The following is a 57,671-nucleotide window of genomic DNA, read 5'->3' as shown; positions in this document are numbered from 1 at the left end:
GGCGGCTGGCTCATTGAGCAGCATGGCAATAATCATGAGCCGAATGTCGCGAGAGCTTAGTAATGGATAATCCTGCTTGTACAGGATACGCTCTTTAACAAGAAACGCGAGTGCCAGCATCACAAGCGCCATGTGACGATGCCAAGCATCCCACTTTCTAACTTGATAATCCGACATGCCCAGTTCATTTTTGGCTTCCTGAAACGCACGCTCGACCCAATACCGCTGAGCCTGCATGTAAGCTAATCGTTCCAAAGATGTTTTGGCATAATCGACATTGCTCAATGAATATTTAAGCTTCGAACTGTTCGGGCGTTGAGTAATGACCAACACTCGTTCGGTCGCGCGCTCCGATTCGCCATCCCAGATCCAAACACGTCTGGTATGAATCGACAGGGTGAGTGGTCCTTTCGTTCCATCGCGAAGTGTGACGGTTGGCCATGTATAGGAGGCTAATTCCTTGGCATAGACATCCACCCGCATCGGTTCAACATCCGCGCGCCGTTTTGTCGGTTTAGCTCCACGTTTAGACGTGGGTTCTGGAACGCTCAAAACCGGCTCACTGAGATAAATATTTTGATTGCTGTGAATGTCCAGCAAGAACGTTAACTGCATGTTATCTAAGGCGTTACCCAGCTCAAACCCATGACCGTACAAGCCATCGCCGCCGACCCAGCTCAATGGCACACCGGCTTCGAGATCGGCTTTGATCATTTCGATCGCCAATTGCGGCTTTGTTTTGAACAGGCGCTGATCTTCTGGAATTCCAGCGTCGTTGCAGCGTTTTGGATTCGTCGTCCACTCTTTTGGAAGAAAGAGTCGCTCATTGATCAAAGTACTATGAGAGTTCCAGACCAAACTGGCATATACGCCCACTTGGCAATTCTTAACCTTGCCGATCACGCCAGCATACTGACGCGCCACACCAACTGAATGCTTTCCTTTCTTGAGATGCGCTGATTCATCGATAATATAGCCAACATCACGGAGTCTGTACGTATCTTGACTGGCATATAGGTCAGACGTTTTACGGGCGATGGTATCAATGAGTCTTTGAGCGGACCATGTTGAGTGCGTAATAAAATTCTGAATACGCTGGTAGCCGTTCCCAGAGAGGTCGAGTTCTTCGTTCAGGCGTTCCATGTTGCGTTTGCCCGCTTCTGTCTTGAAAAGACCCTGAATATAAGCTTGGCCTAACTCAAGAGCATTTGATGTTTCGGTTTGAAAACAATCGTAATATTCATCAATGTGAAATGACAGCTTAGTAGCCAATTCTTTGAGCGCGTGAGCTTGTTTGGGAGCGGCTGGCTTGACAAGCATATTTTGCACATATCGTATTAAAATGTTTGTATGGCAAAATATAGCAAAATCAATCGCTTAAGAAAATCTGACAAAGTAGTACTATAAAAAATCAGCTAATCTAACCTTGAATCAGATAATTAATAAGACGACTTGCACTGCCCCAGAACGCCATCGGTTCATAGTCAGGGTAGGGGTAACACCCAAAGGTTGGAATAATATTCCAGTCATACTCGACGATCCAGTGTTCGACTAAACTCCGCACCGAAACTGGCTGACCCGAACAAAGATTCAGTACACCTGCACCACCTGACTGCAAGGCGAGCTGAACCATCAAATCAGCGGCTTGCGAGACTGGCAAATAGTCACGCAACTGCTCGCCCCCCGACATTGGAAAGCGTGCATCGCCTCGGTTAGCCGCCGCACTGATTTGTGCATAGAGCGATCCCGGTGCCTGACCTTCCCCCCACAGATAAAACAGTCTAGCCCACGTCAGGCTGGTGGAGGTTTCAGCCATAATATACTCTAATTGACGGCGCAGGGCATCCTTGGAAAAACCATAAGTTGTACATGGGTTTGTTGGGGCCTGCTCTGAAAGTTCCCCGCTTTGCAGACCATACTCAAAGCAGGTGCCAGCCACCACAAGCTTCGGTAGCCCGGCTTCGATCAGGCCTTTCAGGAAGCGGTACTGGCGTGGCAGTTCCTGCTCGAAGTGATGGTGTGAACGGTAGTTAGGCAGGCCGTCCCAGGCCAAGTGAATCAGCACCTCCGGGGAACCCAGTCGCTCGAAAGCATCCAGCGGCGGATTGGCAATGTCCAGGGACACGAAGCGACAACCGCTGACCGTCGCAGACCGGGTACGCGCTGTGGCAACAGCATCGATGCCCGCATCGAGCAAGCACTTGATGACATGGCGTCCAAGAAAACCGGTTGCACCTGTGACGGCGATGTGGGACTTCATGACCGCCACAGATCTAATTAGGATGAAAATCCGGGTTCAAGATTTCGCTTTCCAAATAAGGACAATTGTTTGGAAAGCTGTTTTCATCCAATCCAGTTTCTTTAGCCGCCAAAAGGATTGCATCGCCATAAGCATCTTCGATGAAGTCGGCAATGCGTGCCTGCAAGCTGGGATTTTCTCGCAACAACCGTTGCAATCGGCGACGTTGCTCTTTCAGTGTCAACTGCCAACTGCGACCACGAAAAGACGGCTGATACTGCCATTTCAGTAAGTGAGCCAGCAACACAGCCAGTCGATTGATCAGCTCTCTTCGCTCTCTTGCGCCCATGCTTTCGATTTCTTCGATCAAACCATCGATATCGACTTCAGACCAATTCCTCGTTTTGAGTAAATCGGCCTGTTGTTGAGTCCAGGCATGGAAATCGACATCATGAAGCTTTGTATTTTCAATATGCATAATTGAGCATCTATGGTTCATCATCAGCGATCGTGTTGCCGGTCCTGTTCATTTCCAGTTGAAGTCCCTCGAATGAGGCGCCAATCAACGCATGCACGCGGTCGCGAGGGGAGAGCGCCGTGATCGCCAGGGGCCAAGCAATTGCGAGTCGGGGATCCTCGGGATGCAGTCCAGCTTCGCTCGCAGGAGCATACTCAGCTGTATTCAGATAGAACAGTTCAGCGTCATCGCTCAGCGCCTGGAAGCCATGTGCACAGCCCTCGGGAATCCCCAGCATCCGCCCATCACCAGCACTGAGCCGCTCGCCATGCCACTGGAGAAAAGTCGGCGAACCGGCACGCAGATCGACCGCGACATCGAAGATCTCGCCGCGCAGACAGGTGACGATCTTGATCTCGGCGTGCGGCGGTCGCTGGTAGTGCAATCCACGCGCAGCCCCACGTCGGTGGGTCAGACTGCGGTTGATCTGCACGATCGGCTTACCGCCCGTCAGCGATTCCAGTTCACGCGCACAGAACAGCCGCTCGAACCAGCCGCGCTCATCGACGATCGGCCTGCGCTCGACGACGACGACACCGTCGAGCGCGGTCGGCTGAAAACAAAAACGCTCTTTCACTCGTAATTAGGGGTGAGGCCAAGGTCAAATCATAGATTGATAATCGCGGATCTGCTCGCGGGTGACAACCTGCATATCGGCTCCCGCGCGCCAAGCTCGATGCCAGTCGAGCGTGCGCTCCAGGGCCTGACTCAGGCTCCAGCGCGGACGCCAGCCGAGCCGGGTGCGCGCCTGGGTGCTGTCGAGATCGAGGCGCACCGATTCGCGCGGTCCCGGATCGGGATCGGATTGCCAACGTCCCTGAGTGCGTTCGCACAGCCGGCGCACGACCTGTTCCACCGGCCAGACGTCGCCCGGATCCGGGCCGAAGTTCCAGGCCGTCGCCATCCCGACCTCTTGGGCCTGAAGGCGCTCGGCCAGACTCAGATAGCCGGCGAGCGGTTCGAGCACATGCTGCCAGGGCCGGATCGACCGGGGCGCGCGCAGGCGCACCGCCTCACCGGCATCGAGCGCGCGCAGCACATCCGGGATCAGCCGATCCCGCGCCCAGTCGCCGCCGCCGATGACGTTGCCGGCGCGCACACTGGCGATCTGGATACCGTCCGCAGCGAGAAAGGCGCTCCGATACGCCTGTGTCACCAGTTCGGCAGCCGCCTTGCTGCTGGAGTAAGGGTCATGGCCGCCGAGCCGATCGTTTTCGCGATAGGGCCAGACCCATTCGCGATTGTCATAGCATTTGTCGGTCGTTACCACGACCACGGCCCGCACGCTCGGACACCGGCGCACGGCCTCCAGCAGATGCACGGTCCCCATGACATTGACGGCATAGGTCGCAACCGGATCGGCATAGCCCGCGCGCACCAGCGGTTGCGCGGCGAGATGGAAGACGATCTCGGGTGCGGCGTCCAGGATGGCTCGATTTAGAGCCGCCGGATCGCGCACGTCGCCGATGACATGCCCCGACAGACACTCGGCCAGACGCGCGACGGTGAACAGATTGGGCGTAGTCGGCGGTTCGAGCGCATAGCCGTGGACCTCGGTCCCAAGCTCGGCCAGCCGGAGCGCCAGCCAGCCGCCCTTGAAGCCGGTGTGTCCGGTGATGAAGACGCGACGCCGTCGCCAAAACTCAGGCTTCATGTCCAGCACTTCCAGGGCGCCCGGCCCGAGGCCCACAGGGATTCGAGATGGTTCTTGTCGCGTAACGTATCCATCGGCTGCCAGAACCCCTGGTGCTCAAACGCCATGAGCTGTCCTTGAGCACTGAGCTTGGGCAGCGTGTCGACCTCCCAACTGGTCCGGTCATCGGCGATGAGTTCGATACAGCGCGGCGAGAGCACGAAGAAACCGCCGTTGATCAGCCCATCCCCGCCAAGCGGCTTTTCGATGAAACCGGTGACGGTCGACCCCGCTCGCTCGATGGCGCCATACCGCCCAGGCGCGGGCACGGCAGTGACGGTCGCCCAGCGTCCATGTTCACGATGGAAGGTGATGAGCGCCCGGATGTCGACATCGCTCAGCCCGTCGCCATAGGTGAAGCAGAACGCCTCCTGATCGCGCAGATAGGCCGCGACCCGTTTCAGACGCCCGCCGGTCTGGGTCTCGGCGCCGGTGTCGACCAGCGTCACTCGCCAGGGTTCGGCCTGATGCTGGTGGACTTCGAGTCGGTTGTTCGCCAGATCGATGGTGACGTCCGACATGTGCAGGAAGTAATTGGCGAAGTATTCCTTGATGATGTAGCCCTTGTAGCCGCAGCAGACGACGAAGTCGGTCACGCCGTGATGGGCATAGAGCTTCATGATGTGCCACAGGATCGGCATCCCGCCGATCTCGATCATGGGCTTGGGCCGCAGATGCGATTCCTCGACGATGCGGGTGCCCAGCCCGCCGGCGAGGATGACGGCTTTCATGGGTGAAGCGCTCGGCATGGATCAGAGTGTATGTAGGGATTCATCGTCATCTCAAACCCAGTGCATCGCGGATGGCCGCGATCAGTTGGCGGGCGTCACAGGCACACGGCCTCATGGGCGATTCGGCGGTTTCAATGCGCTCACGGTGCCTTTGCGCCGCTTCGGGACCGAATCTTCGATCGAGCAGACGCAGCAGCGTTCTAGCTTCGCCCTGCTGCACACCCTGCTGCAACCCCTTCTCGATCCCCGCTTGTTCAACAGTCGTCACATACGGCATACGGCGTTGCTCCTCGTAGGCATAGAGTTCTTGACGTGCAGTCACGGATCGACGCTCGATCCGGAGGAGGAAAGATCAGGCCTCTCAGCCTGATCGAGGTATGTGATGAGACCGCCGGACCGCCCATGAGGCGTCGCCCGGCGGCGTGCGTACAGGTTTCAGGCGGCCGCCGACCGGACTTGGCGGAGCAGCTCGCCTGGGGCGAGTACGGGCAGCGTGGCCTCGTCGAAGTCGGGCGCGTTGAGCGAGACCACATGATCGAGCCCGTTGACGCGGGCGCACTCATGGAGCAGCGCATCGTCGAAATAGCGCCAGCCCAGTCCCATGGCCGCGTCGATCACCTCGGCGTCGACCGGAGCGATCTCGAGCATGGCGCGCAATTCGTTCAGTTTGGCGTTCGCGCCCAGATGACCGTGGGTGCGCGTAAGGTGATCGTGGAGCGATTCGATCGTCGAGGCACAGACATAGCCGGTGATATGGCCATTGGCCGCCAGCGTCAGGGCGGCTGAGGATTCGGGCGCGGGGTGCTCGTCGTTGGTCAGGGCATCGATCAGCACACTGACGTCGAACAGAGTCTTGGGCTGTGGTTGCATGGTGACACTCCATTTTGTATCGATGATCCGCGCGGACCTTCGACAGGGTTCCGTGAGTGCTCCGAACGGACTGCGCGCCTCCAGCGCCCGTCCGGCTCGCTCGTGCCGAGAGACACCCGGCGCGTCCGAATCGCCGGGGTGGTTGAAGCGGGTCTATCGACTATCCCGAACAGGGGATTCGCCCGAGTGAGCGAAGGTCGGCGACCGAAGGGGGCCGGATGCTCGCACGCGCGCCCCCCGGATTCCATGTCTGTGTATGGCATCCGGAGGACTGCAAGGCCCGGAGGTCGGTTCCTGGATGCGGCTGAGCATCGTCCTGGTGATCCCTGCTCGTCGTCATCGAATGGTCGTATTCTAAACTGTGATCGGGTTCACACAAACCACTTTTGACCACCCGCGTTTCCGTGCGCGTGCAATGCCGTTCCCAACAGTTCAAATGATTGATCTTCAAGTCGAATGCGAGCATCGACCGGCGGTCCGATCGGCCGCCGGATCGCATGGCGTCATGAGTCGCCGCCGCTCGCCGGATCGATGAGCCTGGGCGTCACCTTCCAGATGTGCTCGGCGTATTCGCGGATCGCGCGATCCGAGGAGAAGCGCCCGATGCGCGCCACATTGAGGATCGACATTCGCGTCCAACGCTCCGTGTCCTTATAGGTCTCGCTCACCATCTTCTGGCAGTCCAGATAGTCGCGATAGTCGGCGAGCACCATGAAGGGGTCGTGATTGACGAGATTGTCGGTCAGCGGGCGGAAGAGCTGGGTGTCGCCGTGCGAGAAGAGGCCCGAGTTGATCAGATCGATGTCGGACTTGAGTTCAGGATCGTTCTGGTAGAGCTCCCAGGGCCGATAGCCCGTCATCTGGCGTTGCAGCGCCTCCGCCGCCGTCATCCCGAACAGGAAGAAGTTCTCGGCGCCGACCGCTTCGCGGATCTCGACATTGGCCCCGTCGAGCGTGCCGATGGTCAACGCCCCGTTCATCGAGAATTTCATGTTGCCCGTGCCCGAGGCCTCCTTGCCGGCGAGCGAGATCTGCTCGGAGAGATCGGCCGCCGGATAGAGCCGCTGGCCGTTCTTGACGTTGAAGTCGGGCAGGAAGGCCACGCGGATCCAGCCGTTGACCTGGGGGTCGTTGTTGACGACCGCGCCGACGGCATTGATGAGCTTGATCATGAGCTTGGCCATGAAATAGCCGGGGGCCGCCTTGCCGCCGAAGATGAAGGCGCGCGGCACCAGATCCTGCGGCTGGCCCTGCTTGAGGCGCTGATAGCAGCGGATGATATGCAACACCTTGAGATGCTGGCGCTTGTATTCGTGGAAGCGCTTGGCCTGGACGTCGAACAGCGACTCGGGGTCGAGCCGGACGCCGGAGGCCTGCTGCATCCAGGCGGCCAGATCCTGCTTGGCGGCGTGCTTGACCGCGCGCCACGCCTCTTGAAAGCCGGCGTCATCGACATGGGCCTCCAGCTCACGCAGCCGCTCCAGGTCGCGAATCCAGTCTTCGTGACCACAGGTTCGGGTGATGAGCTTCGACAGACGCGGATTGGCGACCACCATGAACCGACGCGGCGTGACCCCATTGGTGACATTGTGGAAACGCTCGGGCCAGAGTTCGGCGAAGTCCTTGAACAGCGTGGCCTTGACCAGCTCGGAATGCAGCTCGGCCACGCCATTGACCGCCCGACTGCCCACCACCGCCAGATTGGCCATGCGCACCCGCCGTTCGCCGCCCTCGGCGATCAGCGACATGCGCCAGACCCGCGCCTCGTCGCCGAGGAAACGCATCCGCACCTCGTCGAGAAAGCGGCGGTTGATCTCGTAGACGATCTCCAGATGACGCGGCAGCAGGCGCTCGAACAGGCTCACCGACCAGGTTTCCAGTGCCTCGGGCAGCAGGGTGTGGTTGGTGTAGCAGAAGGTGCGATGGGTGATGTCCCAGGCCTGCTCCCAGCTCATGACGTGCTCGTCGAGCAGCAGTCGCATCAGCTCGGCCACCGCGAGCGCCGGATGGGTGTCGTTGAGCTGGGCGACGAACTTGTCGGCGAAGGTCTCCAGCGGGCCGACCGTGTTCAGATGCAGCCGGACCATGTCCTGCATCGAGCAGGAGACGAAGAAGTATTGCTGCTTGAGCCGCAGTTCCTTGCCGGCCTCCGGCTCGTCGTTGGGATAGAGCACCTTGGAGATGGTCTCGGCCTGGATATTGGCATAGACCGCGCCGTAATAGTCGCCGGTGTTGAACGCCTGGAAGTCGAACGAAGCCGGAGCCTCGGCCTTCCACAGCCGCAGCAGGTTGGCGTTCGCGGTGCCGTAGCCCAGGATCGGGGTGTCATAGGCCATGCCGTTGATCACGAGCGACGGCTGCCAGCGCTGACGGCTGCGGCCCTTGTCGTCCCGATAGGATTCGGTGTAGCCGCCGTAGCCGACCGAAAAACGTATCTTGGGGCGTGGGATCTCCCAGGGATTGCCGTTGCGCAGCCAGTTGTCGGTCTTCTCGACCTGCCAGCCGTCCTCGATGGCCTGATCGAAGATGCCGAACTCGTAGCGGATGCCGTAGCCGATGGCCGGGATCTGGCAGGTCGAGAGCGATTCCATGAAGCAGGCGGCCAAGCGGCCCAGGCCGCCGTTGCCCAGGCCCGGTTCTTCCTCCTCCTCCAGAATGGCGTCGAGATCCAGCCCCAGTTCCTCGCCGACCTCGCGCGCCGCCTCGGTGATGCCGAGATTGACCAGATTGCCGGCCAGATGCGGACCGAGCAGATATTCGGCCGAGAGATAGCAGACGGTGCGCGCATGACTGGTCTTGAAGACCTGCGCCGACTCCACCCAGCGCTTGAGCAACCGATCGCGCGTCGTGAAGGCGGCGGCCATGTAGAGATCGTGCGGCGTGGCCACCTCGCGGAAACGTCCCTGGATATAGAAGAGGTTGTCGAGAAAGTCCTGCTTCAGCGCAGCCTTGGACATGCCTGTGCGGGTGTGTTCGCGCTCGCTGTCCAATGACTCCGTGGGATTCGGCGTGCTCATGGTGTCCTCTCGTCGGTCTTGGGCGGGGGAGTTCGCCGCGAACTCTAAAACGCCCGGATTCGGGCGTCCACCATGAAACCGTGACCGGCGAGACCGGCCTAACCGAAGGTCAGGACGAAACGGCTGCCATGCGGCTTGGCGGCGGTATGGATCAAGCGAATGCCATTGGATTCGGCCAGCTCGCGCGCGATGTAGAGTCCGAGTCCGGTGCCCTGGCTCTTGGTGGTGAAGAAGGGGTTGAAGATGTCGCGCGCGGTCGCCGGATCGATCCCCGGTCCCGCGTCCCGGACCTCCAGACAGATCCCGTCCGGCTCGTCGCGTCGACTCAGCCGCAGTTGGATGCGTGCGGGTTCGTCGGGTCTGTGTCCGTGGACGAGTGCGTTCTCGCACAGGTTGGCCAGGATCTGATGCAGATGACGCGGATCGGTCTCGACGTCGAGCGGACGCGACTCGATCCGCACCTGGAGTCTGGCGTCGTCGAGTCCATGCTGTTCGCGGAAGTCATCGGCGAAGGACTGGGTCCAGGCCGCCAGCTCGATCGGGCGCGGCTCGATCTGATTGCCGCGCGAGAGCTGGAGCACGCTGCGCACCGTCTCCTCGATGCGCGCGCTGTTGCGCTGGACGATGTCGAGCAGATGCCGGTCCTCATCCGACAGGGTCGGGCCTTCAGAGAGGAGCTGACCGGCGTGACTGATGGCGCTCAGCGGATTGCGGATGTTGTGCGCGATGCTGGCCGTCAGGGTGCCGAGCGAGGCGAGCTTGATCTGCTGGGCCTCGCGCTCGGCCTCCTGGCTGTCGCACAGATAGACGACGGCCCCGGTGACACGATCGCCGCCCAGTCGTTTGAGCGAGACCCGAATCTCGCGGTCGGCGATGGCCAGACGCCCCTCGCGCGGTTGGTCGGCGCGGACCTGACCGGCGAGCCAGTGGTTGAGTTCGGCGGAGAGTTCATGGAGCGCGGTGCCGGGCCTGACGCGCCGCACGCCGAGCAGTTTCAGCGCGGCGGCATTGATCAGTCTCAGCCGTCGCTCGCAATCGGCGACCAGGATGCCGGTGCCGATGCTCTGGATGATGAATTCGTTGAGTTGCGAGAGGTCGTCGATGTCGACCTGACGCCTCGCGGCCAATGCCTCGGCCGAGCGCACCCGCCGGTAGAGCACATGGGCCAGCAGGGCGACGGTGAAGAAGAGCAGCCCCAGCAGGCCGGCCTGGGTGAAGGAGATCGCCCGACTGCCGCCGAGCATGGCGCTGTAGATCTGCTCGCTGATGACGGCCAGCGAGGCCAAGGCGGCGAACAGCAGCGACAGCCGTCCCTCCAGCATGAGCGCGCCGGCGGCCACCGCGACGGCGAGCAGGATGCCCAGTCCGCTGGTGACGCCGCCGGCGGTGTGCATGAGCGCGGTGTAGACGAGAATGTCGGTGAAGATGGCGAGCTGGACCTGACTGATCCGCGACGGGCGGCGTAGCGAGAGTCCCAGACCGCTGAGCAGCACCAGCACCGCATAGACCACCAGCACGTTCCAGGCGAGCTGGTTGTCGGAGCGGGCGAGCGCCGGATCGCTGGCAGCGGGCGAAAAGGCCAGCACCAGACCGACGACCATCAGCAGCCGGAAGAGAAAGAGCCAGCGCAGAGCGCTCCAGCTCGGATAGGCGGATTCGGTTCCGGGTTGGGCATCCATCGGGGTTGGGTGGGCCAAGGGCGCGCGATCGAGAAAGACCAGACCCGCCAGACGCGACGGGCATTCGATTGTATTATGCGCCGACCCAGCCGTTTCGCCGATCGCCTCCGGGGATCGCGCGCCTCATTCACGGTCGAGCCGAATGAACCTACACGAATTTCAAGCCAAACAGTTGTTGCGGGAGCGCGGACTCGCGGTCCCGGATGGAGTCCTGGTCGAGCGTCCCGAGGCGGTGCGCGAGGCCTGCACCCAGCTCGGCGGTACGCGCTGGGCGGTCAAGGCCCAGATCCACAGTGGCGGTCGCGGCAAGGCTGGGGGCGTGGTGCTGGTCGACAGTCCCGAGCAGGCCGAGTGCGAGACGCGCCGTCTGCTCGGCTCGCGGCTCGTCACGCTCCAGAGCGGGCCGGACGGGCTGCCGGTCGGCTCGGTCCTGATCGAGCGCCCGACGACGATCGAGCGCGAACTCTATCTGAGCCTGCTGGTCGATCGTGCCAGCGAGCGGTTGCTGTTCGTCGCCTCGGCGGCCGGCGGCATGGACATCGAGACGGTGGCGGCCGAGACGCCCGAGCGAATCCTCAGGGTTCAGATGCATCCGGTGGTCGGCTTCCAGCCTTACAAGGCGCGTCGGCTCGGCTTCGGGCTGGGCCTGGACGAGGCCCAGATCCAGGCGCTCGGCACGCTGATGGATGGACTCTATCGGCTCTTCGTCGACACGGACGCCAGTCTGATCGAGATCAATCCGCTGGTCGTCACCGACACCGGCGAGCTGCTGGCGCTCGATGCCAAGATCACGCTCGACGACAACGCGCTCATGCGTCATCCGGCACTCGCCGCGCTGCGCGACCCGAGTCAGGAAGACCCGCGCGAGGCGGCGGCGCGGGCGCACGATCTCAACTACATCAGTCTCGACGGCAACATCGGCTGTATGGTCAATGGGGCCGGGCTGGCGATGGCGACCATGGATCTGATCAAGCTCCAGGGCGGACGGCCGGCCAACTTCCTTGATGTCGGCGGCGGGGCGACGGCGGCGCGCGTGGCCGAGGCGTTCAAGCTGATTCTCTCCGACCCCAAGGTCGCCTCCATCCTGGTCAACATCTTCGGCGGCATCGTGCGCTGCGACCTGATCGCCGAGGGCATCATCCAGGCGGTGCGCGAGGTCGGGGTCTCGGTGCCGATCGTGGTGCGCCTGGAAGGCACCAATGCGCCCCAGGGGCTGCAACTGCTCGCCGACAGCGGTCTGGCGCTGGAGACGGCCAGCGAACTCGACGCGGCCGCGACGCTGGCGGTCGAAGCCGCGCGGCGTGGCAGCGGCGCATCATCGAACATCGTGCAAGGGGAGGGCCGCGCATGAGCATCCTGGTCGACGCCAAGACGCGCGTCATCTGTCAGGGCTTCACCGGCAAGCAGGGGACGTTCCACAGCGAGCAGGCCATCGCCTATGGCACCAACCTGGTCGGCGGCGTGACGCCCGGCAAGGGCGGACAGCGCCATCTCGACCGGCCGGTGTTCGATACCGTGAGCGATGCGGTGCGCGAAACGGGCGCGGATGCCAGCATGATCTATGTGCCGGCGCGCTTTGCCGCCGATGCCATCCTGGAAGCGGCCGATGCCGGAATCCGGGTCATCGTCTGCATCACCGAGGGTATTCCGGTGCTCGACATGCTGCGGGTCAAGGCGGCGCTCGCCGGGACGGAAGCGGTGCTGATCGGTCCTAACTGTCCGGGTGTCATCACTCCGGGCGCATGCAAGATCGGCATCATGCCGGGCCACATCCACCAGTCGGGGCGGGTCGGCATCGTCTCGCGCTCGGGCACCCTGACCTATGAGGCGGTCTATCAGACCACCCAGGCCGGTCTGGGCCAGAGCACCTGTGTCGGCATCGGCGGCGATCCGATCCATGGATTGGATTTCATCGACTGTCTGCGCCTGTTCGAGCGCGATCCCCAGACCGAGGGCATCATCCTGGTCGGCGAGATCGGCGGCGAGGCCGAGGAGGCGGCCGCCGAGGTCATCCGGACCGAGATCAGCAAGCCGGTGGTGGCCTATATCGCCGGTGTCACGGCGCCGGCGGGCAAGCGCATGGGACATGCGGGCGCCATCGTCACCGGCGGCGCGGGCACGGCCGAGGGCAAGTATGCGGCGCTGGAGGCGGCCGGCGTGCTGACCGTGCGCTCACCGGCCCAGATGGGCGCACGTCTGGCCGAGAGGCTGAGAGCCAGTCCCGGACGGTGATATCCTAGGCCGAAGCTCCTCGATCTCAACCCTGTAACAGCTCCCCCGGAATTGCATCGACTATGATTTCGCTCCTGGACTATGGCGCGGGCAACGTCCGCAGTCTGCGCAACGCCATTCACGCCCTCGGCTTCGAACTCACCGAGATCGAGCGCCCCGAGGACATCCTCAAGGCCGAGCGCCTGATCTTTCCGGGCGTCGGGGCCTTCGGGGCGGCCATGGAGCGGTTGCACCGTCTGGGCTATGTCGAACCGCTCAAGGAATATCTGGCCGCCGACCGACCCTTCCTGGCCATCTGTGTCGGACTCCAGACCCTGTTCGAAGGCAGCGAGGAATCGCCGGGCGTGCCAGGTCTGGGCGTCATCCCCGGCCAGATCCGTCGCTTCGCCGGGCAGGGGCTGTCGGTGCCGCACATGGGCTGGAACTCGGTGCGGTTGGAGCGGCCCTCGTCGCTGTTCGCCCAGTACGCGGATGAGAAGTTCTATTTCGTCCACTCCTACCACGCCGTGCCGAGCGCGGAGAACGCCGACTGGCAGCTCGCCATCACCGACTATGGTCAGCCGTTCCTGAGTGCGGTGCAGCGCGGCGCCGTGGCCGCCGTCCAGTTCCATCCGGAGAAGAGCGGGGCGGCGGGGCTGGCGCTGCTGCGCCATTTCCTCGCCGCAGACGAAGCGGCCGGTTCCTCGATCGCGGTTCCTCGTGCAGCCGACGAACAGACGCGCTTCGCCAAGCGCATCGTCGCCTGTCTCGACGTGCGCGCCAACGATCAGGGCGATCTGGTCGTCACCAAGGGCGATCAATACGACGTGCGCGAGAAGTCCGGCGACCGCGACGTGCGCAACCTGGGCAAGCCGGTCGAACTGGCCGCGCGCTATTTCGACGAGGGCGCCGACGAAGTCACCTTCCTCAACATCACGGCCTTTCGCGACTTTCCGCTCGCCGATCAGCCGATGCTGGAAGTCTTGAAACTCGCCTCGGAGCGCGTCTTCGTGCCTCTGACCATCGGCGGCGGCATCCGCGCCTTCACCGATGCCGACGGGCGTCATTACTCGGCGCTCGACGTGGCGCACGCCTATTTCCGCTCTGGCGCCGACAAGGTCTCGATCGGCTCGGACGCGGTCGCGGCGGTGGAAGACTATCTGGCGCGCGGCGGCGTGAAAGACGGCTCGACGGCCATCGAGCAGATCGCCGCCGTCTACGGCAATCAGGCGGTGGTCATCTCCATCGATCCGCGCCGGGTCTATGTCGACTCGCCCGAAGCCACCCGTCACGCCGTCGTGGAGACGGCCACGCCCGGACCCAACGGCGAGCGCTACTGCTGGTTCCAGTGCACCGTCAAGGGCGGACGCGAGGGACGCGACGTCGACGTGGTCGAGCTGGCGCGCGCCTGCGAGGCTCTGGGCGCCGGCGAGATCCTGCTCAATTCCATCGACCGCGACGGCACGGGCGCCGGCTTCGATCTGGAGCTGATCGGTCAGGTCCGTGCCGCCGTCGGCATTCCGGTCATCGCCTCCAGCGGCGCCGGCTGTGTCGAGCACTTCGCCGAGGTCTTCGCCGCCACCGGCGTCGAGGCGGCGCTCGCCGCCGGCATCTTCCACCGCCGCGAAGTGCCGATCCAGGCGGTCAAGTCCTATCTGCGCGATCAGGGGATCGAGATTCGGAGTTGATGGACATGGTGAAACCGGTCGGATGGTTGGTCGTGATCGTACTGACAGGGCTGATGCTGACCGGCTGTGTCCCCGGCGCGCGGCCCGACGACACCGCGACGCCGCCGGATCGGGAGACGCTGCTGACGACCATCGCCTCCTGTCATCTGCTGCGCGTGGGTCAGACCAACGACGTGGCGGCCACGGACGCGACCGTCATCATTGCCGCTGATAAATACCACCTATCGATCACCGCCATCGTCGAGCGCGCCAATCGCATGGTCAAGGACTACGAGCAGCGTCCGTCCGATCTGATCGCGCGCGCCATGGAGTCCTGCGACCGGCTGGCCGAGTTGACCGGCACCTCGCCCGCCCTGGTGCGTTTCGAGTCCGACGGCACCCTGCGCACCGCCTGGCTGCGCATCGATGGCGTGGAGATCACGCCTGGGTTCGCCCAGCGCACCATCACCGAGCTGCGTCTGCGCAAGGCGATCGGGCTGGTCATCAACAGCCCAGGCGGCTCGGTCGACGAGGCGCGCAAGCTCGGGCGTTACCTGCGCGCCAACGGCCTGCGTACCGCCGTCGACGACTATTGCGCCTCGGCCTGTATCGATGTGCTGGCCGGCGGGGTCGAGCGTTACGCCACCCAGAACGCGCGTATCGGCGTCCATCAGAGCAAGGTTCCGCAGCGCTACAGCAGTCATGAGGGTGGGCAGCTCTATGTGGCCGATGCCTTCCTCTATCTGCGCGAGATGGGCGTCGACGCCGATGTCGCCATCGCCGCCGCGACCGTGCCCAACAACCGTGTCCTCATCATTTCGCTCTCCGAAGCCCTGGATGCCCGGCTCATCACCGGCATCGTGGAGGGATTCGAGCAATAGCCTGATGAAAAACACCATACCGGACGCCGTCGCTGTCAATTCCCCGGAGATTGCAGACACGTTCTTTGAAGAGTTCTGGGCGTTTGTCACGCCAGTCCTTGAGTGCCTGAATGGGGGCGATGTGGCCAAGGGCTTTCTGCGGAATGTGTTGGTTGTAGACCTGAACAGAGCGCTCGCCGGTCGGAGTCCAGGTCACAGAGAGCGACATGGATCAGTGCGATAGCCGCTCCCGATCACCGCTTGCGCGCTCGATATGGCGGATCGCGGCCAGGATGTCGCGGTCATTGGGATGCCGCTCGAGCGCCGCTCGCAGTGCGGCGATGGCCTCGGCGGATTGTCCGGCGCGCTCCAGCGCCAGAGCCTGAACATAGGCGTAGCGCGCGTTCTCGGGCGCCAGCCGGACGGCCTGTCCAAGCGATTCGACCGCCGCCGGGAGCTGCCCCTGGCGGACTCGTAGCAACCCGAGCGCGTGATGGAGACTGGCCGCGTCCGGCAGGCGCTCCAGCCCCTGCTGGAGTACGACCTCGCCGTCGGTGTCCCGCCCCAGCGCACGGTAGAGATCGGCGAGATTGACATAAGCGGGCGCAAAGTTCGGATCGAGCCGCAGCGCGGTGCGATACGCCTGTTCTGCGGCCTCTGGCTGTCCCAGGGCGCTATCGAGCAAACCGAGGTTGAGATGCGACTCGGGGCGCTCGGCGTTGGCGAGCTGGGTCGCGCGATACTCATCCAGCCCCTGCGCCAAGCGCGCCCGCACATCCTCGGTCAGCTCGACACCGGCCAGGGGCGCCAGGATCCGCGCCGCCTCGACGCGCACCGCCAGCACGGCATCCTCCAGCCGCGGCCACGCCAGTTCCATCCGGGTGCCTGGGTCGGTCTGATCCAGAACGCCCAGGGCCGCCGCGCGCACCAGGTCGTCCGGATCTTTCAGCAACGGGTGGAGACGCTCCAACCGTGCGGCATCCAGCGGACCGTTCAGCAGACTCAGCGCCGTCGCGCGGGCGATGTTCGGTTGATCGGCATCCGTCGCTAAGGTCAGAAGTCGGGCGTCGGCATCAGGCGCGCCGGTGCGTCCGGCCTGGAGGGCCTCGCCGAAATGCGGGCGCCGGCTGATGGCGGCGCCGTACCAGTCCAGGGTCGTCTGCTCGGCCCAGTCGACCGTTCGGTCGGCATGACAGCCGTTGCAGACGTTGGGTGTGCCGATCTTGCGTGTCAGATCCGGGCGGGGAATGCGCAGGCTGTGATCGGCGCGCGCGTCGACCACCATGTAGAGCGTCTGCGGCATGTGGCAGGCGATACAGGAGGCGCCCTCGGAGCCAACGGGATGATGGTGATGGCGCTCCGTGTCGTAACGCTCCGGCTGATGGCACTGAGCGCAGACCCGGTCGCCGGGGGCCTTGAGGGTCAGACTGTGCGGGTCGTGACAGTCGGTGCAGGTCACGCCGTGCTGGTACATCCGGCTTTGGAGGAAGGAGCCGTATTCGTAGACCTCGCCCTGGATCTGGCCGTCGGCGTGATAGAGGCCGGTGTCGAGTAGGGCGAGTCGATGGCTGTCGCCGAGCGGTGCGTCCGGTGTTACGCCCTCGCGGAGCAAGCCCCGTCGTGAGTGACAGCGAGCGCAGACGTTGAGTTCGCGATGCGTCTCGCGCGCGGGCGAGCGTCTGGGACGGCCAGTCGCGTCATCCTGGAGCCAGACCGCGCCTTTTTGCTCGTCGAGCGCGACCGTCAGCCCCTTGTCTCGGTCCCAGGCCGGCGTGCCGTCGCCCCGATCCGAGCGCACCTGTGCGACATGGCGCGCGCCCGGCCCGTGACAGGCTTCGCAGGCGACATTGATCTCAGACCAGGTGGTCCGGAAGCTGTCGGTGGCCAGGTCATAGCCCTTGCGCAGATTGGTCGAATGGCACTCGGCGCACTGATAGTTCCAGTTCTGCTCGCGGCCGGTCCAGTGCAGTGGATGGGTCGCGTCGAGGCGTTCGTCCGGATAGAGCTGGAACCAGCGCTGACCGCCGTCCTCACGGTCGCGGCTGTCCCAGGCGATCCCCAGACTCTGGAGCCGCCCGCCGGGGAATTCGATCAGATACTGCTGGAGCGGTCGCCGACCGAAGGTATAGCGGATCGGATAGGTCTCGGGCGCGCCGCCCGGACCTTCCGTTTCGACCCAGTAGCGTCCGTCCCGGCGGAAGAAGCGCGAGGTCAGGCCATGCGCGGTGAAGGCGGCGTCGTTGAAGTCGCCCAGGACGGTTTGCTCACCGGCCTCGGCCATCGCCTGATCGTGATAGGAGCCACTCCAGCGCGCAGCTTCTTGGGAATGGCACTCGGCGCAGACCTGAGCGCCGACATAGGCGGGTTCGGCCGAATCAGCGACAGCGGACGGACTGGCTGCGCGGTCTCCGTCCGCCGCCTGGACCGGCATCCACGCCAGCCATGACGCCAGCCCCAACGCCAGTACCAGCGTCATTACTGCTGGTTTTCCTTCAACCGTCGCGAACCCTCGATCAGCGGATGCCAGCCGAAGACCAGCGAGAGATTGAAGCTGTCCATCTGCATGTCGCCGGGGTTGCTGTCGTTGAGCGTGGACTTGTAGCCGAAGGTGAGTTGCAAGTTCTCTTTGATGCTGTAGCCGAGGGTGAAGCCAAGGCCGAAGGTGTCGTTTGCATCCCCCTTCACACCGTCGATGGTCGCCGCGCCGCCGTTGAGCCAGACCGCGTCGAGCGAGCCCCAGAGATGCTCGGTGAAGTCGCGTGTCAGGTGGGCGTCGAGCTGGAACATGGGCTCGGTCTCCAGGGTCTGCCCGACATAATCGCTGTTCTCGCCAAACAGCCAGACCGACGGCAGCAGCTCCAGCGTGGTGCGCCGACCCGGCACCCAGGCGCCGAGCTGCCAGGTCATCGGCAGCGCCACGCGCCCGTACCAGCGATTCATGCCGATGTTCAGCGTCTGGTCGTTGTCGTACTCGCCGATCGGCAGGGCCAGATCGGCGAGCAGGTGGAGCGCGAAGCCCGGCTCGTAGCGCATCGCGTCGGGGATATCCTTCTGCGCCGACGGGCCGATGAGGTTGATGGCGAACTCGAGCGTCGGATCGCCGAAGCCGCTGGCCGATTGATTGAAGGTACGCCCGTTCAGGCTGACATCGCCCGAGATCCGCCCCATCGGCAGGAAGATGGCGGCCAGCGCCGAGCGGTCGAACAGCGAGAAGGTGTGGCCATAGCCGACCATCGCCAGGGTGGCGTCGAAGTCCGCGCCCGGCGTGACGGTATGGGCCGGATCGAAGGGGTTGGTGTTGCCGTTGATCGACTCGACGATCAGCGGCACGGCCGTGGAGCCGGACAGGGTGTCGAGATAGAAGCGCGCCGGGGTCTGCGCCTGGACGGCGAGCGGGCCGAGCGCGCTCAGGGCAAGCAGTGCGGCGGCCGGCAGGCGCGCCCCGCCGGCGCGCGTCATCGAATCTGTGTCCTCGTGCATGAAGGCTCTCTCTAGTCTGTCGTTAGGGGAGAAAAGCTCAAAGCTTAGGGCTTGGGATCGGCCAGCAGATCCTCGGGCGCCACGAACTGGCGCTTGTAGATCAGCGGCGGATAGCCGGCATCGTCCGGGACGCGCATCGGCAGGGTGTCGTCCAGGGTCTCGAACATGGAGCGGTCGGGCAGAATCACGTTGTGCCGGCGCACATAGTCGTCCCAGAGCGCCAGCAGCGCCTTGAGCTTGTCGGCACGCTTGGCGGCGAGATCATGCCGCTCGGCGGGGTCGTTGGCCAGATCGAAGAGTTCCCAGTCGCCGGTGCCGAAGGGCTTGTGCTGCCAGCGCAGCTTCCAGTCGCCCTGACGCAGGGCGTGGTTGCCGAAATTCTCCCAGGCCAGGGTGTCGCGTGCGGTGCGCGGCGACTCAGCGCGTCCACTCAGCACCGGCAGCCAGGATTTGCCGATGAGCGGCGGCAAGTCGCGGCCGTTGAGCTGTTTGGGATAGCGAGCGCCGGCCACCTCCAGCAGCGTCGGCATGATGTCGGCCACATGCATGAGTCCGTGATTGATGCTCCCCGCCGGTCGCTCGACCACCGGGCCGCTGACGATGAGGGCGTTGCGAATACCGCCTTCCGCGGCCCAGCCCTTGTATTGGCTGAAGGGGGTCATGGAGACCTGCGCCCACATCGGGCCATAGCCGACATAGGAGCCGGGGTCGCCCCAGGCGTTGGGATGGGTCTGCGACCATTTGATGGCGGCGAACAGGAAGTCGCGCGCCCCCGGATTGCCCGCGATCATCTGGAACAGATCGGTCCCCTCGGCGCCGTTGTCGCCGAAGACGATGAAGATCGTGTTGTCGTATTCGCCGATCTTTTTCAGATGGTCGATGAGCCGACCGACATGAAAGTCCAGGTTTTCCACCATGCCGGCATAGAGTTCCATCTTCTTGCCGGACAGCGCCCGAGCCGCCGGGGCGAGCGTGATGGGATCGGGGATGAACCACATGCGCTCGGCGAGCTGGGTGCCTGCGGGCATGATGCCAAGGTCGATCTGACGCTTGAGCCGCGCCTGCCGCACCGCATCCCAGCCCTGGTCGTACTCGCCCACATGGCGCTTGCGCCACTCCTTGGGCAGATGGAAGGGATCGTGAGGCGCCTGATGGGCGACATAGGCGAAGAATGGCTTGCCGTCGGCCCGGTTGGCATCGATGAAGCCGATCAGCTTGTCGGTGTAAGTCTTGGTGGCGTAGTAGTCCTTGGGCAGCTTGGTGAGATAACGCCCGTCCTCGGTGAAGACCGACTTGGGCGCGGCGCCGGTGATGTTCGTCATGTCCCAGTAACTGCCGCCGCCGTCGAGCAGCGAGAAGTCGCGCTCGAAGCCGCGCGCGGCCGGGATCTGATCCGGCTGTTTGCCCAGATGCCACTTGCCGACCATGTAGGTGTGATAACCGACGTCGCGCAGCAACTGCGGCAGCGTGGCCACGCGATCATTGAGATAGCCCTCGTAACCCGGCACACCGCGCTGGTTGGGCGCGGTCCACTCGTCCATGTTACCCAGACCGTTCTGATGGGTATCCACGCCGCTCAACAGCGTCGAGCGGGTGGGCGAGCAGGTCGCGTTCGTATAGAAGTTGGTGAAGCGCACCCCTTCGTTGGCCAGCGCGTCGAGGCTTGGCGTGCGGATCTCGCCGCCGAAGGAACCCATGTCGGAGAAGCCCAGGTCGTCGCCGAGGATGACAACGATGTTCGGGCGGCGCGTCGTGTCCGCCGCCAGGGCGTCGGGCGGGAGGCTCCAGGCGGCCAGGAGTCCGGCGAGCGCGAACAGGCCCAACAACCGGAGCATCGGTTGACGAGACAGGAGCCTTGTGTCCTGTCTTTCGGTGCGGCTTCCGCCGTCAATCAAGTGTTGTCTCACGGCTTGTGCTCCTGTCGTGATCGGGACATCAACAGCATTCTGCATTGTAACGCGCCTCTTCGTCGGTCTATTGCGGGAACAGCAGGGTCAGCTGCACCCGCAGACCCCAGCCCTCGGGGCCGTTCTCCGGGGCCTCGGCCCAATACTTCGCGCCGACCGCGAGCTGAAGGATCTGCGGACCCAGCTTGAACAGTTGTCCGACCTGCGGAATCACCGAGACCGACCATTGGTCGCGTTCCCAGTCGTAGGTGGATTCCGAGACCAGGCCCAGGGTCGTCTGGGTGTGGGTGGTATAGCTCAGAAACGGCTGGAGATAGGTGGCATTGACCGCGTCGCGGTCGTCCGCACCGGCCAGGGACCAGAGATGGTTGGCCAGCAGACCGAACGTCCATGGCCCCGTCTGCTTCAGAACCACGCCGGTCGGCCCGAGACCCCATTGCTCGGTGCCCAGCACCTCTTCGGTCGCTGTCGGCAGCAGCATCACCGGCCCCGCACCCCAGATCCAGCCGCTCGCGGTCGGCGCCTTCGGCGAAAAGAACAGACTGAGGGTGCTGTCGCCAAGGCCCGACTCGTTCAGCGCCTCGACCGGGAAACCGCGTTGCTCGACGAGCGGTACGATGGTGCGCGTGATCAGATTCCAGTCCTCGTTCAACGCGAACGGGATAACCGGCTGGATCACCAGCCGGTCGCTGGTGGCCCCGTCATTGAACCCGCCATAGGTGTCGGTGTTGTATTGCAGCGGCACACTGATCAAGGAGGCGATGGGGTTGGCCAACTGCTTGGCCAGATCCGCCGCCTCATCGGCCTGGACCCAGGTTGGAAGCATCAGCGCGGCGGCGAGCGACACCGGCAGGCACAGCGATCTGTTACATCTCATCGGCATGGTGATGACTCGTCGGTTTGAATCTTTGAATCGCGGATTACCAGAGCGGCCCCAGCATCAGATAGATGGCCTGATCGCGGCCTTCCGTGTTGCCGTAACCGAGAAAGAGCGGCCCCAGCGGGGTGTCCGCCGCCAGGAAGAGGCTGCCGGCCAAACGGGCGTCGGTGAATTCGATCGCATCGCGCCGATCCCAGGTATTGCCCAGTTCCAGTGAGGCGCCGGCATAGACGGGCACCAGCACATCGTTGAGCCGGTAGCGGTACAGGCCGCGCAGCAGTCCCAGATGCTGACCGCTCAGGGCGTTGCGTTCGAGCCCGGACAGTCGCATGAAGCCGCCGAGCTGGAACAGCGCCTCCACCGGCGCATCTTCGTCCAGGGTCGTGGCCAGGGTGACGCCGCCCTGCAGGGCATGTCGGCCCCGGCTCATGACCGCACTGTAGTTGAACAGCACCTGATCGTAGTCGGAACTGGCGCCCAGGCTTTCGCGCGAGCTGGTCAGGGACAAGCTACCCAGTGAGCCGCGGCTGGGGAAATAGTAGTTGTCGTAGGTATCGATGGCGCCGAGCAGGCTGAGCCGGCCCACATCGAAGTCGTAATCGACCAGATCCGGGGCGCCGACAGTGACCTCGGCGTCCCCGACCGCCCGGTCGTACATCAGGTGCAACCGGCCCCAGGTGTCGAAATTGCGTCCGAACCTCAGACGGGCGCCGAGACGACTGGTGTCGTATTCGGCCAACGCTCGGTCCTGATCCTGATCGAACAGGCGGAACAGTCTGGACTCATACCCCAGATCGCCGCCCACGAACCATGTCTGAGCCGGATCCAGCGGATAGTAGACCTCGGTGATGAACTGCTGCTCCTCGCCCAGACTGACGAAGGTGCGCCACTCGCCGGCATTGGCGCCGAAGGGGGTCAGGGTGACGGCGCCGCCGAGGTTGAAATCCGATCCGTCGCCGAAACTGGTATAGAGTTGCAGTCCCGTCTGCAGCGAGCTGGTGCCCCAGGATTTCTCCTGAGCCCGCACCACCACGCCATGCCGCCCGTCGCGCTCCTCCAGCCGATAGCCGATCTTCTCGAAATGGCCCAGGCCATAGGCGCGCGCGATGCCGGCCTCCAGACGATCGACGTCCAGCGGATCGCCCGGCCGCACATCGAACTGGGCCTCGATCACGGCATCGCTGATCGACGAATTGTTCTCGATCTCGACGAACGCCAGACGCTCCACGGGCGCGGCGCCCTGTCTCGGGTTGGGGTGGGCGGCAAGGTAGCGGGCATAGGCGTCCGGCGACACACCCAGGCCCGCCAGCCTGTGCATATGGTCGCGGGCGGCCCGTTCGCCGATGGCGATCGCCTCGGCAGAGCGTTTGAAGTCGCCGCTACCGATCCCGGCCTCATCGAGCGGCGGCACGATCAGCAGATCCCGCTGGGTCAGGGACGCGATCTGGCGTTCCGTGTTGCCACGGGTGAGAAAGCCGGTGAGCTGCTCGACCACGCCGAGCACCGATTTGATGTCTTCGCGGGTGAGCAGCGGGGTGCTGATGTCGACGGCGATGACGATGTCGGCGCCCATCTCGCGCACTACGCTGATCGGCAGGTTGTTGGCCATGCCACCGTCGACCAGGGTCCGTCCGTCGATGTCCACCGCCGCGAAGGCGCCGGGAACCGCCATGCTGGCCCGGACGGCTTGGGCGAGATCGCCGCGCTTGAGCACGACTTCGTGGCCGGTGGCGATATCGGTCGCCACCGCCCGATAAGGGATGCGCAACCGGTCGAAGTCGCGCACCTCGGACACCGGCAGCAGCAGCCGGCGCAGTACCAGGTCGAATTTCTGGCCCTCGACCAGCGCCATCGGCAGCCGCACCTCGCCATCCTTGAGGCCGGGTTTGTGCTTGATCAGATTCAGCTTATCGTCCTGCTTGCGACGAAAGGTCCGTTCGTCGCGCGGGGTGGCGTCGGTGAACACCTCGTCCCAGTCCACTTCCTGCAGGGCTTGGGCGATCTCGTCCGGGGTCATGCCCGAGGCATAGAGGGCGCCGACGATGGAACCCATGCTGGTTCCAGCGATGTAGTCCACCGGAATCTTCAGCTCCTCCAGCACCCTGAGCACGCCGACATGGGCCGCGCCACGCGCGCCGCCGCCACTCAGGGCCAAACCGATCCGTGGGCGCTGGGCGGCGGGGGCGGCGTCGGCGCTCGCCATCAGTCCGGCCGGCGCGCCGACGCCGATCGCGCCGTTACAGAGCCAGCCGGCGACGGCGAGGACGACGACGATCAGGGGCCTTTGGAGCATGAATGGTCTCCGAAGATCAGCGGACGCCGACCCGATTCACGGGGCCGCCCAGGTTGCGTCCGACACCGCCGCTGTAGCCGACCCCGGCCTTGCCGGCGCCCGCTCCGGGCAGCACCCCGACACCTGAGGCGGGTCCGCCCACACCGCCGGCCCCGACACCGGGCGTCACCGCCCGAGCCGTGGTGCGGCGCGCCACGCCTGCATAGCTCACAGGTGTCGCGGGTGCGCCTACGGCGGCTTCAGCCGTGGCCATCAGGCTGAGATGAGTCCCGGAGCCGAGCGACCCATCGAGCAGCCAGCCACCCGTGGCCAGAGCGAGGATGGCCAGTTTTTTCAGTGACTTGCGGGTCATTGGTCGTCTCCAGTGGCAGCGTCCGGGGGCAGCTCGTCGAGATCGATGAGTTCATGAGCTTCGAGCTTCTGCGCGTCTTTGGGCGGGGTGAAGGCAAAGGCATCGGCCGCCGGGGTGACGCCGGTCTTCCAGTCCTTGACCTGTAGCGTGTACTGAGGCGCGCTGTTCAGGGTCTTGCTGGTGATCACAAGCTTGCGCGGGATGGGCCGCTCGCCCACTTCCACCCAGAGCTGCCAGTCGGTGTCGCGGTTGCGGAAGGCCAGATGCTCGCACTCCACGCCGTCGATGATGCCGCGACCAATGTGCTTGGCCTCCAGGATGCCGTCGGTCAGCACCGCATAGGCATTCGTCAGCAGCAGATCGGCGCCCGGCAGGGCGATGCCCTGGCCCGCGCGCAGCGCCTCGATCAGGGCATCGACGCTCTCGGGTCCATCGAACTGGGCATAGACGTTGCGGGATTTGCCGAGCACGCTCACGGTCTGGCCGTCGAAGACCAACTCCACGTCCGCGTAGCCGCCGGTCCGATGGGCGCGCAGCTTATCGGGTCGGCTCAACAGCGCCCCGCCGGAGTTGGTGAACTGGATCTTCTCCAGTTCCGGGGTGATAACCTCGATGGAACTGTCGAAGCTGAACTCAATGCTCGTCTGGCTGCCCACATAGTCCGTCATCGACTTGAGGATGGCCTGGGCGTCCCCTTCGCGGGCCTGGGCGAGTGAACCCGTCCCGATCAGTGAGGCCGCCAGGATCAGGGAGACGGCGCCGAGGCGGGCGCGCCGAGGGGCTGGAACGCTTGGGATGGATGTCGTCATGGCATGAATTTCCCGAGGGTTGGGTCCGAATGAATCAGAACGATCATGGGGCGAGTGGTCTTGTGCAGCGATCCCTCGATCCGGGGACTTATTGAACCTGCACCACCACATACCGGCTACCCGATGGCTGATAGTAGGTGGCCCCGCAGCGATGCAGGGTCGTTCCCTCGATGATGACAGTGGTGCAGCCGGCAGGGAGCGTCGCGCGATACACGGAAGTGGCGTAGATGGTGCGGCGTGTGGTGCGGCGGGCGACACCGGCATAGCTCATCGCCGTTGCGGGCCGACCCACCACGGCCTGCGCCTCCGAAACCAGAAAACCGCCATCGAACCCGATCTCCGCGACCAGACCGCCGAACAGGGCGGCGGAGGCGATGAGACCGGCCTTGAGCCTTGACTTGAACATCCGTCGGCTTCCTCTCTGAAGTGAGTGGTTGGTTGGACGTCGAACCTGAAGCGCGCTGCCGGTGGGCCATGACAAAGATCAATCGCCTTCGGCGCGCCGATTATGTCGAATTGACCGGATGCGTGATTGACATTTCACGACATTTTCGCGCCCCTAGACACGCGCCGGATTCAGGTATCGCGCCGGCATGAGGAGCGCCAGGCGGCGGGGGGGGCCCCGGACCAGCGACGAAAGGCCCGGGTGAAGGCGGTGACATCGGCATAGCCGAGCGTGATTGCCAACTCCTGCATGGGCAGTTGCGTGTCGCGCAACAGTTGGCGGGCGATCCGGTAGCGGGTCTCGTCGAGCAGCACCTTGAAACTCGTGCCCTCGGCGTGCAGCCGACGATTGAGGGTGCGGCTGTGCAGGCCGAAGAGCGCCGCGACCGGCTCCAGACGGAGCTCGCTCGCCGGCGCACCGGCGATTAGGAGTCGACGCAGTACCTGCTGAATGTGCTCATGCAGACCGACGTCGCGGAAGGCCGTCAGTGCCTCGACCTCGCGCAGTCCGTCGGCATAGGCACGCGCGTCCGATCCGGGGAGCTGTCGGCTGAGATCCTCGGCACGGAAACCCACGGCGGCGTATTGGGCCGCGAAATGCAACCGGGTCTGGAAATGGTCGCGATAAGGCGCCTTGTCCGCGGGCGGCGGACGGTGCAGCCAGACGGCGCTGGGTTGCCAGCCCGGACCGGCCAGTGACTTGAGAATGTTGTGGATTATCGCCACCGCGCCGTCATAGATCTGCTCGGTGCCCGGCACGTCCGGCCAATGGATGACATAGCCGAGCATCGCTTGGTCGCCGCGTTCCCAGAGCAGGGGCACGGCCCCGCGGTCGTGCAGATGCAGGTGCAGGATGAAGAACCGCAAGGCGCTGCCCAGATCCGGCGCGGTCTGGGCGATCTCCCCCAGGCCGCCCAGCGCATCCAGCCCTGAGCGCCGCCCGAGCTCCAGGCCCAGATGCGGGCAGCCGGTCGCCCGCGCGCAGTGCTCGAGCAGGCGGCCCAGCACCGGAAAGGGCAGAGTCTTGTCCGGATCGTCGAAGGCGGTCGGGTCGGCGCCGCCCGCGCGGATCACTTCGTCCGGATCGACACCCATGGCCGCGAGCAGTGACGGCAGACGCAACAGCGGCGCCATGCGCACCGCCCCGTCGTCCACCAGAGCCAGGCCGGTCGACCACCGGCGGGGTCTGGGATCACAGAATTCCAAGGGACGCAACAAACAGCCAAAGTGCATCAAAATTCACAATATGTGCCATAGAGACGGATCGATAGTGCTCGATCATGTTTCAATACTCACGATTTACATAATTTGCAATTTTAATAGATCATAATTCCGTAAACTTCCCCCGCTCCACACTGGCGGTCTCCGCGTGCCCTTCATCCAACGAGCACGGGAGCGACCTCCAGACATCCGAATTCCGAGCTGGTAAGCGCCGTCCCCATCCTCGGCGTCGCGCTCCCCTGACTGTCTCTGCCGGATTAGCTGTCTATGGCAACCATCCTAACCGCCGTGGGCTTCATGGCCACGCTGGGTCTGCTGCTCGCCCTGATGTTGGTCATCGCCAACAAACGGCTCTATGTGTTCGAAGATCCGCGGATCGATCAGGTCGAGGATCTGCTGCCCAAGGCCAACTGCGGCGCCTGTGGCGAGGCCGGCTGTCGGCCCTTCGCCGAAAAGCTGGTCAAGGGCGAGATCGACCCGGCGCGCTGCACCGTCAACGCCAAGTCGATGAATCAGATCATCGCTGACTTCCTGGGCGTCGAGCTGAGTGCGCGCGAGCGCTGGGTGGCGCGTCTGGCCTGTGACGGCGGCGGCAATGTCGCCTATCTGCGCGCCAACTACAGCGGACTGCCGTCCTGCCGCGCCGCCGCGCTGGTCTCGGGCGGCGGGCGTGGCTGCACCTGGGGCTGTCTGGGCTTCGGCGACTGTGAGGTGGTGTGCGACTTCGACGCCATCTACATGAACCGCCAGGGCATCCCGGTCGTCATCGAAGACAAATGCACCGCCTGCGGCGAGTGCGTCACCGTCTGCCCCAAGGATCTGTTCGAACTGCATCCGGTCAGTCACCGGCTGTGGGTCGCCTGCAAGAACCTGGAGTTCGGCGATCAGGCCGAGCATCACTGCGAAGTCGCCTGCACCGCGTGCGGGCGCTGCGTCCAGGACTCACCCGAGGGCTTGATCCAGCTCCAGGACAACCTCGCGGTGATCGATTATTCCAACAACGCACTGGCCTCCAAGGTCGCGATCGAGCGCTGCCCGACCGGCGCCATCGTCTGGCTGGAGGCCGATGGAACCGTCGTCAAGGGACGCGACGCGCGCAAGGTGCTGCGCAAGGGGACAAAGGGCGCCTTGCCGGCCGTCTGAGGTCGCGCGAGGTGGCGATGGCCCGCGCCCGTAAACCGCCGTCAGAGCGGTCGCGGCCGGGCGACTCGACATCGAATCGGTTGTGAGCCGCTGACCTGCGTCCGACGGCTCCCCTTAGAGAATCAACAACAGAGAAGGCCCATGTTCGGAAAGAAAGACGAAAAGCAGTTCAAGTACCCTGGCACCCGTATGGCGATGGACGGCAACAGTGCTGTCATCATGTGCGAGCGCGAGGCCTCCGATGCCGCTGGTGCCTATCCGATCACGCCTTCCACGCAGATGGGTGAGTATTGGGCCGAGGAAGTGGCCAATGGGCATCTGAACATCTCGGGCAATCCGCTGATCTTCGTCGAGCCCGAGTCCGAGCACGCGGCGGCCGCCGTGACCGCCGGCATGTCGATGACGGGACTGCGCGCTACCAACTTCTCGTCGGCGCAGGGCGTGGCCTTCATGCACGAATCGCTCTATACGGCGGTCGGCAAGCGCCTGCCCTATGTGCTCAACATCGGCTCGCGCGCCATCACCAAGGCCAGTCTCAACGTCCACTGCGCCCACGACGACTATCACTGTATCGACGACACCGGCTTCTTCCAGGTCTTCGGCAAGAACGCCCAGGAAGCGGCTGACCTCAATCTGATCGCGCGCAAGATCGCCGAGCTGACCCTGACGCCGGCCGCCGTCGGTCAGGACGGCTTCCTGACCACGCACCTGATCGAGCCGCTCAACGTGCCCGAGCGCGCGCTGGTCGAGGAGTTCTGCGGTCGTCCCGACGACATCATCGAGTGCCCGACCCCAGCCCAGCGTCTGGTCTATGGCCCGACCCGCCGCCGCGTTCCCCTGGTGTGGGACGTCGACAACCCGGTCAGCTCGGGCACGGTGCAGAACCAGGACGCTTACATGCAGGCCGTCGCCGCACAGCGTCCGTATTTCTTCGATCACATCGGACCGATCGCCGATCAGGTGATGACCGAATACTACGAGCTGACCGGGCGTCGCTATGCGCGCGCCCTGGGCTACCGCTGCGAGGACGCCGAGTACGTGATCGTCGGTCAGGGCAGCATGGTCGTCCAGGCGGAGGCCGTGGCCGACTATCTGCGCGAGACGCGCAAGCTCAAGATCGGCGTCATCAATCTGACCATGTTCCGTCCCTTCCCCGGCGAGCTGATCGGCCGGATGCTGCAGGGCAAGAAGGGCGTGGCGATCCTGGAGCGCACCGACCAGCCGCTGGCCGAGGATCTGCCGATCATGTGCGAAGTGCGCGCGGCGCTGGCCAAGTGCATGGAGAACGGCATGGTCGGCAAGGGCGAGGAGATCCCCTATGCCCCGTACCCGACCTACAAGGCCGGCGACATGCCGCGCCTCTACTCGGGCTGCTATGGTCTGGGTTCGCGCGACCTCCAGCCGGAAGGGCTGATCGCCGCCGTCGAGAACATGATTCCGGGCGGCTCGGGGCGCAAGTTCTTCTATCTCTCGATCGATTTCATGCGCGATGCGGCCGATCCCAAGGACGAGATCCGCATCCAGCAGTTGAAGGATGCCTATCCGCGTATCGGCGAGCTGGCCCTGCGCGGCAGCGAGAACCCGAACCTGTTGCCCAAGGGCGCGGTGACGGTGCGTATGCACTCGGTCGGCGGCTGGGGCGCCGTGACCACCGGCAAGAACCTGGCGATGACGCTCTATGATCTGCTGGGTTACGACATCCGCGCCAATCCCAAGTACGGCTCCGAGAAGAAGGGGCAGCCGACCACCTACTTCCTGTCAGCCGCGCCCGAGCCGATTCGTCTCAACTGCGAATACACCTATGTCGACGTGGTCCTGAGCCCGGACCCGAACGTCTTCACCCACTCCAACCCGCTCGCGGGGCTGCATCGCGGCGGACGCTTCGTCATCCAGTCGAGCCTGGAGAACGCCGAGCAGGTGTGGGCGAGCTTCCCGCCGGCGGCGCGCAAGTTCATCGTCGACAACGAGATCCGCGTCTACTACATCGACGGCTTCAAGATCGCGCGTGAAGAGGCCTCCAACGCCGAGCTGCAATTCCGCATGCAGGGCAACGCCTTCCAGGGCGCCTTCTTCGCCGCTTCGCCTCTGATGGAGCGCGCCGGACTGGATGAGACCGGTCTGTTCGCCGCCATCGAGGAGCAGCTGCGCTCCAAGTTCGGTGCCAAGGGCGAGCGCGTGGTGCAGGACAACCTGCGCATCGTGCGCCGTGGTTTCGACGAGATCGTCGAGATCACCGACAAGCCGCTGGTCGCCGGTCAGCTCATGACCCGCAAGGCGCCGAGCCTGCCGATCATGCTCAAGGCGCTGCCCGAGGGCGATGGCCGCATCGCCGACGTGCATCGTTTCTGGGATCAGACCGGCGCCTTCTACGCCAGCGGCCGCGGCAGCGACAACCTGACCGACCCGCACATGGCCCTGTCGCTGATGCCGGCCTCGACCGGCGTCTATCGCGACATGACCCAGATCCGCTTCGAGTATCCGAAGTTCCTGCCCGAGAACTGTACCGCCTGCGGCAACTGCTTCTCGATCTGTCCGGACAGCGCTATTCCGGGTCTGGTCAACAAGGTGTCCGACGTCTTCGCCACCGCGATCAGCCGTGTCGAGCGCGGGATGCCGACCCAGTATCTGCGCCGCGAGACCCGCAACGTCGAGAAGCGTCTGCGCGAGCTGGTCGAGACCGCCGGTGAGACGGCCGACATGCGCACGCTCATGGATCAGGCTGTGCTCGAAACCCTGGCCGCCTTCAGCGGCGAGCCGGAGCAGAAAGCCATCGCCGAGAAGGAATTCGGTCTGATGATGGAGGCGCTCGGCGACTATCAGTTCGCCATCACCAAGCCCTACTGGACCAATCGCGAGAAGAAGCAGAAGGGCAGCGGCGGTCTGTTCAGCATCACGGTCAACCCCTACACCTGTAAGGGCTGCATGGAGTGTATCGAGGTCTGTAACGACGGCGCCCTGGTCGCTGAGCCGCAGACCACCGAGAGCATCCAGCAGATGCAGAACCGCTGGGCCATGTGGCTGGACCTGCCGACCACCGACCCGGACTTCATCCGCATCGAGGATCTCGACGACAAGGTCGGCGCACTCGAAACCTTGCTGCTCGACAAGAACAACTATCAGTCGATGGTCTCGGGCGACGGCTCCTGCATGGGCTGCGGCGAGAAGACCGCCGTGCATCTGTTCACCGCCACGGTGACGGCGCTGATGCAGTCGCGCGTCAAGAAGCACCTGGCTGAGATCGACGACCTGATCAACCGTCTGGAAACCCACATCCGGCTCAAGCTGGCTTCGGGCATGGATCTGTCCAACTCGGCGGCGATCGCCAAGGCGCTCGACAGCCACAAGGACGCCGATCTGACCCTGTCCGGTCTCTCGGCCGAACTGGTGCATCAGGGCGCCCAGCCGGTCGATCCGGACTGGCTCAAGTGGGTCACGGGTCTGCTGGCCAAGCTGCGTCATCTCAAGGCGCAGTACACCGACAAGCAGCCGCGCGCCAACATGGGCTTCGTCAACGCCACCGGCTGTACCTCGGTCTGGGGCGCGACCTTCCCGTACAACCCCTATCCGTTCCCCTGGTCGAACAACCTGTTCCAGGATTCGCCCTCGGTGGCCCTGGGTCTGTTCGAGGGACACATGCGCAAGATGGGCGAGGGCTTCAAGGCCATTCGTCAGGCGCGCATGGAGCTGGACGGTCAGTTCAAGCTGAACGATCCCGCATGCGAGTTGAGCTATTTCGGCTGGAAGGACTTCAGCGACGAAGAGTGGCTGCTGTGTCCGCCGGTGGTCGCGGTCGGCGGCGACGGCGCCATGTATGACATCGGCTTCCAGAACCTGTCGCGTGCGCTCATGTCCGGCACCCCGGTCAAGATCCTGGTGGTCGACACCCAGAGCTATTCCAACACCGGCGGTCAGTCCTGTACCTCGGGCTTCGTCGGTCAGGTCGCCGACATGGCGCCCTACGGCAAGCAGTGGAAGGGCAAGACCGAGATCCGCAAGGAGATGGGCCTGATCGGCATGGCGCATCGCTCGGCCTTCGTGCTCTCCAGCTCGGCCTCGCACCTGACGCACCTGCTGGAAGGCTACATCGATGGTCTGAACGCGCGCCGTCCGGCCCTGTTCAACATCTACACCTCGTGCCAGCCCGAGCACGGCATCGGCGACGACATGTCCAACAAGCATGGTCGTATGGCCGTGGAGTCGCGCGCCTATCCGCTGTTCCGCTTCGATCCGGACGCCGGCACCAGCCTGGAAGAGTGCTGCTCGATCGAGGGCAACCCGGACATCGACCGCGACTGGATCAGCTGGACGCTCAAGTACACCGACGAGAAGGGCAACCCAGCCGAGATGGAAGTGCCTTTCACCTTCGTCGACTTCGCCATGATCGAGGGTCGTTTCCGCAAGCACTTCCGCAAGGCGCCGCCCGAGACCTGGAACGACACCATGGTTCCGGTGCACGAGTTCCTGGATCTGGCCGAAGACGAGCGCGATGGGCTGCATCCCTACGTCTGGGGCGTGGACGGCAAGAACCGTCTGATGCGCGTCCTGGTCGCTCAGGAACTGATCCATAGCTGTGAGGAACGTCGGTCCTTCTGGACCCAGTTGCGCGGTCTGTGTGGCGAGCTGAACAAGGTCGACGTCGAGTCGGTGCGCCAGCAGGCCAAGGCCGAGATCGCCCAGAAGCTCACCAGCAGTCTGCTGGCACTGGCGGTCGGCGAGGGCGGACTGTCCGGTCTGGCCGGCGCGGCGCCCTCCAACGGCGCGGGTCACAACGGAAATGGCGCGGCGCATCCGGGCGCCAACGGCTCGGGCAACGACAGCGCCGAAGGCTGGGAGCCGGTGTGGGTCGAGACCCCCGAGTGCACCGCCTGCGACGAGTGCGTCACCATCAATCCCAAGATCTTCAAGTACAACGGTGACAAGAAGATCGAGATCGTCGATCCCAAGGGCGGACCCTACAAGGACATCGTCAAGGCAGCCGAGAAGTGTGCCGCCGGCTGCATCCATCCGGGAATGCCCTGGAACCCGGCCGAGGCGGGCGTCGACAAGCTCGTCAAGCGCGCCGAGAAGTACCAGTAGGAGACGGTGATGAGCGCGAACCGCATCGGTTACGACCGATGCGGTTCGCGACGCTCACCCCATCCTACGCGGGGCCGGCGAGACTCCGTGTTCTCTTCGCGTCCTGTGCGTCTTTGCGGTTCCAATTTGAGTGGATCTTGGTATGAAGCATCAAGCAGCGGCACTGGGTTCCAACTGCGCGCCCGACGCCGGGCATTCCAACCTGATACAGCGGATCAGCATGGGTTTCACGCGGCTCCTCCATGGTCACAAGACCTTCGACCATGGCATCTATCCGATCGAGCACAAGGAACTCACGGCCGGCAAGCCGATCCGCCGTCTGCCCTTCGCCGACGAACTGGTCATTCCGTTGCAGCAGCACAAGGGCCGCGCCTCGGTGCCGATCGTCAAGGTCGGTCAAGAGGTGGTGCGCGGCGAGCCGATCGCGGTGGCCGATCATTTCGTCTCGGTGCCCATGCATGCGCCGGCGACCGGCGTGATCCGGGCCATCGGTCTGGCACCGACCGCCGAGGGGCCGAAGACCCAGGCGATCTTCCTCAAGGTCTATCATGCCGCCAGTCAGCAGGTGCTCTACGGCAGCGAGTGCGAACCCGAGCACATGAACGTCAAGGACATCATCCAGGCGGTTCAGGATGCGGGGCTGGTCGGACTCGGCGGCGGCGCCTTCCCGAGTCACGTCAAGATGCAGCCGCCCGCCGGTCGGGTGATCCATACGCTGCTGGTCAACGGCTGCGAGTGCGAGCCGTATCTGACCTGCGACCACCGCATCATGCTGGAGCAGACCGAACATCTGATCCGGGGCATCCGGATCGCGCTGCGGGCCACGCGCGCCGAACGCGCCATCATCGGGGTGGAGGACAACAAGCTCGATGCCGTGAGCCATCTGCGCGCGCGCATTCCCAAGCATCTGCCGATCACGGTCGAGGCGGTCCGGAGCAAGTATCCGCAGGGCGCCGAGAAGATGCTCATCACCGCGCTGCTCGACGCCGAGGTTCCGGCCGGCGGTCTGCCGGCGGATGTCGGCGTGGCGGTGTTCAACGTCGGTACCCTGGCGCAGATGGGCGAGCTGGTGCCGCTGGGACGGGGTCTGATCGAGCGTGTGGTCACGGTCAGCGGGCCGGCAGTCAAGAATCCGGGCAACTTCCTGGTGCCGATCGGCACCCCGGTGCGCTTCCTGCTCGATCAGGTCGGGCTCAAGGGACCGCTGGGGCAGGTGATCCTGGGCGGGCCGATGATGGGCATGGCCGTGTCCTCGCTCGATGTGCCCGTCACCAAGTCGGTCTCGGGCGTGGTGGCGCTGGAGCCGGAAGATCCGGCGCTGGCGCGGCGTCAGGTCTATCCCTGCATCAAGTGCGGCGAGTGTCTGCGCGCCTGTCCGGTCTCGCTCAATCCCTCGATGCTCGGTGAGCTGGCGGTGGCGCGCGAGTATGGCGTCATGGCTGGGCAGTTCAACCTCGATCAATGCTTCGAGTGCGGTTGCTGTGCCTTCGTCTGCCCGTCCAATATTCCGCTGACGCAGTATTTCCGTATCGCCAAGTCGATCAATCGCGATGCGCTGCGGCGGGATGAGACCAAGCAAACCCGGCACTGAGCGGCTTTGAATATCCCCCTCTCCCCAACCCCTCTCCCGCGAGGGGAGAGGGGTTCAGGCGTGCCGGCACCGAGCAACCACTGAATTATTGAAGACTGATGACTAACCATGTCTAGAGGCATCGAAATCCGGACATCGCCCCATCTCAAGCGGGTGGTGACGGTCGACAAGATCATGCGCACCGTGGTGCTGGCACTGCTGCCGATCGCGGCCTTTGCGGTGTGGCAGTTCGGGCTGAGTGTGCTGCTGCTGCTCCTGACCACGACCGGCGTCGCCATCCTGACCGAGTGGGGCTTCGCCCGCGCCGGCGGCCGGGGCAACACGGTCGCGGACTGGTCGGCGGTCATCACCGGCCTGCTGCTGGGGCTGACCCTGCCGCCGGGCTTTCCGCTGTGGATGGCGGCGGTGGCCGCCTTCGTCGGCATTGCGCTCGGCAAGGCGCTGTTCGGCGGTCTGGGCTACAACGTCATGAATCCGGCCCTGGTCGGACGCGCCTTCGTGCAGGCGGCCTTCCCGGTGGCCATCACCACCTGGACGCCGGCTTTCGCGCCGGGCCGTTTCACCGAGGTCATCCCCTCGACCCTGACGCTGCCCTTCATGCAGCCGATCCCGGTCGGCGACTGGATCGCGAGTCTGAACCTGGACGGCTGGAGCGGAGCCACGCCCCTGGCGATCCAGAAGTTCCAGCACATCGAAACGCCGATCATGGATACCTTCAGCGGGATGATCGCCGGTTCGGCGGGCGAGACCTCGGCGATCCTGATCCTGATCTGCGGTCTGTGGCTGGCCTGGCAGCGGATGCTCGACTGGCGCATTCCGGTCAGCGTCATGGCCGGTGCGGTTCTGGTGGCGCTGCCGTTCTGGCTGCTCGATCCGAGTCTCTATCCGAGTCCCTGGTTCGTGCTCTGCTCGGGCGGGCTGATGCTGGGCGCCTGGTTCATGGCCAGCGACATGGTGGCTTCGCCGGTGACGGCCAGCGGCGTGATCCTGTACGGACTCTTCATCGGTGCGCTGACGGTCGTCATCCGGCTATTCGGCGGTCTGGTCGAGGGCATCATGTACGCCATCCTGCTTGCCAATGCGCTCGGGCCGCTGATTTCGAGTTGGACCCAGCCGCGCGTTTACGGCTCCAAATAGAGTAGGGTAGAGATGACGACCGAAGTACAGATTCAACCTCGAGCGGCGACCACGCCGGCCTGGGCCATGCTGCGCACCCTGGGCGGCATCGCGCTGATCTCCGGGCTGCTGGTGGCCCTGGTCTACCAGTTCACCCTGCCGATCATCGCTGAGAATCAGCGTGTCCTGACCGAGAAAGCGGTGTTCCGCGTGCTGCCGGGCGCGGTCGGCAAGCGCGATTTCGTCATCACGCCCGAGGGCGGACTGGCGCCCGCCGAGGCGGGTGCCAGCGGCGATCTCATCTACGGCGCCTATGATGCCGAGGGCCGGTTACTGGGACTGGCCATCACCGGCTCGGGTCCGGGCTATGCCGGTCCGGTCAAGGTGATGTTCGCCTATGACCCGAGCTGCGACTGCATCACCGGCAGCAAGGTGCTCCAGTCCAACGAGACGCCCGGTTTCGGCGACAAGCTCGACTTCGACCCCGACTTCCTCAAGAACTTCGAGGCACTCGACGCGCGTCTGGATGCCGCCGGCACGGCGCTCGCCAATGCCATCGTCACCGTCAAGCACGGCACCAAATCCGAGCCTTGGCAGATCGACGCCATCACAGGCGCGACCATCTCATCCAAGGCGATGGGCCGCGCGGCCAACAGCGCCGCGCAACGCGCCGTGCCGGCCATCGAGCGTGATCTGGCCGTGCTCACGTCGCCACCCTCGCCCTGAACAACCGAGAGAGCCACTGCGAGACTCCGAGTCATGCCTGAATTGCTCAATCCACAAGAAAAACTCACCCCGGACACCTTTTTGCGCGGTCTGTGGCAGGAGAACCCGGTGTTCGTGATGCTGCTCGGCATGTGTCCGGTGCTGGCGGTCACGAGCACGACCCTGAATGCCATTGCGATGGGACTGGCGACCACCTTCGTGCTGGTCTGCTCCAGCCTGCTGATCTCGCTGCTGCGCAACTGGATACCCAAGCAGGTGCGCATCGCCAGCTACATCGTCATCATCGCCACCTTCGTCACCATCGTCGACTATGCCATCCAGGCCATCAGCCTGGAGCTGTACGCGGCGCTCGGCGCCTTCATCCAGCTCATCGTCGTCAACTGTGTGATCCTGGGCCGCGCCGAGGCCTATGCCTCCAAGCAGCGGCTGCACACCACCCTGGTCAACAGTCTGGGCATGGGTGTGGGCTTCACCCTGGCGCTGCTGGCGCTCGGCACGGTGCGCGAGGTGCTGGGCAATGGCACCCTGCTCGGTATTCCACTCTTCGGGCCGGATTTCCAGCCCTGGCTGGTGATGATCCTGCCGCCGGGCGGCTTCTTCGTGCTCGGCGTTTGGCTGTTGCTGTTCAACTGGCTGCGTCAGAGCAAGGTCCGCCGCGCCGCGCAATTCTCGGGAGCACCCGTCGATGCACGCTGAACCTCTGTCGCTGATCTTTCTCAACGCCGCCATCGTCAACAATTTCGTGCTGGCGCTGTTTCTCGGCATCTGTCCCTTCCTCGGCGTCTCGGGCAAGAAAGAGACGGCCTGGAACATGGGGCTGGCCACGATGTTCGTGATGCTGGTCAGCTCGGCCGCCGCCTATGGCATCAACTGGCTGCTGACCCAGCTCGGGCTGGAGTTCCTGCGGCTGATCTGCTACATCGCCGTGATCGCCTCGGCGGTGCAGCTGGTCGAGATGTTCGTCAAGAAGACCAGTCCGGCGCTGTTTCGCTCGCTCGGCATCTTCCTGCCGCTCATCACAACCAACTGCGCCATCCTGGGTCTGGCGCTGTTCCAGACCTCCAAGGAATACGACTTCGTGCAGAGTCTGGTCTATGCGCTGGGCGCGGGTGTCGGCTTCACGCTGGCGCTGATGCTGATGGCCGGTCTGCGCGAAAAGCTGGCGCTGGCCAGGGTGCCGAGCGTCAGTCAGGGCGCGGCCCTGAGCCTGATGCTGGCGGGGCTGCTGTCGCTGGCGTTCATGGGCTTCGCCGGACTGGGAGGCGGGCATGGTTGAGATACTGCTCGCGCCGTTGGTCGTCTTTCTGGCGCTTGCCGGCTGGGTCGGAGTGCAGCAGCTCTATGCACGCTTTCAGGCCCGCTATCCGCAACTTGGCCCCTTCCGCGACTCGGGCGGGGGCTGCTCTTGCACCAAGGGGCACTGCTCCTCTAAAAACGCTTGCTGATTCGCACCGATCCGCTCGGTTCGCGTTTCTCTCGATCACATCAATGCACCCTCTCGCGTCCAGCCAGCGGTCGCCAGAGTGAAGGAGTGACTGGATGAGTCAACAAGACATCAAATACATCGGCCCGACCGCACCGGCGGTCATCAAGGCCAGCCAGCGCATCACGCCCGAGACCACGGATGAGGTGCGCCACATCACGCTCGAGGTGCTCGACCCGGCCTTCCAGTTCGTCGAGGGCCAGAGCATCGGCGTGCTGGTGCCTGGACCGCACGACTTCGGCAACGCGATGCACGTGCGCCGCTACTCGATCGCCAATGCGCGCAACGTCCCTGTCGGCGGCGGGGTGCATCTGGACATCCTGGTGCGTCGCTGTTTCTACCTCGACGAAGTCAGCGGCGAACGCTATGCGGGCGTGGCCTCGAACTATCTGTGCGATGCCAAGCCGGGCGACCAGATCACCATCAGCGGTCCCTATCTCAGCCCCTTCCGCATGCCGCTCGACAACCGCGCCAATCTGCTGATGATCGGCACCGGCACCGGCATTGCGCCCTTCCGCGCCTTCGCTCAGCTCATCTACGAGCGTCGCGGCGACTGGAAAGGGCAGGTGCGGCTCTACTACGGCGGTCACAGCGGTCTGGACCTGATGTACGCCAACGATGAGACCAGCGACCTGACGCACTACTACGACGAGAAGACCTTCCAGGCCTTCCGCGCGCTGGGCACGAAGCCGCTGATGAGTTCCTCGCAGGCGCTGGAACAGGGTTTGACCGAGCACGCTGCCGAGGCCTGGCGTCTGATGCGCGAGCCGAACACTCATGTGTTCCTCTCCGGTCTGAGCAAGGTCACGCAGGCGTTCGATCGGGTCATGGCCAAGCAGGCCGGCTCCGAGGCGGAGTGGAAGCAGCTCAAACAGCGGTTGATCGAGGATGGGCGCTGGTCGGAGCTGATCTACGACTGATCGAGTGTGATGGTAGGTGCGGTCGGATGCTCCGGCGTGGAGTCTCCGCCGCCCGTGATCTTGCGCGATCGCACGCTCGACCGCATGATAGATTGCACGCTCACCTGCCAACCCTGGAGTCCGTCGTGACCACCATTAGCGCCAATGAACTGAAAACGAAGGGCGTTGCCGCGATCGAGGCGGCTTTGGCTGGACAGTCGGAAGCCATTGTCTCGGTGCGTGGCCGAGATCGTTTCGTGGTCATGGATCTGGACCATTACCACTACCTGCGTGAATGCGAGCTGGAAGCGGCGCTTGTTCAGAGTCGAGCGGACTTGGCGGCCGGGCGTTTCACGGAAGGCACGGTCGAGGAACACATGCAGCGTATCGACTCGCTGCCGGACCCAGCGCAATGAGTTTTCGGCTGGTTTTCACTCAGCAGTACGAGCGGCGCGCCGAACGCTTCATCAAACGCCATCCTGAACTACGCCGGCAATACCAGAAAACCCTGGAGTTGCTTGAAGCCAATCCCTTCCATCCCTCGCTGCGCTTGCATCCGCTCAAAGGCCGTCTGGCTGGACTTCACTCGGTTTCGATCAACCTGTCATATCGCATCACGCTTGAGCTGTTGATCGAAGATGATCGAATCGTGCCGGTGAATGTAGGCGACCATGACGCCGTGTATTAAGCAATCAGCCTTTCTCAGCCGTTGTCATCAAAAATGCACGCGCCGTCTCGGCATCGCGCTGGATCTGCGCCCGAAGCGCCTCGAATGACTCGAAACGCTGTTCGTCGCGCAGACGCAGCACCAGTTCGACTTCCAGATGCCGGCCGTAGATCGACTGGTCGAAGTCGAACAGATGCACTTCCAGCCGCGCGCTGGTCCCGTCGACCGTCGGGCGCGTGCCGATGTTGGCCACGCCCGGCCAGGGTTCCGAACCCAGCCCCTTCACCCGCACCGCATAGACTCCGCGTACCGGGCTGACACGCCGGTGCAGCGCGATATTGGCCGTCGGGAAACCGATGGCGCGACCGCGCTTGTCGCCATGCACCACGCGCCCTTCCAGGCAATAAGGTCGGCCGAGCAGATGCCGCGCCTGTTCCAGATCGCCGCGCGCCAGCGCCTCGCGCACCCGCGTGCTGCTGATGCGCTCGGCGCCGTGGGTGATGGTGTGCAGATCCTCGACCGCGAATCCGGCCCCGTTCGCTTCGGCTACGCGCCCCATGTCCCGCAGCAGCGCGAAATCGCCCGTGCGTCCGCGTCCGAACCGGAAGTCGTCGCCGACCAGCAGGAAGCGCACGCCCAGCCCCTCGATCAGTAACCGCTGTACGAACTCCGGCGCCGGCATCGCCGCCAGGCGTGGCCCGAATTCCAGCAGCATCACCCGCTCGATGTCGCTCGCGCGCAGTGCCCCGAGCTTCTCGCGCAACCGCGTCAACCGCGCCGGCGCCGACTCGGGCGCGAACACCTCCATCGGCTGAGGCTCGAAGGTGATCACGGTCGCCGGCAGCCCCAGCTCACGCCCGCGCGCCAGCAACCGCTGGAAGACCGCGCGATGCCCCAGATGCACCCCGTCGAAGTTGCCGATCGTGGCGACACAGCCGCGATCGGCGGGGCGCAGATTGTGCAGACCCCGGATCAGTCTCATTCTTCGGTCTGCGAAGCGAGTGGACGCCCAAAGACCTCCCGGTAGGTGTCGGCATAGGGTTCGAGCGTCTGATAGACATGCTCGGGCACCACGCGCGCCTCGAAGCGCGGAAACTTGCTGCGCACATAGTTCAGGTTGCGCAGCAGCTTCATTTCGATGATGGCGCGCGCGAACTCCAGTCCCTTCGAACCCTTCTTGCGCTGCATGTAGGCGACCAGCTTGCGCACCAGGAACGGCGGCTTCTTGGCCCCCGGCGGCTGGGTCAACCGCGCGATGTAGTGCGGCATGCCGTGCGTGCGGTCGCCGCTCGAGGTCAGCTCGCCGATCTCCAGATCCGGGCGGATCAGCTCGAACAGCTCCTCTCCGATCTCGGTACGCGCCAGCACCCACTGCCAGCCCAGTTCGGCGCCCATGTAGCCGACGGTCAGGTCGCACAGCGTATTCGGATAATCGAAGCAGGACAGACACGACGACGGGAAGATCCCGTGCAGCTTGTCCATCGGGAAGTCGATGTAGTTGACGCGCTCTTTCCGGCCGTTCTCGTGGCGCATCCAGAGACTGAAGTCCTGCATGAACTCGTAGTGCACGATGGTCTGGGGCGAGCGCGAGACCTGGGTCAGGAAATATTCCAGATCGGGATAGGTGACGTTGTCGCTACAGGGGATGCCGATCACATAGAGCTTCTCCAGCCCGAGTTCGGCCTCGACCGCGCGCAGCATGTGCACCTGACAGCTTGTACCTATGAAAGCCAGACGCTTGATGCCCTGTTCGCGCACCTGATCGAGCAGACGCAGATTGGGCGACAGACAGGGCTTGTTGCCGGCGGTGGCCAGGACGTCGGCGGGCGTGCGCGCGAGCACCGGCTCGGACTTGAAACGGGTGCCGGGCGCCGCGCCCGTGGTGATGACGGCCTCGACCTTGCCCTGTTCGAGCAGACGTGCACCGAGCGAGGTGACGATGCCGCTCCACTGGGCGTTCGGATTGGGACGGCGCATCCGGGCGGCATACTGGGTGCGATGGATGCCGAAGCGCCGCTCGTCGTCGGGCCGGCGCGCGCGACCGTGCAGGCGCTGCTCGATCTCGGCGGTCTGGTTGCGCACGAAGATACAGGCCGAGGACATCCGCCCCTTGAGCGCGCTATCGCACAGCCCGCAGTCGCTACAGAGCTTGGGGCGCCCCTTGAGCCGCTCGTCGCTGCTCAGGAGCGAGATGGTGTCGAGTCCCTTGGAGGGGCCGGTGTCCTGTGGGTCGAGCACGGCGTCGTTCATGCGGCGGCCTCGGTGGTGCGCGCGGCGCACGTGCTGGCAGTGGTGGCGGCGAAAATCATCTTATGTCGTCCTCCTTCGGGTGGATCTATGCTCGGGGCGAGCCGAACGGGGCGCTATTGTATGCCATAAGCGCGTCTGACTCGCCGCCGACACATTAAACTTGACCTTGCCTAGCGATGGGCGCTAGGGTCGCGAGTTCGATTTTCGCGCCCGCGCCTGAGCGCGCTCGATTCGGGTGCTCGCGCTCGCCAGACCCTGTACACCCATTTCGACACACTAGAAACACTAGAACTAGGTTCGCCGCGTATGCCCATCCCTTTTCCCTTTTCCGCCGTCGTCGCCCAGGAGGAGATGAAACGCTCCCTGCTGATGGCGGCCATCGATCCCTCCATCGGCGGCGTGCTCGTCTTCGGTGATCGTGGCACGGGTAAGTCCACGGCCATCCGTGGACTGGCCGCCCTGCTGCCGAAGATGCGCGCGGTCGACTGCACCTACAACTGCGACCCCGAGGCCGGTGACGACTATCTGTGCCAGGAGTGCCGCACCAGGAAGGCCGAGAAAGGCAGTCTCAAGAGCCGGCAGGTGCCGGTGCCCGTGGTCGATCTGCCGCTCGGCGCCACCGAAGACCGCGTCATCGGCGCGCTCGATCTGGAACGCGCCCTGACCAAGGGCGAGAAAGCCTTCGAGCCGGGCCTGCTGGCGCGCGCCCATCGCGGCTTCCTGTACATCGATGAGGTCAACCTGCTCGAAGACCATCTGGTCGATTCGCTGCTGGACGTGGCCGCGTCCGGTCAGAATCTGGTCGAGCGCGAGGGGTTGAGCGTGCGCCACCCGGCGCGCTTCGTGCTGGTCGGCTCGGGCAACCCGGAAGAGGGCGAACTGCGCCCGCAGTTGCAGGACCGCTTTGGTCTCTCGGTCGAGGTCAAGACGCCAACCGATCTGCCCACACGCATGAAGGTCGTGCGTCTGCGCGACGAGTTCGAGCGTGATCCCGAAGCCTTCGTCGAGAAGTGGAAGGCCAAGGACGCCAAGGTCAGCCGCCAGATCCAGAAGGCCAAGAAGCTGCTGCCCGAGGTCGAGGTGCCGGATCGGACGCTCGAAGAGACCGCCAAGCTCTGCATCAAGCTCGGCACTGACGGTCTGCGCGGTGAGCTGACCGTGATCCGCTCGGCGCGTGCGCTCGCCGCGCTCCAGGGCGACAAGACCGTCACCGTCGATCACGTCAAGACCATCGCCGTCTCGGCGCTGCGCCATCGTCTGCGCCGCGATCCGCTCGACGAGTCCGGTTCGACCAGCCGTGTCGAGCGCGCGATCAAGGAGCTGTTCGGCGAATGAGCACACCCGGCCCGAATCCCGCTGTCGCGGACGGCGGCAGACCGGCCCCGGCGGGTCCGGGTCCGTCGCCCTGGGATGATGCCGTCCTGGCCGCTGTCCTGATGACGATCGATCCGGTCGGTACCGGCGGCGTGGCGCTGCGTGCGCTGCCCGGTCCGGTGCGCGATCAGTGGCTGTCGATCATGCGCGATCTCCAGCCCGAGGGCACACCGATGCGGCGCATTCCGCTGCATGTGGCCGATGGGCGGCTGCTCGGCGGTCTGGATCTGGCCGCTACGCTCAATGCCGGGCGTCCGGTGGCCGAGAAGGGGCTACTGGTCGAGGCCGACGGCGGCGTCGTCGAGCTGGCGATGGCCGAGCGCATCGCGCCCGGCACGGCCGCGCGGCTCAATATGGCCTTCGACTCGGGCGAGGTCGTCCTGGAACGCGATGGTCTGGCCATGCGCACGCCGTCGCGCTTCGCCGTGGTCGCGCTCGACGAGGGCGTGGGCGAGGACGAGGGGCTGTTGAACGCGCTGCTCGACCGGCTGGCCTTCCATCTGGAACTCAACTACGTTCGCTACGATCAGGCCATCGCCTGTGACTACACGGTCGAGGACGTACTCGCGGCGCGGCCGCGTCTGTCTCAAGTCACGATCACCGACGCCCAGGTCGAGACCCTGTGCAATATCGCGCTGGCGCTCGGCATCCCCTCGCTGCGCGCCTCTATCTTCGCCAGCCGCGTGGCCTGTGCCCATGCGGCGCTCGAAGAACGCACCGAAGTGACCGACGAGGATCTGGCCGTTGCCGGACGTCTGGTGCTCGCTCCGCGTGCGACCCAGCTCCCGCCGATGGAGCCGCCGCCGGACGCCGAACCGCCGCCGCCCGAGCCGGAGGAGCCGAATCAGGACGAGGAACAGTCCAACCAGGAGCCGCAGGAACCCCAGGAGCTTCAGGACAAGATCCTGGAGGCGACGCAGGCCGCGATCCCGGCCGGTCTGCTGGCTCAGCTCCAGATGGGCAAACTGCGCCGCTCGCGCGCGCGTGCTACGGGCAAGGCCGGCGCGGTGCAGAATGCACCTTCGCGTGGACGTCCAGCCGGGGTGTTGCGCGGCGAGCCACGCGCCGGACAGCGGTTGAACGTGATCGAGACCCTGCGTTCCGCCGCGCCCTGGCAGCGCATCCGCCGCGAGGAACGCGCGCGCGCCGGCAAGCCGTCCAACCGGCTCGAAATCCGTCAGGACGACTTCCGCATCACGCGCTTCAAGCACAAGTCCGAGAGCACGACCATCTTCGTGGTCGATGCCTCCGGCTCCTCGGCACTGCACCGTCTGGCCGAGGCCAAGGGTGCGGTCGAACTGCTGCTGGCCGACTGCTATGTGCGGCGCGATCAGGTCGCGCTGGTGGCGTTCCGCGGGCAGGGGGCCGAGGTGCTGCTGCCGCCGACGCGCTCGCTGGTGCGTGCCAAGCGCAGTCTGGCCGGGCTGCCGGGCGGCGGCGGCACGCCGCTGGCCTCGGGCATCGACCTGGGGATGATGCTGGCCGACGGCGTGCAGCGTCGCGGCGGCACGCCGGTGCTGATCGTCATGACCGACGGTCGGGCCAATGTCGCGCGCGACGGTACGGGCGGGCGCACGCGCGCCAACGAGGAAGCGCTGGCCGCCGCGCGTATGGTGCGCTCGCTGGAGATCCCCGCACTGGTGATCGACACCTCGCCGCGTCCGCAGCCGCAGGGGCGTGAACTGGCCAAGGAAATGGGCGCGGTCTATCTGCCGCTGCCGCATGCCGACGCCAACGCGCTCAATCAGGCGGTGCGGGCGACGGCGGGTTGATCGCCGCTTCGCAACGCTTGTCACGCTGGCTGGAATGACGCAGAATGACAGCCGCTCGTCCTCCCCGTCGCGGGGAGGGCGGCTGTCGATACCCGATCATGGGGCTGTAGCTCAGCTGGGAGAGCGCCGCGTTCGCAATGCGGAGGTCAGGGGTTCGATCCCCCTCAGCTCCACCACTCACTCTTGAACGGCTTCGAGCCGGTCTCCGTTCTTGCAGGGCAGGCTCTTCGCCCCTGGAAGCCAAAGGCTGGAAGCTGGATATGTCCAGACCCCTGGCGCTCGTCGTCGACGACGAAGCCGACATCCTCGACCTGATCCGCATCACGCTCGGGCGCATGAATGTGTCGGCTGTCACCGCGCTGACGGTCGCCGAGGCCAAGCGCCAACTGGAGCGCCATCGGCCCGATCTCTGTCTCACCGATCTGAGTCTGCCGGACGGCACCGGACTCGATCTGCTGCACCACATCAACACCCATCACCCCGATCTGCCGGTGGCCATGATCACCGCGCACGGCAACATGGAATCGGCTGTCGCCGCCATGAAGGCCGGCGCCTTCGATTTCGTGGCCAAGCCGGTCGATCTGTCGGCCCTGCGCAACCTTGTCGAATCGGCGCTCAGACTGCGCGGACGGGCTACGCCGACCGAGGAGCGCACCGATTCCGAGCCGCCCCTGCTCGGCGACTCACCGGCCATGCAGCAGATTCGCGCCCTGATCGCCAAGCTCGCCCGCACCCAGGCGCCGGTCTTCATCACCGGCGAGAGCGGCACCGGCAAGGAGCTGGCCGCGCGTTTGATCCATGCTCAGGGGCCGCGTCGCGATGGTCCGTTCGTGCCGGTCAACTGCGGGGCCATCCCGCACGATCTGGTCGAGAGCGAGCTGTTCGGGCACAAGAAGGGCAGCTTCACCGGCGCACTGGCCGACAAGGAGGGGCTGTTCCAGGCGGCGACCGGCGGGACGCTCTTTCTCGACGAGCTGGCCGATCTGCCGCTGCCGGCGCAGGTCAAGCTGTTGCGTGCCATCCAGGAGAAGTGCGTGCGGCCGGTCGGCGCCGCGCGCGAAGTGCCGGTCGATGTGCGGATCATCAGCGCCAGTCATCGCGATCTCGCTCAGGAGGTCGAGAAGGGACGCTTCCGGCAGGATCTCTTCTATCGGATCAATGTCATCGAGCTGCGGCTGCCGGCGCTGCGCGAGCGTCCCGAGGACATCCGTCCGCTGGCCGTCCATATCCTGCGGAAACTCGCCCGGGCGGCGGGTGAGCCGACGGCGGTCGAACCATGGCTCTCCGAGGAGGCTGGCGCGGCACTCATGCGCTATGCCTTCCCCGGCAATGTGCGCGAGCTCGAAAACATCCTGGAACGCGCCGTGGCGCTGTGCGAGGGCGAGCGCATCGAGGTCGGGGATCTCTATCTGCCTGTCAGTGAACGCGCAGGCGCGCTCGAATCCAGTGGGGCGGCGCGGGTGGCGCTCGATCAGGCACACCTGAGTCAGGCGACCGCCCGCGCGCTCGGTATGACTCCGCTGGCGTTCAGATATCGTTTGGCCCGGCTCGGGATCGATCGAGGTGAGGCGGTCTGAGTTCGGGTTAGGCCGCTAACGGCGCCCGAGTGGGACTGAGCAACGCGCAATACGTCTAAATTTATGGATATCAACGACTTGGTTGCGATCAGTCCATGGCTGTCGCGTTCAGGGCATTCAGGAGCGTTTGACGCTCGATGTCGTCGAGGGCGGTCTTGAGGGCGGTGTGGTTCTGGGCGTGCAGGAGTTCCTGGCCGGCGGGGCTGTGCAGGAAGGCGTGCAGGGCTTGGGCGAGCGGGTGGCCTTTGCGGGCGGCTGTGTCGATCCAGTGGAGGCCGGTTTCGAGGCGGCATTCGACGCCTTCGCCGGACAGGTAAGCGCGTGCGAGCCAGCACATGGCGTCAGGGTAGAAGGCGTTGGCGGCGCTTTGGAACCAGGGGATGGCGTCGGCAGGGCGGTCGGCGGTGAGGAGGATGAGGCCGAGGTCGCATTGGGCGGCGGGGTCGCCACGGTCGGCGTCGACGATGATGGAGTGGTGTTCGGGGGCGATGGTGAGGTGTGAGAGCGGGAGGATGTCTTGCAGGCGGACGCGGGTCTTGTCTCCCGGCTCGGTGGGGCCGGCGGCGGTCAGGCGGCCGCTGTCGATGTAGCGCCAGAGGGTGCGTTTGGTCAGGCCGGTGAGGGCGACGGCGGTGTTGAGGCTGATCAGGTGCATCGGTGCGGCAATGGATTGGGGCTGTAGTTTAACTTGACATCCTCCCCGCCCTGAAGGACGGGGATTCCGACGGTGCTCAATCCGACATCGAGCCGGATTGAAACGTGGGCGCCCGGCGCTTCGATCGTCCCGGACGCCGACGCCGACATGTTGCGAACCTGCAAGTCCTCAATGCACACCATCGCGTGGCTTTGGCTGATCGTGGTCGTTTTTGTACTGTACTGAGTCACACGGGACGCAATAATCAGCTATTCCCGCCCCTCAATGCCCGCAACGGCGGATGGATCAGCAACGGATAGGTCGCCAGCGTCCCCGCCAGCCCGATCGCCAGCCCCGACCCCAGGACGCCAACCGCCCAGAGTCCGGGGTTGAACCCGAACTCCAACTCGAAGATCTGCTCAGCCAGCAACCAGCCGGTGGCCTCAGCGAAGACCGACGCCAGCAGCCCCGCCAGCAGGCCCGCCGCCGTGAACTCGACCGCGAGACTGCTCAGGAGCGTGCGCCGTCCGGCCCCCAGCGTGCGCAGGATGCCATGCTCGCTGCGACGCTGCTCCAGACTGGCCTGAATACCGGCATACATCACCAGCAGCCCCGCCCCCAGCGTGAACAGGAAGACGTACTCGACCGCCAGCACGCCCCGGTCGATGACCTGACGCACCTGCCCCAGAATCGCCTCGACATCGAGCGTGGTCACGCTCGGAAAGCGCCGCGCCAGTTCGGCGATCACCGCCTCGCGCTCGGCCGGCAGATGGAAGCTGGTGATGAAGGTCGCCGCCTCGTTCCGGAGCAGGGCGGGGGAGGCGACGACGAAGAAGTTGACGTTGAAGCTGTCCCAGCGTACCTCGCGCAGACTGGTGACTGGGCCGCTGACTTCGTGTCCCGAGACCCAGAAGGTCAGTTCGTCGCCCAGCGCGATCCCGAGCGTCTCGGCTATGCCGCTCTCGACCGAGAACTGAGGCGCGGCCTCGGCGCCCTGGCTCCACCAGCGCCCGGCGACGATCCGATTGTCCGGCTGCGGCTCGGTGCCGTAGCTGAGATTGAACTCGCGGCTGGCAAGCCGCTCGGCGCGCGGGTTGTCGTAGTCCGACGGCTCGACCGCGTGCTCGCCGATCCGGGTCAGTCGTCCGCTGATCATCGGATGGAGTTCAGGTGTCGCGATCCCGGCCTCGTTCAGAAACGTGCGTAACGGCTCGACCTCGTGCGGCTGGATGTTGATGAGGAAGTAATTGGGCGCGCCCTCGGGCACGGTCTCGCGCCAGGATTCGAGCAGATCCACCCGCACCACGGCGAGCAGCAGCAGCGCCAGGATGCCGATACCGAAGCCGGCGATCTGGAGCACGGCCGCGCCCGGACGCCGGGTCAGGGCCGCTAGACCGAGCCGCCAGACCCCGCGCGCGCGTCCGGCGAGCCGTCCAGCCAGACGCACTAGCAGCAACACAACGCCGATCAGCGCCAGCAGGGTCGCCAGCACCCCGCCCAGGAGCTTCAGCCCGAGCTCCAGATCCTGGGCCTGCCACAGGATCAGGAGCGCCAGCGCCAGCCCGGCCGCGCCCAGGGCGAGCGCCGCCGAGACGCGCGGCGTGCCCAGATCGCGCCGGATCGCACGCAGCGGCGGCACCCGCGCCAGTTGGATCAGCGGCGGCACGGCAAAGCCGAGCAGCGTGATCAGCCCCGTCGCCAGCCCGACCAGGACGGGCGCGGGCGAGGCCGGCGGCAGATCGGTCCCCAGCCAGTCGGCCAGTGCCGCCAGCAGCCCCGCCTGTCCCAGCCAGCCGAGCAGACAGCCGATCAGACTGGCGCCCAGCCCGAACAGCACCAGACGCCCGATCAGCACCCGCATCAGCAGATGGCGCGGCGCGCCCAGACAGCGCATCACGGCCACGGCATCGGTCTGGCGCTCGACCAGACGCTGACTGGCGAGCGCGATCGCCGCGCCGGCCACCAGCAGCGTGACCAGGGTCGCCAGATGCAGGAAGCGCGAGGCGCGCTCCACCGCCGAGCCGAATTCGGGCCGCGCCTCCAGTGCATCGGTCAGGGTGACGTTGGCCGCGAGCCGACTGCCGGCCCAGTCGCGATAGGCGTCGATCGCCGTCGCCGCGCCCGCGATCAGCAGCCGGTGGGTGACACGGCTCGCCGGGCCGATGAGTCCGGTCGCGTCCAGGTCGGCCCGGTTCATCAGCACGCGCGGGGCGATGTTGAAGAAGCTACGGCCCTGATCCGGCTCGTCGGTCAGGATGGCGCCGATGCGCAGACGCGACTCGCCCACGCCCAGGCTGTCGCCGATCCGGAGATCCAGGAGTCGCAGGAGTCTGGATTCGACCCAGACCTCACCGGCAGGCGGACCCGATTCGACTGGACGGTCAGGGGCGTCCAGTGCCTCGCCGATGCGCAGTCGGCCGCGTAGCGGATAGTCTGGATCGACCGCCTTCATCAGCACCAGTTGCGGTCGCTCGCCCATGACCACGCTGCGGAATTCCAGCGTGCGCGCGGTTCGGAGACCCCGTGCCTGGGCTGCGTCGGCGAACCGGACGTCGAGCGGCCGGGAAGATTCGAGCGCCAGATCGGCGGCGATCAGCGCGCTACCCTGGCGCTCCAGGGTCGCCTCGACCCGATCGGTGAAGAAACCGACGGCGGTGATGGCTGCGACCGTCAGCACCAGCGCCGCCGACAGCAGATAGAGTTCGCCGCTGCGCCAGTCCTGGCGTAACAACCGCAGTGTCAGGCACCAGGCGTTCATGCCAGCGGCTCCAGTCGCCCGTCGTGCATCCGCAGACGCCGGTCGCAGCGTTCGGCCAGACGCGGATCATGGGTCACGAGGACCAGGGCCGCGCCCGTGCCCGTCTCCTGGCGCAAGTCGAGCAACAGGTCGATGATGTGCTCGCCCGTGGTCTGATCGAGATTGCCGGTCGGCTCGTCGGCGAAGAGCACGGCGGGGCGGGGCGCATAGGCGCGCGCAATGGCCACGCGCTGCTGCTCGCCGCCCGAGAGCTGGCGCGGATAGTGTCCGGCGCGTGCGCTCAGCCCCACGCGATTGAGCGCCTCGTCGGCGCGGCGCGCGGCGTCCGGGGTGCCGGTCAGCTCCAGCGGCAGCAGCACGTTCTCGCGCGCGGTGAGTGTGGGCAGGAGCTGGAAATTCTGGAACACGAAGCCGACCTGGCCGGCACGCAGTTCGGCGCGTCCGTCCTCGTCGAGACGATCGACCCGGCGACCGCACAGCCAGACCTCACCGTCGGTCGGGTCGTCGAGTCCGGCCAGGAGTCCGAGCAGGGTCGACTTGCCCGAGCCGGAGGCACCGAGGATGGCAACCGCCTCGCCGGCGTAGATCTCCAGATTCAGTCCGGCGAGGATGGTCAAGCCGCCGGCCGGGCCGGTAACATGCTTCCCCAATCCAATGGCTTGCGAGACGGCCGAGGCCGCTTGATCCGACATGAGACATCGACTCCTGATTCTGATTGCGACGCTGTGTCTGCCGCTTGGAACGGCATTGGCCGAGGCGCCCGTGGTGCTGGTGCTGGGCGACAGTCTGAGCGCCGGGTATGGCATCGACACCGAACGCGGCTGGGTGGCGCGGCTCGCCGAACGCATCGAGCGTACCGGCTGGCCGCATCGGGTGGTCAATGCCAGTGTGTCCGGCGAGACCACGGTCGGTGGGCTGACGCGCCTGCCGGCGCTGCTCGAACGCCATCGTCCGGCCGTGCTCGTCATCCAGCTCGGTGCCAACGATGGACTGCGCGGCTGGGACTTCGCCGTGATGCGCGAGAATCTCACGCGGCTCGTCATCCAGGGGCGTGAAGCAGGCGCGCGCGTATTGCTCATTGGGGTACGACTGCCGCCCAACTATGGTGCGTCCTACACAGACGGCTTTCAAGCCGTGTTTATGGAGGTCGCCGCCGAGCAGGGCGTGCCCCTGGTGCCGACCCTGCTCAAGGGCGTGGCCGAGGACTGGAGTCTGATGCAGGCCGATGGGCTTCATCCGACCGCCGAGGCGCAGGAGCGACTTCTCGACAATGTCTGGCCGACGCTGCAACCCTTGTTGGCGGACTGACTGGCTGCAATGTCAATGCGCCCCAGGCCGGCGCATGGTATCAAGGCCGGGTGCGATTCGAGCCTTCCGGTCGGATCGCGATCGAACTGGAATTCAACCTTTCTGGACTGGAGTCACTGACATCATGCAACGCGTCACTATCGTCGGTTCCGGTTTCGCCGCGCTGACGGCCGTCATCGAATTGCGCAAGCGCGCCCCTGAAATCGAGATCACGCTCGTCAGCCGCCGACCCGAGTTCGTCTACTATCCAGGGCTGATCTGGGTGCCCAGCGGTCTGCGCACGGGCGACGATCTGGTCATCGACCTGCGCCCTTTCTTCGAGCGCATGAAGATCCGGCATCTGGCCGGCGAGGCGACCGGACTCAAGAACGGCGGGCGTCTGCTGGAGACCACGCACGGCACGGTCGAGAACGACGGTCTCATCATCGCCAGCGGCGGGCGCTTCATCAAGAAGCTCCCCGGCATCGAGCACGCCATCGTCCCCTGTGAGGGCGTGGCCGCCGCCAAGGAGATCCGCGACCGGGTGCGGGCCATGGATGGCGGTCACATCGCCATGGGCTTCGCCGGCAATCCCAACGAACCCAGCTCGATGCGCGGCGGCCCGATCTTCGAGTTCCTGTTCGGGATGGACAATCAGCTCAGGCGCGAAGGACGGCGCGACAAATTCACCCTGCATTTCTTCACGCCCGCCGAGCGCCCCGGCAACCGGCTCGGACCCAAGGCGGTCGACGGTCTGCTCGCCGAGATGGCGCGTCGCGGCATCCAGACCCATCTGGGCCACAAGCTCAAGGGCTTCAGCGACAGCCAGATCACGACCGAGGCCGAAACCTTCGACGCCGATCTCATCCTCTTCATGCCGGGTCTGACGGGCAACGCCTGGTTCGACGACACCGACCTGCCGCGCTCGCCGGGCGGCTTGCTCCAGGCCGATGCCCAGTGCCGGGCGCCGGGCTTCGAGCGGGTCTATGTCGCGGGCGACTCGGGCAGCTTCCCCGGTCCCGACTGGATGCCCAAGCAGGGCCACATGGCCGATCTGCAAGCCCGCGCGGCAGCGCGCAATCTGCTCGCCGAGTTCGCCGGTCGGGAGCCGAAGGAGACTTTCCGCGTCGAGCTGCTCTGTATCGTCGACACCAACGACAGCGGCATGCTGGTCGCGCGCACCGAGACGTTCAATCTGGTCCTGCCCTCGATGCGGCTGTTCCACTGGCTCAAACGGTTTTTCGAGTGGCTGTATCTGCGCCGTTATCGCTAATCGAATCAATGGGTTGATCTTTATTTCGCAGTAGAATGGTGCGAAATATCCACGGACTAAAAGCGGTATTCGTTGAAGCTGCTGGAAAGGTGACTATCTTGGCAACCGTAGGCCGATGGACGAGACGACAGGGCGCTGGAGCCGAGGTCGAGTCGTCCACAGCCTCTTTCGATCAAACATCGACTCAAAGGTGATCAAGATGAGCGAAGAAGCCCTGCGTACCCAAGACCGTCGCGCCTTCTGGTATATCGTCGCCATTTGCCTGCTGCCCCTGGTGCCCTACGCCATTCGGGGCTGAAGAGACCCCGAGCGTCCTGTAATCGATCAAGCATTGACTCGAAAGGTGAACAAGATGAGCGAAGAAGCACTGCGCACTCAAGACCGTCGGGCCTTCTGGTACATCGTCGCCATTTGCCTGCTGCCCCTGGTGCCCTACGCCATTCGGGGCTGATGTCCGCCAGTCGCCATTGATCCGACACTGAAACGAACGACGGGGCCTGATGGCCCCGTCGTTCGTTTCAGCTTCCTTCTCGCCGTTAAGGCAGCGGATCCAGCTCAGCGCCTTCCTTCTTGACCGGCAACAGATCATCGCGGCTCAAGCCGAGCCAGATCACGCTGGCCGTGGCGATATAGATGGTCGAGTAGGTACCGACCAGGACGCCGATGATGAGCGCCAGTGCGAACCCATTGATGGTCTCGCCGCCCAGCACATAGAGCGCCACCAGCACCAGGAGCGTGGTGCCCGAGGTGACGATGGTGCGCGAGAGCGTCTCGTTGATCGCACTGTTGATGATCCCGATCACCGTGCCCTTGCGCACCCGGCGGAAGCTCTCGCGGACGCGGTCGAAGATGACGATGGTGTCGTTGAGCGAGTAACCGATCACAGCCAACACCGCCGCCAGCACCGTCAGATCGAAGGGGATCTGGAACAGCGAGAAAATGCCGACGGTGAAGAGCACGTCATGCATGGTCGCGACCACGGCGCCGACCGCGAAGCGCCATTCGAAGCGCAGCGCGACATAGATGAGGATGCCGATCAGCGCGAACAGCACCGCCAGTCCGCCCTGTTCGCGCAGTTCCTCGCCCACCTGGGGTCCGACGAACTCGACGCGGCGCAGCTCGACCTGCCCCTGAGCGGCCTGACTGAGTGCCTTGAAGACGCGATCGCTCAGTTTGGCACTGTCTTCTTCCACGCCATCCTGCGGCGCCAGACGCACCAGGATGTCGGTGCGCGAACCGAAATACTGGATGGTGGCCCCGCCGTGGCCCTGGGTCTCCAGGACGGCGCGCACGTCGCTCAGCTCGGTGGGTTGGGCATAGCCCAGCTCGATCACGGTGCCGCCGGTGAAGTCCAGCCCGAAGTCGAAGCCCCGGAAGACGATCGACAGCAGACAGACGAGCAGGACGACGCCCGAGAGCCAGGCGGCCGGCTTGCGCTGGCGCATGAAGTCGATATCGAAGTCGTTGATGGTGCGTTTTTGGGTCATGGCGCGCGCTTCCTCAGATGGCCAGCTTGTTCAGTCGTCGACCGCCATAGATCAGATTGATCAGGGCGCGCGAGCCGAGGATGGCGGTGAACATGGAGGTGATGATGCCGATGAACAGCGTCACCGCAAAGCCCTTGATCGGGCCTGTGCCGAAGCTGAACAGCACCACGGCGGCGATCAGCGTGGTCACGTTGGCATCGACGATGGTCGAGAACGCCTTGTCGAAGCCGGCGTGGATGCTGGCCTGGGGCGAGTTGCCGTTGCGGATCTCCTCGCGGATACGCTCGTAGATGAGCACATTGGCGTCCACGGCCATACCGATGGTGAGCACGATGCCGGCGATGCCGGGTAGTGTGAGGGTCGCCTGGAGCATGGAGAGCACGGCGACGGTCATGACCAGGTTGATCACCAGGGCCAGATTGGCCACCAGACCGAACACCCGGTAATAGACGGCCATGAACAGCAGCACCAGTCCCATGCCGAGCATGACCGAGGCCAGACCCTGGTCGATATTGTCCTGACCCAGGCTGGGGCCGATGGTGCGTTCCTCGACGATCTCGATCGGAGCGGCGAGCGCGCCCGAGCGCAGCAGGAGCGCTGTGTCGTGGGCCTCGGCGCTGCTGTCCAGGCCGGTGGTCTGGAAGCGCCGGCCGAACGGCTCGCGGATGGTGGCGACGCTGATGACTTCCTCGACCTTGCGCGTGGTCTTGACCGGCTCGCCGTCGACCAGCTTGGTCGTGGTGCGGTTCTCGATGAAGACCACGGCCATCGGCTTGCCGACGTTCTCGGTGGTGACGTCGCGCATGCGCCGCGCGCCCTGACCGTCGAGATTGACGAACACCGCCGGACTGCCGCTCTGGCTGTCGAAGCCGGCCGAGGCGTCGGTGATCTGGTCGCCGGTGACGATCACGCGGCGCTTGAGCAGGATCGGGGCGCCGTTGCGCTCGTAGTAGAGCTTGCTGCCCACGGGCGGACGTCCGGCAACGGCGTCGGCGACACTGCCCTCGGTGTCGACCAGGCGGTATTCGAGCGTGGCGGTGGCGCCGAGGATTTCCTTCAGACGACCCGGATCCTGAGCGCCCGGCAGCTCGACGACGATGCGCCGCTCGCCCTGACGAGCGATGCTCGGCTCGGCCACGCCGAGCGCGTTGACGCGATTGCGCAGGGTGGTGATGTTCTGCTGGAGCGCGAAGTCCTTGATCTTCTGCTGCTCGGTCTCGGGCAGGCCGGCGCGCAGCACGAAGGCGCCGGATTCCTCGCTCGCCTGGATGTCGAGTTCGCGGAACTCGCGCTTGAGTTTCTTTTCGCCAGCGTCGCGAGTCGCCGCATCCTCGAAACGGATCAGGATGTTGGCGCCGTCGCGGGTCAGGGTCAGATAGCGGATCTTGTCCTCGCGCAGCAGGGTGCGCAGATCGCCGCTGTAGCGCTCGACGGCCTGTTCGAGCGCGGTCTCCATGTCGACGTCGATGACGACGTGGATACCGCCGCGCAGATCCAGACCGAGCGACATCTGATTGAGACCCAGCCAGCGCATCCAGCCGGGCAGGTCGGCCGACTGGGTGAGCGCGGTGCGGTAGCGTTCGGACAGGGTGCGCTCGATGGCCTCCTGAGCGCGCAACTGTTCGCCGGGCGTGTCGAAACGGGCGAGCAGCTTGCCGCCTTCCAGGGACTCGATGCCCTTGAGCGGCACCTTGGCGTTCTCGAGCGCGGCCTTGATCTCGCCGGGACTGGCCTCGCTGATCTCATGACCGCGCGCAGCCGTGATCTCGATCGATGGATCCTGGGAATAGAGGTTCGGCCAGGCCAGCAGCAGGCCGGCCAGGATGACGCCCAGGATGAGTAGATTCTTCCACAAGGGGTATCGGTTCATTGGGGCTCCAGCATTGGAGGATGGCGGTTCGCCGCGCGTGGGCGGGAGCGGTCTGGAGGGATCGCCAGACGGCGATCCGCTCCGGATCAGGAAGGCGGGGTCAGAGTTCCTGCAGCGTGCCCTTCGGCAGCACGGATTCCACGGCGGTGCGGCGGATCTTGACCTTCATGCCGTCGGCGACTTCGACCAGGGCGAAGTTCTCGCCGATGTCGGCGATGCGTCCGGCCATGCCGCCCATGGTGATGATCTCGTCGCCCTTGGTCAGGGCCTCGACCATCTTGCGGTGTTCCTTCTGGCGTTTGGCCTGGGGGCGGATCAGCAGGAAGTAGAAGACGACGGCGAACAGGACCAGCGGCAGCAGGGCCATGAAGGGATCGCCGGCCGGTGCGACGGCCTCGCCCTGGGCCAGGGCGTCGGGGATGAAGAAGCTCATGGATCGGTTCCTTGGTTCAAATGTCAGGTGGATCGCGTGCTCGACGCTGATCCGAAGTGGGCGCCACGGGGCGCGAACGGGCCGTCGCGTCCGGGTCGCGAGACGGCCCACGAAAACAGCGGGGGATTATCGCACAGCGAGAGGGTTGGAGTCCGCTCCCTGATCGGTTCATCGGTTCGGTGCATTCTGCCGAGCGGTAACCGTTGATGGGCGCTGGCGAAGGCTTCAAGCAGGCGCTTGGGCGGGGGGCGGGGACGTAGAGGGCGTGGGCGGCGGAATAGACGGCTTCGGTGTCCGGGGTGCGCGGGCGGCGTGGGGGCGCTGGGTGTGGCGGCAGCGGTGCGCTGCATCTCTTCGCCGTTGTCGAGTCCTGCCGCGCACACGAACCTGCGCTGTGGCCGCCGACGGCGCGCCGCTTCGATCGATCCTTCCAGATTTCAGCGTCAGGTCCGGCTCACCGAGGGGGGCGGCGGGGCGTTGTTGTTGTTCGTTAAGACTTCGTTCGTTTAGGGGCCAGGGTGGACCCACCGCGTGGTCGTGGCTGGACCCACTCTGGGTTCAAGGTGGACCCATGCTGGTGTCGATCTCATCCGGCAAGCGGTGTGGATCAGCAGCCGCAGCGCGGCTGGACTCTGCGCCGAGCAGGACTTTGAAGACGCCGTTGATCCGGGGGCGATGGGGCGGTTCATGGGCGAGAGTCCAGTCAGGCGACGGGCTGACGATGCACGCGTGGGAATGCTGTTGAACCGTTCTGGCGGTGTAGATGGGGGCGGCGAATACTTTTTCGTCGATCGAATGAGAAAAATGCAAACTGAGTCCGGAAACAGCAAGATATTTGAGCTATGTTTAACACGGCTGAAAACATCGGCACTGTCAGTGTCTCCCCCCGGCAAAAACCCGTCCATCGGACATAGCATTCACACCGTCCGTGAGGTCTGGAGCCGCCCTCGGTTGCCGATGCCGGAGACGCGCGGGATGAGACACAGACCCCGTCCCGCCTCAAGCAAGAACAAAACCCTTTGTCCACGCCCCTGATACCAGACACCCCCTAACCGAACAGGATGATGTGATGCTGCACCAAAGACATTGTCGGAAGCCATCGGGTTTCACGCTGATCGAGCTGATGATTACGGTTGCGACTATTGGGATTTTGGCGGCGATTGCGTATCCGAGTTATAGAGAATATATGTTCAAGTCGCGTCGGGCGGATGCTCATGCGGCATTAATGAACATTGAAATGGAACAGCAGAAACGTCGGGCATCTGGGCTTGGGTATGTAACGACGACGACGGCTTGGAGCGCTCTTGGATTTCCGACCACTTCTACGGATGGGTATTACAGTCTAACGCTGGCATCAGTAACTGGCGGCGGCTATACGGCAACCG

Annotated in this window: 48 protein-coding genes, 1 tRNA gene and 1 pseudogene (1 of these 50 running past the window's edge); 22 read left to right on the top strand and 28 right to left on the bottom strand. The window is 64.8% G+C overall.

Annotated features, from left to right (window positions below; translation table 11 throughout):
- The 10 genes from HW932_RS18325 to HW932_RS18280 all read right to left on the bottom strand — a co-directional run.
- A protein-coding gene (locus tag HW932_RS18325; protein WP_176977924.1) for an IS701 family transposase crosses the window boundary here: on the bottom strand, positions 1-1,320 show its 5' portion. The gene continues 90 nt to the left of window position 1, outside the view; the window shows 1,320 of its 1,410 coding nt (coding positions 1-1,320); it begins with the start codon at positions 1,318-1,320; its stop codon lies off the left edge, out of view.
- 100 nt (positions 1,321-1,420) lie between these two features.
- Positions 1,421-2,260, bottom strand: a complete 840-nt coding sequence (locus HW932_RS18320; protein WP_176977923.1) for an NAD-dependent epimerase/dehydratase family protein — start codon at positions 2,258-2,260, stop codon at positions 1,421-1,423.
- A gap of 13 nt (positions 2,261-2,273) precedes the next feature.
- Entirely contained in the window at positions 2,274-2,717 is a 444-nt protein-coding gene (locus tag HW932_RS18315) for a DUF29 domain-containing protein (RefSeq protein WP_176977922.1), read from the bottom strand.
- Between the two features lie 10 nt (positions 2,718-2,727).
- A complete protein-coding gene (locus tag HW932_RS18310) occupies positions 2,728-3,333 on the bottom strand; it encodes a dTDP-4-dehydrorhamnose 3,5-epimerase family protein (RefSeq protein ID WP_176977921.1) in 606 nt (201 codons plus the stop codon).
- 24 nt (positions 3,334-3,357) lie between these two features.
- On the bottom strand, positions 3,358-4,410 hold the full coding sequence (gene rfbG, locus HW932_RS18305; protein ID WP_176977920.1) for a CDP-glucose 4,6-dehydratase: 1,053 nt from the start codon (positions 4,408-4,410) through the stop codon (positions 3,358-3,360).
- Positions 4,407-5,180, bottom strand: coding sequence for a glucose-1-phosphate cytidylyltransferase (rfbF, locus tag HW932_RS18300; protein WP_176977919.1), 774 nt, complete (start codon positions 5,178-5,180; stop codon positions 4,407-4,409). The genes rfbG and rfbF overlap by 4 nt, the downstream gene beginning before the upstream one ends.
- 46 nt (positions 5,181-5,226) lie before the next feature.
- Positions 5,227-5,502, bottom strand: coding sequence for a hypothetical protein (locus HW932_RS18295; protein WP_222932445.1), 276 nt, complete (start codon positions 5,500-5,502; stop codon positions 5,227-5,229).
- 113 nt (positions 5,503-5,615) lie between these two features.
- Positions 5,616-6,050, bottom strand: coding sequence for a type II toxin-antitoxin system VapC family toxin (locus tag HW932_RS18290; protein ID WP_176977918.1), 435 nt, complete (start codon positions 6,048-6,050; stop codon positions 5,616-5,618).
- 503 nt (positions 6,051-6,553) lie between these two features.
- Complete coding sequence (locus HW932_RS18285; protein WP_176977917.1) at positions 6,554-9,067, bottom strand: glycogen/starch/alpha-glucan phosphorylase; 2,514 nt, start codon at positions 9,065-9,067, stop codon at positions 6,554-6,556.
- 98 nt (positions 9,068-9,165) lie between these two features.
- A complete protein-coding gene (locus tag HW932_RS18280; RefSeq protein WP_343047413.1) occupies positions 9,166-10,764 on the bottom strand; it encodes a sensor histidine kinase in 1,599 nt (532 codons plus the stop codon).
- Positions 10,765-10,888: 124 nt separating this feature from the next.
- Here HW932_RS18280 and sucC point away from each other — a divergent pair, with 124 nt between their 5' ends.
- From sucC to HW932_RS18260, 4 genes are all read left to right on the top strand, one after another.
- Complete coding sequence (gene sucC, locus HW932_RS18275) at positions 10,889-12,097, top strand: ADP-forming succinate--CoA ligase subunit beta (RefSeq protein ID WP_176977916.1); 1,209 nt, start codon at positions 10,889-10,891, stop codon at positions 12,095-12,097.
- Positions 12,094-12,978, top strand: coding sequence for a succinate--CoA ligase subunit alpha (sucD, locus tag HW932_RS18270; protein WP_176977915.1), 885 nt, complete (start codon positions 12,094-12,096; stop codon positions 12,976-12,978). The genes sucC and sucD overlap by 4 nt, the downstream gene beginning before the upstream one ends.
- 62 nt (positions 12,979-13,040) lie before the next feature.
- Positions 13,041-14,645, top strand: a complete 1,605-nt coding sequence (hisF, locus tag HW932_RS18265; protein ID WP_176977914.1) for an imidazole glycerol phosphate synthase subunit HisF — start codon at positions 13,041-13,043, stop codon at positions 14,643-14,645.
- A gap of 32 nt (positions 14,646-14,677) precedes the next feature.
- On the top strand, positions 14,678-15,505 hold the full coding sequence (locus tag HW932_RS18260; protein WP_343047412.1) for a COG3904 family protein: 828 nt from the start codon (positions 14,678-14,680) through the stop codon (positions 15,503-15,505).
- Here the strand turns inward: HW932_RS18260 and HW932_RS21920 are convergent.
- The 10 genes and pseudogenes from HW932_RS21920 to HW932_RS18215 form a co-directional block, all read right to left on the bottom strand.
- Positions 15,474-15,665: pseudogene (locus tag HW932_RS21920) on the bottom strand (hypothetical protein); the annotation flags it as partial. The gene HW932_RS18260 and the pseudogene HW932_RS21920 overlap by 32 nt on opposite strands.
- A 51-nt stretch (positions 15,666-15,716) precedes the next feature.
- Complete coding sequence (locus tag HW932_RS18255; protein ID WP_176977912.1) at positions 15,717-17,960, bottom strand: tetratricopeptide repeat protein; 2,244 nt, start codon at positions 17,958-17,960, stop codon at positions 15,717-15,719.
- Positions 17,960-18,964 (bottom strand): transporter, encoded by a 1,005-nt coding sequence (locus tag HW932_RS18250; protein WP_176977911.1) that lies wholly within the window; start codon positions 18,962-18,964, stop codon positions 17,960-17,962. The genes HW932_RS18255 and HW932_RS18250 overlap by 1 nt, the downstream gene beginning before the upstream one ends.
- Positions 18,965-19,008: 44 nt before the next feature.
- Positions 19,009-20,799 (bottom strand): arylsulfatase, encoded by a 1,791-nt coding sequence (locus HW932_RS18245; RefSeq protein WP_176977910.1) that lies wholly within the window; start codon positions 20,797-20,799, stop codon positions 19,009-19,011.
- A 139-nt stretch (positions 20,800-20,938) separates the two neighbouring features.
- Positions 20,939-21,748, bottom strand: coding sequence for a transporter (locus HW932_RS21915; RefSeq protein ID WP_246296925.1), 810 nt, complete (start codon positions 21,746-21,748; stop codon positions 20,939-20,941).
- A 43-nt stretch (positions 21,749-21,791) separates the two neighbouring features.
- Positions 21,792-24,044 carry a patatin-like phospholipase family protein gene (locus HW932_RS18235; RefSeq protein WP_176977908.1) on the bottom strand — a complete coding sequence of 751 codons (2,253 nt, stop codon included), beginning with the start codon at positions 24,042-24,044 and terminating at the stop codon, positions 21,792-21,794.
- 16 nt (positions 24,045-24,060) lie between these two features.
- Complete coding sequence (locus tag HW932_RS18230; protein WP_176977882.1) at positions 24,061-24,396, bottom strand: hypothetical protein; 336 nt, start codon at positions 24,394-24,396, stop codon at positions 24,061-24,063.
- Positions 24,393-25,205, bottom strand: coding sequence for a DUF2092 domain-containing protein (locus tag HW932_RS18225; RefSeq protein ID WP_176977907.1), 813 nt, complete (start codon positions 25,203-25,205; stop codon positions 24,393-24,395). The genes HW932_RS18230 and HW932_RS18225 overlap by 4 nt, the downstream gene beginning before the upstream one ends.
- Positions 25,206-25,293: 88 nt before the next feature.
- Positions 25,294-25,611 (bottom strand): hypothetical protein, encoded by a 318-nt coding sequence (locus HW932_RS18220; RefSeq protein WP_176977906.1) that lies wholly within the window; start codon positions 25,609-25,611, stop codon positions 25,294-25,296.
- Between the two features lie 170 nt (positions 25,612-25,781).
- Entirely contained in the window at positions 25,782-26,783 is a 1,002-nt protein-coding gene (locus HW932_RS18215; RefSeq protein WP_176977905.1) for an AraC family transcriptional regulator, read from the bottom strand.
- Between the two features lie 354 nt (positions 26,784-27,137).
- On the opposite strand from HW932_RS18215, the gene HW932_RS18210 reads away from it, so the two are divergent.
- The 11 genes from HW932_RS18210 to HW932_RS18160 all read left to right on the top strand — a co-directional run bounded on the left by HW932_RS18210 (position 27,138) and on the right by HW932_RS18160 (position 39,592).
- A complete protein-coding gene (locus tag HW932_RS18210) occupies positions 27,138-28,013 on the top strand; it encodes an RnfABCDGE type electron transport complex subunit B (RefSeq protein WP_176977904.1) in 876 nt (291 codons plus the stop codon).
- Positions 28,014-28,154: 141 nt separating this feature from the next.
- Complete coding sequence (locus HW932_RS18205) at positions 28,155-33,089, top strand: 2-oxoacid:acceptor oxidoreductase family protein (RefSeq protein ID WP_176977903.1); 4,935 nt, start codon at positions 28,155-28,157, stop codon at positions 33,087-33,089.
- 220 nt (positions 33,090-33,309) lie between these two features.
- Positions 33,310-34,680, top strand: a complete 1,371-nt coding sequence (gene rsxC / locus HW932_RS18200) for an electron transport complex subunit RsxC (RefSeq protein WP_176977929.1) — start codon at positions 33,310-33,312, stop codon at positions 34,678-34,680.
- Positions 34,681-34,788: 108 nt separating this feature from the next.
- Positions 34,789-35,817 (top strand): RnfABCDGE type electron transport complex subunit D, encoded by a 1,029-nt coding sequence (locus HW932_RS18195; RefSeq protein ID WP_176977902.1) that lies wholly within the window; start codon positions 34,789-34,791, stop codon positions 35,815-35,817.
- 12 nt (positions 35,818-35,829) lie between these two features.
- Entirely contained in the window at positions 35,830-36,522 is a 693-nt protein-coding gene (locus tag HW932_RS18190; protein ID WP_176977901.1) for an RnfABCDGE type electron transport complex subunit G, read from the top strand.
- Positions 36,523-36,555: 33 nt separating this feature from the next.
- Complete coding sequence (rsxE, locus tag HW932_RS18185; RefSeq protein ID WP_176977900.1) at positions 36,556-37,218, top strand: electron transport complex subunit RsxE; 663 nt, start codon at positions 36,556-36,558, stop codon at positions 37,216-37,218.
- Positions 37,208-37,798 (top strand): electron transport complex protein RnfA, encoded by a 591-nt coding sequence (locus HW932_RS18180; protein ID WP_012970391.1) that lies wholly within the window; start codon positions 37,208-37,210, stop codon positions 37,796-37,798. Before rsxE ends, HW932_RS18180 begins: the two co-directional genes overlap by 11 nt.
- Entirely contained in the window at positions 37,791-37,967 is a 177-nt protein-coding gene (locus HW932_RS18175; protein WP_012970392.1) for a hypothetical protein, read from the top strand. The genes HW932_RS18180 and HW932_RS18175 overlap by 8 nt, the downstream gene beginning before the upstream one ends.
- 94 nt (positions 37,968-38,061) lie before the next feature.
- Positions 38,062-38,925: a ferredoxin reductase domain-containing protein gene (locus HW932_RS18170; protein WP_176977899.1), complete on the top strand. Its 864-nt coding sequence runs from the start codon at positions 38,062-38,064 to the stop codon at positions 38,923-38,925.
- Between the two features lie 125 nt (positions 38,926-39,050).
- Complete coding sequence (locus HW932_RS18165; protein ID WP_176977898.1) at positions 39,051-39,320, top strand: type II toxin-antitoxin system Phd/YefM family antitoxin; 270 nt, start codon at positions 39,051-39,053, stop codon at positions 39,318-39,320.
- Positions 39,317-39,592: a type II toxin-antitoxin system RelE/ParE family toxin gene (locus HW932_RS18160; RefSeq protein ID WP_176977897.1), complete on the top strand. Its 276-nt coding sequence runs from the start codon at positions 39,317-39,319 to the stop codon at positions 39,590-39,592. The genes HW932_RS18165 and HW932_RS18160 overlap by 4 nt, the downstream gene beginning before the upstream one ends.
- Positions 39,593-39,596: 4 nt before the next feature.
- On the opposite strand, the gene ribF is transcribed toward HW932_RS18160, so the two are convergent.
- Entirely contained in the window at positions 39,597-40,553 is a 957-nt protein-coding gene (ribF, locus tag HW932_RS18155) for a bifunctional riboflavin kinase/FAD synthetase (protein ID WP_176977896.1), read from the bottom strand.
- Positions 40,550-41,821 carry a Coenzyme F420 hydrogenase/dehydrogenase, beta subunit C-terminal domain gene (locus HW932_RS18150; protein WP_176977895.1) on the bottom strand — a complete coding sequence of 424 codons (1,272 nt, stop codon included), beginning with the start codon at positions 41,819-41,821 and terminating at the stop codon, positions 40,550-40,552. Before HW932_RS18150 ends, ribF begins: the two co-directional genes overlap by 4 nt.
- 306 nt (positions 41,822-42,127) lie before the next feature.
- Here HW932_RS18150 and bchI point away from each other — a divergent pair, with 306 nt between their 5' ends.
- The 4 genes from bchI to HW932_RS18130 all read left to right on the top strand — a co-directional run bounded on the left by bchI (position 42,128) and on the right by HW932_RS18130 (position 46,544).
- Complete coding sequence (bchI, locus tag HW932_RS18145) at positions 42,128-43,156, top strand: magnesium chelatase ATPase subunit I (RefSeq protein WP_176977894.1); 1,029 nt, start codon at positions 42,128-42,130, stop codon at positions 43,154-43,156.
- On the top strand, positions 43,153-44,967 hold the full coding sequence (locus tag HW932_RS18140; protein ID WP_176977893.1) for a magnesium chelatase subunit D: 1,815 nt from the start codon (positions 43,153-43,155) through the stop codon (positions 44,965-44,967). The genes bchI and HW932_RS18140 overlap by 4 nt, the downstream gene beginning before the upstream one ends.
- Before the next feature lie 100 nt (positions 44,968-45,067).
- Positions 45,068-45,143, top strand: a tRNA-Ala gene (locus tag HW932_RS18135).
- An 84-nt stretch (positions 45,144-45,227) separates the two neighbouring features.
- On the top strand, positions 45,228-46,544 hold the full coding sequence (locus tag HW932_RS18130; RefSeq protein WP_176977892.1) for a sigma-54-dependent transcriptional regulator: 1,317 nt from the start codon (positions 45,228-45,230) through the stop codon (positions 46,542-46,544).
- Positions 46,545-46,632: 88 nt separating this feature from the next.
- Here the strand turns inward: HW932_RS18130 and HW932_RS18125 are convergent, their stop codons facing one another.
- The 3 genes from HW932_RS18125 to HW932_RS18115 all read right to left on the bottom strand — a co-directional run bounded on the left by HW932_RS18125 (position 46,633) and on the right by HW932_RS18115 (position 50,628).
- Positions 46,633-47,199 (bottom strand): hypothetical protein, encoded by a 567-nt coding sequence (locus HW932_RS18125; RefSeq protein WP_176977891.1) that lies wholly within the window; start codon positions 47,197-47,199, stop codon positions 46,633-46,635.
- Positions 47,200-47,443: 244 nt separating this feature from the next.
- Complete coding sequence (locus HW932_RS18120) at positions 47,444-49,936, bottom strand: ABC transporter permease (RefSeq protein ID WP_176977890.1); 2,493 nt, start codon at positions 49,934-49,936, stop codon at positions 47,444-47,446.
- Positions 49,933-50,628, bottom strand: coding sequence for an ABC transporter ATP-binding protein (locus tag HW932_RS18115; protein WP_176977889.1), 696 nt, complete (start codon positions 50,626-50,628; stop codon positions 49,933-49,935). The genes HW932_RS18120 and HW932_RS18115 overlap by 4 nt, the downstream gene beginning before the upstream one ends.
- Here HW932_RS18115 and HW932_RS18110 point away from each other — a divergent pair.
- Positions 50,627-51,244: an arylesterase gene (locus HW932_RS18110; RefSeq protein ID WP_176977888.1), complete on the top strand. Its 618-nt coding sequence runs from the start codon at positions 50,627-50,629 to the stop codon at positions 51,242-51,244. The genes HW932_RS18115 and HW932_RS18110 overlap by 2 nt on opposite strands.
- Positions 51,245-51,368: 124 nt before the next feature.
- Entirely contained in the window at positions 51,369-52,496 is a 1,128-nt protein-coding gene (locus tag HW932_RS18105) for an NAD(P)/FAD-dependent oxidoreductase (protein ID WP_176977887.1), read from the top strand.
- Between the two features lie 536 nt (positions 52,497-53,032).
- Here the strand turns inward: HW932_RS18105 and secF are convergent.
- The 3 genes from secF to yajC form a co-directional block, all read right to left on the bottom strand.
- The gene (gene secF, locus HW932_RS18100) at positions 53,033-53,983 is read right to left on the bottom strand and encodes a protein translocase subunit SecF (protein ID WP_176977886.1); all 951 of its coding nucleotides are present in this window, start codon (positions 53,981-53,983) and stop codon (positions 53,033-53,035) included.
- Between the two features lie 13 nt (positions 53,984-53,996).
- Positions 53,997-55,853: a protein translocase subunit SecD gene (gene secD, locus HW932_RS18095; protein WP_176977885.1), complete on the bottom strand. Its 1,857-nt coding sequence runs from the start codon at positions 55,851-55,853 to the stop codon at positions 53,997-53,999.
- A gap of 100 nt (positions 55,854-55,953) precedes the next feature.
- A complete protein-coding gene (gene yajC / locus HW932_RS18090) occupies positions 55,954-56,286 on the bottom strand; it encodes a preprotein translocase subunit YajC (RefSeq protein WP_176977884.1) in 333 nt (110 codons plus the stop codon).
- Between the two features lie 1,069 nt (positions 56,287-57,355).
- Between yajC and HW932_RS18085 the strand changes: the two genes are divergently transcribed.
- Positions 57,356-57,671, top strand: a 316-nt coding sequence (locus HW932_RS18085; protein WP_176977883.1) for a type IV pilin protein, incomplete at its 3' end; no start/stop codon positions are given.

Source organism: Allochromatium humboldtianum (assembly GCF_013385175.1).
Classification (GTDB): domain Bacteria; phylum Pseudomonadota; class Gammaproteobacteria; order Chromatiales; family Chromatiaceae; genus Thermochromatium; species Thermochromatium humboldtianum.
This window is presented reverse-complemented; position numbering and strand designations above follow the sequence as displayed.

What these genes read in the sequence shown, in the direction of transcription:
- HW932_RS18160 (WP_176977897.1), top strand. Translation starts at nt 39,317, where the DNA reads ATGAGTTTTCGGCTGGTTTTCACTCAGCAGTACGAGCGGCGCGCCGAA.
- HW932_RS18180 (WP_012970391.1), top strand. Translation starts at nt 37,208, where the DNA reads ATGCACGCTGAACCTCTGTCGCTGATCTTTCTCAACGCCGCCATCGTC.
- HW932_RS18245 (WP_176977910.1), bottom strand. Translation starts at nt 20,799, where the DNA reads ATGCTCCGGTTGTTGGGCCTGTTCGCGCTCGCCGGACTCCTGGCCGCC.
- sucC (WP_176977916.1), top strand. Translation starts at nt 10,889, where the DNA reads ATGAACCTACACGAATTTCAAGCCAAACAGTTGTTGCGGGAGCGCGGA.
- HW932_RS18250 (WP_176977911.1), bottom strand. Translation starts at nt 18,964, where the DNA reads ATGCACGAGGACACAGATTCGATGACGCGCGCCGGCGGGGCGCGCCTG.
- ribF (WP_176977896.1), bottom strand. Translation starts at nt 40,553, where the DNA reads ATGAGACTGATCCGGGGTCTGCACAATCTGCGCCCCGCCGATCGCGGC.
- HW932_RS18215 (WP_176977905.1), bottom strand. Translation starts at nt 26,783, where the DNA reads ATGGCGCCGCTGTTGCGTCTGCCGTCACTGCTCGCGGCCATGGGTGTC.
- HW932_RS18230 (WP_176977882.1), bottom strand. Translation starts at nt 24,396, where the DNA reads ATGACCCGCAAGTCACTGAAAAAACTGGCCATCCTCGCTCTGGCCACG.
- HW932_RS18320 (WP_176977923.1), bottom strand. Translation starts at nt 2,260, where the DNA reads ATGAAGTCCCACATCGCCGTCACAGGTGCAACCGGTTTTCTTGGACGC.
- HW932_RS18205 (WP_176977903.1), top strand. Translation starts at nt 28,155, where the DNA reads ATGTTCGGAAAGAAAGACGAAAAGCAGTTCAAGTACCCTGGCACCCGT.
- HW932_RS18140 (WP_176977893.1), top strand. Translation starts at nt 43,153, where the DNA reads ATGAGCACACCCGGCCCGAATCCCGCTGTCGCGGACGGCGGCAGACCG.
- HW932_RS18175 (WP_012970392.1), top strand. Translation starts at nt 37,791, where the DNA reads ATGGTTGAGATACTGCTCGCGCCGTTGGTCGTCTTTCTGGCGCTTGCC.
- HW932_RS18110 (WP_176977888.1), top strand. Translation starts at nt 50,627, where the DNA reads ATGAGACATCGACTCCTGATTCTGATTGCGACGCTGTGTCTGCCGCTT.
- rsxE (WP_176977900.1), top strand. Translation starts at nt 36,556, where the DNA reads ATGCCTGAATTGCTCAATCCACAAGAAAAACTCACCCCGGACACCTTT.
- HW932_RS18220 (WP_176977906.1), bottom strand. Translation starts at nt 25,611, where the DNA reads ATGTTCAAGTCAAGGCTCAAGGCCGGTCTCATCGCCTCCGCCGCCCTG.
- HW932_RS18210 (WP_176977904.1), top strand. Translation starts at nt 27,138, where the DNA reads ATGGCAACCATCCTAACCGCCGTGGGCTTCATGGCCACGCTGGGTCTG.
- hisF (WP_176977914.1), top strand. Translation starts at nt 13,041, where the DNA reads ATGATTTCGCTCCTGGACTATGGCGCGGGCAACGTCCGCAGTCTGCGC.
- HW932_RS18115 (WP_176977889.1), bottom strand. Translation starts at nt 50,628, where the DNA reads ATGTCGGATCAAGCGGCCTCGGCCGTCTCGCAAGCCATTGGATTGGGG.
- secD (WP_176977885.1), bottom strand. Translation starts at nt 55,853, where the DNA reads ATGAACCGATACCCCTTGTGGAAGAATCTACTCATCCTGGGCGTCATC.
- HW932_RS18285 (WP_176977917.1), bottom strand. Translation starts at nt 9,067, where the DNA reads ATGAGCACGCCGAATCCCACGGAGTCATTGGACAGCGAGCGCGAACAC.
- HW932_RS18125 (WP_176977891.1), bottom strand. Translation starts at nt 47,199, where the DNA reads ATGCACCTGATCAGCCTCAACACCGCCGTCGCCCTCACCGGCCTGACC.
- rfbG (WP_176977920.1), bottom strand. Translation starts at nt 4,410, where the DNA reads ATGAAGCCTGAGTTTTGGCGACGGCGTCGCGTCTTCATCACCGGACAC.
- rsxC (WP_176977929.1), top strand. Translation starts at nt 33,310, where the DNA reads ATGGGTTTCACGCGGCTCCTCCATGGTCACAAGACCTTCGACCATGGC.
- HW932_RS18235 (WP_176977908.1), bottom strand. Translation starts at nt 24,044, where the DNA reads ATGCTCCAAAGGCCCCTGATCGTCGTCGTCCTCGCCGTCGCCGGCTGG.
- HW932_RS18290 (WP_176977918.1), bottom strand. Translation starts at nt 6,050, where the DNA reads ATGCAACCACAGCCCAAGACTCTGTTCGACGTCAGTGTGCTGATCGAT.
- sucD (WP_176977915.1), top strand. Translation starts at nt 12,094, where the DNA reads ATGAGCATCCTGGTCGACGCCAAGACGCGCGTCATCTGTCAGGGCTTC.
- HW932_RS18170 (WP_176977899.1), top strand. Translation starts at nt 38,062, where the DNA reads ATGAGTCAACAAGACATCAAATACATCGGCCCGACCGCACCGGCGGTC.
- HW932_RS18105 (WP_176977887.1), top strand. Translation starts at nt 51,369, where the DNA reads ATGCAACGCGTCACTATCGTCGGTTCCGGTTTCGCCGCGCTGACGGCC.
- secF (WP_176977886.1), bottom strand. Translation starts at nt 53,983, where the DNA reads ATGACCCAAAAACGCACCATCAACGACTTCGATATCGACTTCATGCGC.
- HW932_RS21915 (WP_246296925.1), bottom strand. Translation starts at nt 21,748, where the DNA reads ATGAGATGTAACAGATCGCTGTGCCTGCCGGTGTCGCTCGCCGCCGCG.
- HW932_RS18150 (WP_176977895.1), bottom strand. Translation starts at nt 41,821, where the DNA reads ATGAACGACGCCGTGCTCGACCCACAGGACACCGGCCCCTCCAAGGGA.
- rfbF (WP_176977919.1), bottom strand. Translation starts at nt 5,180, where the DNA reads ATGAAAGCCGTCATCCTCGCCGGCGGGCTGGGCACCCGCATCGTCGAG.
- HW932_RS18225 (WP_176977907.1), bottom strand. Translation starts at nt 25,205, where the DNA reads ATGACGACATCCATCCCAAGCGTTCCAGCCCCTCGGCGCGCCCGCCTC.
- bchI (WP_176977894.1), top strand. Translation starts at nt 42,128, where the DNA reads ATGCCCATCCCTTTTCCCTTTTCCGCCGTCGTCGCCCAGGAGGAGATG.
- HW932_RS18255 (WP_176977912.1), bottom strand. Translation starts at nt 17,960, where the DNA reads ATGACGCTGGTACTGGCGTTGGGGCTGGCGTCATGGCTGGCGTGGATG.
- HW932_RS18120 (WP_176977890.1), bottom strand. Translation starts at nt 49,936, where the DNA reads ATGAACGCCTGGTGCCTGACACTGCGGTTGTTACGCCAGGACTGGCGC.
- HW932_RS18315 (WP_176977922.1), bottom strand. Translation starts at nt 2,717, where the DNA reads ATGCATATTGAAAATACAAAGCTTCATGATGTCGATTTCCATGCCTGG.
- HW932_RS18190 (WP_176977901.1), top strand. Translation starts at nt 35,830, where the DNA reads ATGACGACCGAAGTACAGATTCAACCTCGAGCGGCGACCACGCCGGCC.
- HW932_RS18195 (WP_176977902.1), top strand. Translation starts at nt 34,789, where the DNA reads ATGTCTAGAGGCATCGAAATCCGGACATCGCCCCATCTCAAGCGGGTG.
- HW932_RS18130 (WP_176977892.1), top strand. Translation starts at nt 45,228, where the DNA reads ATGTCCAGACCCCTGGCGCTCGTCGTCGACGACGAAGCCGACATCCTC.
- yajC (WP_176977884.1), bottom strand. Translation starts at nt 56,286, where the DNA reads ATGAGCTTCTTCATCCCCGACGCCCTGGCCCAGGGCGAGGCCGTCGCA.